Genomic DNA, 57,671 nt, shown 5'->3' on the forward strand with positions numbered 1-57,671 from the left:
TTCAGCAGCTACCTCTGGTTTAGCTTGTTCTGACTGCTCATTTGTCGTTGGTTGCTGAGAATCAGAAGAGCTAGGTTGGTTTGTTTCTTGAGCAGATTGCTCTCCGGCTTGATCATCATCTTGCTTAGCCACCGGTTGCTCATGGCTATTTGCATCAGAACTATTTTTTTCAACACTGTTATTTTGAGATCGATCATTATTCTGATCCTGTTGCTCATTTTTTTCGTTATTAGCTGTCGGTTGAGAATCATCATTCTGAGGTGTGGTCTGCTCAGGTGCAGGTGATTCCGGCGTTTTTTGTTCAGCTGGTGCACTAGTCTGGCTAGCTAAATCGTCCGAAGTTTGCTTGGACGTAGATGAAGTGGACTGCTGTTCAGAAACTACTTGCGCAGTCGCTGGCTGATTGGACGCAACCGCTTCACCTTTCGGCGTCGTGACTTGAGCTGGCTGTATCTTATTAGTTGGGTTGCTATCATCAGCATGACTAGCCAAATTTCCTAGCCCCAGTAGTGTCACAAAGGTAGCTCCTGCAACTACCCATACTTTACCAGCTTTATACATCTTGAACCTTGTCTTCTTTTCCCGATTATCAGAAAACATAAACGCCTCCATTTGGCTAACATTGTAATTTATTAAGTTGACAATTTTGATATTTTCTATACAATTTACATCATAATATACTGTTAACAAGCGATTGTTACAGTTGTATTAAAACTATATTAAAATACCAACAAATAGGAACTTATAATGAAAAAAAGAATCATTTACATCGATGTTATTAACATTATTGCAATTTTTTCTGTTTTAATGCTACATTCATCCCAGTATTCTTACACTAATGGACAGGTCTTGAAAAATGGGATCATCCAATTGATCTTTATTCCAGCGGTTTATCTATTTTTCATGAATTCCGGAGCAATGCTGTTAGACTATCGACAAAAGTATTCTACCAAGACTTTCCTAATCAAACGCTGGAAACGCGTCGGGATTCCTCTAGTTGCATGGAGCATTTTGTGGTATCTATATGACATCAGAGAAACTGCTTTTCCTGGTCCAATTCCACACCACAATCCCAGTATCAGTGACTTTATCGTTAGCTTTTTGAATAACAATATTATAAATATTTTCTGGTTCTTTTATGCCATCATCTTGCTATACTTACTTACCCCCGTCTTAGCCATTCTTGCAGATAACCACAAAAAAATATTATGCTACCTAGCTGGCTTAGGTTTCGTTGGTGGCTATCTGTATCCCTTTATTGCCACCCTTTTTAAAATCAAGTTAATTGGTGGTGAAAACGGCGTCCAGATCAATCCAATCGCATCTTCGTTCGTTAGTTTTTTCATTTTAGGTTACCTAATTAAAGCGAACTACTTCTCTGAAAATTTTCAACGAATTTTAATGGGAGCGGGTATAACTGCGCTGTTAATATCGATTTGTTTGAATCTTTTGAATTTTGGTAAACTCGCCGGAAATGGGTTGTTCATATTCTTTTACGCAACGGGGATCTATTTAATTATCAAAAAAGGCGCAGAAAAGAGTGATTTTCTTAATAAGCATGCTACTTTCGTTGCCAAACTAGCTTCAACTAGTCTTGGAATCTACATTTTACATCCGTTGTTCTATCATCTTTTTGAGAAGATTTTCAAGGTCAGCTATACCAGTTTTAGCTATGTTTGGATCATGCCAGTAATTACTTATATTATCTGTGCCTTGTTAATTTATAACGCCAAAAAATTTAAATGGTTGCGTTTTATTTTACCCTAGTAAATTATTAATATAACTTACATTTACACGGTTTGGTCCCGATCCTTAATCCTGGATACGTTAGGATTAAGGATCGGGACTTTTTTCTAGTTGGATTTAACCTAAGTAAACCTGAGACCCTTTACCAAAAACTACCCCTATGCTAATGTTATAGGTGTTATCTAATTATTAGCATTATTACATACATAGTAAATTAATAATTCGTCCTTAAATTTTACTGTAAAGGAATGATTGCTTTGGTCTTCATTAAAAAGTTTTCCCTAACTCATGTTTTTATTTGTTTGCTAACCACGATAGTGGCAATTAGTACAACCAACGTTATTATTTCTCATGCCCAACCGGCTAATCCGGTGCTTGCGCAGGATGCAAGTATCACTGCCAAAAGTGCCCTCGCTATCGATGCCACTAGTGGTCAAATTATTTACCAAAAAGTCCCAGACCATCTCGTTCCAATTGCTTCGCTTAGCAAGTTAGTTACAACCTACATTGTCTTAAATGAAATTCAGCACCAACATTTACACTGGGACACTCCCGTAAAAATCTCGCCGGCAGAGGCTCAGCTGAGTCAAAATACAAACTTTACCAACGTCCCACTGCAAGCTGGGAAAAGTTATCCCGTCCGAGACCTTTTAAATGCCAGCTTGATTTGTTCAGCAAATGCCGCTGCGATGGCGCTCGGCAATCGGATCGCTGGTAATTCCAATAATTTTGCCAAGCTGATGCAACGAACTACTCAAAAATTGGGAATCAAAGACGCTAAACTTTACAATGCTTGTGGTCTAAACAATCAAGAGCTTGGTTCACTAAGCAATCCTAAGTTAAAACCAACGACTACTAATCAGATGTCGGCAACTGGAATGGCTATTCTAAGCCAACAACTTATAAAAAAATATCCCCAGGTTCTCCAAATTACTAACCAACCCCAACTTCACTGGGAGACTCAAAATTATCAAAATACAAATAAACTAATTGGAAGCAGTCAACCGTTTAAAATCGATGGACTCAAGACTGGTACTAATGCCACTGGTGAAAGTCTTGTTAGTACAGGAGCCCAAAAACAAACTCGAATTATTACGGTAATCTTAGATGCACCGAAAGGAGAACGGTTCTCACAAACCGAGCGTTTACTGCAACAAATTAAACAAAAATTACAACCCCATTCGGCGAGTAGGAATGCTCTACCGACCAAAAGTATCAACATCCCCAACGGGAAAAAAACCACCACAGCAATTAAACCAGCCGAATCCAAAACATATTGGTTGCCCGTCGGAGACAAATTAAAAACAGATTTTGTTACTAATGAACATGGCAAGATTTTTCAAACCCCATTAGCACCCATTCTTAAAAATCAGATTATTGGTAAATTACTGATTAAAAATCAACCTCCTTTCCCCCTACTACCACATAATCAACTAACTACAAATGTTGTTTTTGTAACTAGTAACCCGGTCAATATTTCTAAAATGTTGCTTGGCTTTTTGGAACTACTGTTATTAGTTTGCTTGCTCGGCTGGCTACTTTACCAATTCTGGAAATATCGCCATCGTCATCTAAATCGCTCATAAAAAAAGCAGCCCTACCTATCCGGTGGGCTGCTTTTTTGATTATTATTCCTTGATAGTGTTATCACCATTTTCGTTTGTCAAACTCAATTGATTGCTATTTTTCGATTTCTGGGTCAGCTGATGATCATCGGTAGTCTTTTTAAATAACTTGTTCGTACCATTGTTAGTTTTCAAAGCATACCCGGATTTACGATTTGCCCCAATAACTTCATTATCACCATTTTTATTGGATATTTTAGTAGTCCCTCGCTGACTCACATTATGCATCTGCAAATTACCATTTTTAAGGTTAAAGACTCCTCCTTCTAAGCGACCCTTAGTGATCGTCAAACCCCCATTATCCAAGCTAACGGTCGACCCCTGATTGATAGTACTTCGTTTGATTTTTACCGAACCAGTATTAGACTCAAGATTGGCTTTATCAATCTCTTGTTGATCGACATATAGATCGCCATTAACGTTTTGATACTCCAAATTTTCTAATTGCTGACCCTTTGGCAACGTAATCTCCACAGTAGCCCACTTATTGTGCTGGTTAGCCTGTGCTTGCTTCTTGGAAGCTTTAATTTGCAAAGTTCCATCCTTAACTTCAATCCGTGGTTTCAAGCGTTTGTCATTAGTAGTCTTAACACTAAAATGATCCCCGGTAGTTATTTTTAAATCATTACTAACTAGATTAACCTTTACCTTGTTAAAGGACGCCACCGATTGTTGCGTTGTTTTAGCAGAAGCGCTTGATGATTGTCCGAAGGTCAGCAACATAAATAGCCCTACCCCGATCGCAACCAAACCAGCTTTACTACAAATTCCATGTTTTTTCATTAAAACCTCATCCTTTCATCAACAAAAAATAGACACGTGTCTATTTTACATTACCATCATTTCAATTGCACCTAAAAGCGCACCAAATTACACAACTTATAAAAAGTAAGCAAATCACATGCATTTTCAAAGATAAACCAGTTACAATGGCTTAGAAACAAATTTAACCATCTAAAGGAGTCTTACCAATGAATTTTTATGAATTACAACAACAGCGCCGTTCGATCTATGCCCTTGGAAACAAGTTATCTCAAACCCCCGAAGAAATCTTCAATGTTGTTAAAAAGGCCGTCCGTGAGGCCCCTACCAGTTTTAATTCGCAATCAGTTAGAGCAGTTGTTCTAACCGGTACTGCTCACCAGAAACTATGGGAAATCACTTTAGAGCAACTACATGCAATTGCAAAAAGTGAAGCAGCTTTCCAAAAAACGTCCGACAAAATCAACAACTCGTTTAAATCTGGATTTGGCACCGTAATGCTCTTTACAGATACTGACGTGATCAAGAAACTGGAAGCGGACGTCCCTAACTATGCAGAGAACTTTTATGACTGGTCCGAACAGGGACTAGGCATTGCCGACTATGCGGTTTGGATGGCACTAGCGGAGATGGGAATCGGTGCTTCCAATCAGCACTATAATCCACTGATCGACGAAGCAGTGCAACGTGAATTTGAAATTCCGAAAAATTGGCGGCTTCGGGCAGAAATGCCATTTGGCTCGATTGAAGCCCCTGCTGCTACGAAGGATTATGTTGCTGATAATCAACGCTTTCGGCTCATCAAATAGTCCAAATTTGCTTTTTAAATAAATATTCCACGTGCTAAAGCTAAATGACAATTGCTTCGTTTATTTGTGGTAAACTAAATTTGTTCCCAATAAAATAACGGGAATAATTTAACTATTAGGAAGCAAAATTATGACAATTTTTTGGACATCGATTCAAAGTGTACTCTCAATCATGATTATGATTGTCATTGGTTATATCTGCCAGGGCAAGGGTTGGTTTGATGATAAGTTTTCAGGAGCTCTTTCCAAACTAATTATGAACATTGCTCTACCAGCTTCCATTTTCATGGCCATGCTGGAAAAGTTCAAACCAGCTCAGTTAGCGACTCTTTCAACTGGTTTAATCTACGTCATTTTAGCCATTATTATTGGCTATCTCTTAGCTTGGCTCGAAACTAAATTATTCAAGGTAAAACCTGGACGTCGAGGTCTAATGATGACTGCCATTAACGGGGCTAACACCGTTTTCATTGGGCTACCCTTGAACGTCGCACTGTTTGGAGAACCATCTGTCCCATATTTATTGGTCTATTACATCGTCAATACAATCGTGATCTGGACCGTTGGCGTCTGGATCATTGCTGCTGATGATCCCACCAATCAAAAAGTCAAATTCGACTGGCACCACTTGCTACCAGTGCCACTCTGGGGATTCATTGTTGCATTGCCGTTTATTTTCTTTTGGCCACAAGCGGCTACTCAATTACCCCACTTTGTTACCAGTACCTTAACTAGTATTGGAGGGCTAGTAACTCCACTAGCATTAATCTATATTGGAATTATGCTCCGTAGCTTTGGACTTAAAAATATGCGGCTGGATCGAGATGTGGTACTGACCTTACTAGGGAGATTCGTTATTTCTCCCATCATCATGGGAATTATCATTTTAATTGGACTAAAAGTCTTTGGTATCCAAATGCTTAGTACCTTCCAGAAAACTCTCATTATCCAGTCAGCTACTCCAGCACTTTCCGTGCTTCCCATTCTCGCTGACACTTATCATGGTGATGTCAAATTTGCCACAAACATTGTGGTTACGTCTTCCGTACTCTTCATTGTCGTTGTTCCCATCATCATGGTTATCATTAATTTTATTTAAATCTAGCAAAAAAGGACCACTGCTTAGTTGCAGTGGTCCTTTTTTTAATTGTTGCCATTTAACTGGATGAAAATCCCCATATCATCAATCAGAAAGAACGGTTATTTATTTTTCCCTTAGATTTAACTCCACTCCCCCGTACAGACCAATAAATATCGTATAATTAGATGTGATTAAAGCAACTTGCAATCAAATTTTTACGATTACATAATTCTAACTATTGAGGATTTTCAATCATGGAACCTAAGCTTTCAAAAAATCGATTCATTACCGGATTTACTGGAATGCGGGCGTTAGCAGTTATTGGCGTCATTCTTTACCACTTAAATCCAACCATCTTTAGTGGCGGTTACCTAGGAGTTCCCGTCTTTATGACCCTATCTGGTTATTTGGTTACCGATCACTTGCTTCATGAATATGAAACCACGGGAAAATTTCGTTATGGCCATTTTTGGTACAAGCGGCTTAAGAAGCTTTATCCAACTCTGATAGTAATGTTACTGCTGACAACCACTTTCATCACTATTTTTCAGTCAAACTTGCTAGCAAATCTGTGGCAAAGCGTCGTTACCAACCTCAGCTATGTTTACAATTGGTACGAAATCGCCAACGGACAGTCATATTTTCAGCAATTCGCTGGCACTCAGTCTCCCTTTACTCATCTGTGGACGCTTTCCATCGAGGGTCAATTTTACCTTGTCTGGCCCCTAATTGTAATTTTAGGATTATCGTTATCAGGATCTTCTCGACCGCATCACAGCCCTTATCGCGGACTTCTCTTGATTACCATCGGAATATCAATTATCTCCGTTATTTTGATGGCCTTGCTTTTCAAACCAGGAACTGATCCTAGTCGAATTTATTATGGAACTGATACTCGGATGTTCTCTCTTCTCTTAGGTGCCGCATTAGCAATGGTTTGGCCCAGCAAGCGGAAACTTCAGCACTTTGAACAACACCAAGTGCTTTTCTTTGATATTGTCGGTCTCATTGGGCTAAGCGGTATGCTAATTCTAGGTTTGACGGTTCATGCCCAGTCCGCCTTTCTATACCATGGTGGGATGTTGCTATTTTCAATTTTTACCGTGCTGTTAATGTGGGCTGTTATAGCTAACACTAGTCACTGGAATCGGTTCTTAACTAATCCCGTTTTCAATTGGCTTGGTTCGCGTAGCTATGAAATTTACGTTTATCAACTACCCGTGTTTGTCTTCTTTACAGCTCGGTTTAAGAACGTTGCCAACCATCCCATTAGCTATGCTCTAATCGAATTGCTGTTAATTATCAGCATCTCAGAATTGTCGTATCGCTTTGTTCAAGTTCCCTTCAGTCATTATGACTATCAGCGCTGGTTTTCTCAACTTCTCAAGTTGCTCCCCCGGCTAACTTGGCAAAGTTTAATTCTGAGTATCATCGCCATCATCGGTCTCTTTGGAATTGTCCAGTCTACCACCATTAATCCTAAGCAGGCTAACCATTCCCAACTAGCCCAAAGAATTCAAAAAAATGCTAATGTCGAAAAACAACATAATCAAGCACTCGCCCAAAAGATAAAAAAGGGGAAGGCCGTTCAACGATCAAAACGAGACCAACAAGCCGTTAAGAAAAATGGATTGACAGCAAAACAACTAACTGTAGCGCAAAATCTTTCCGGCAGTGCAATTGGAGATTCGGTGATGCTAGCTGGTCGTGATGATTTGCAGGCCATCTTCCCAAAACTCTACATTGATGCCCAGGTCGCTCGTCAAGCAGAAGCTGGTATTCCAACAATTAAAAGCTTGTCAGATCGTGGTCTCCTTGGTAAAAATGTAATCATTGGATTAGGTACCAACGGTAACGTGACCGCTGATACGATCAATGAGATCATGCAAATTATCGGAGATAAGCGTCAGGTATTTTGGATTAACGTCCACGTTCCCACCCAGCCATGGCAAAATTCTGTCAATATGCAGCTAGCTGCTGCAGAAAAACAATATCGCAATCTCCGAATTATTAATTGGAATGAATACATTAGTCATCATTCCGGCTTACTCGCTTCCGATCAAACCCACCCCACGCAATCTGGATCTAGCAAATATGCGAGTTTTATTGCTAAAAATGTTTTAAAACCAGCTCAAAAATAAAAACCAGCTGATTTAGAAATAAATCTAAATCAACTGGTTTTTATTTTGGCCATTTCAATCAGCACTAGGACAACAGCACCCGTAAAAGTGCCAAAGAAATCATGCCAACAATCACAATTACCAAGAGGTTTTTGCTAATCACTGCAGAAATAACCGTTGGAACCGAAGCAGCAACATTAAGCCAGTTGATGGTTGGCAAATGACCTAAATGTTGAATAAACAGCCCCTCAAACCAAAGCGTTGCCATAATTACAATTGGAACAAAGCTCAAAAATTGAACAACTCCAAGTGGCAAGTTAATCTTTTTTAAGATGATAAATGGGATCACTCGAGTTAATAGAGTTACCGCTCCACACCCCAGTATCACTAACAATAAAAAATTAAAAGAAGGCATGCTTTAAAGCCACCCCCATTCCGCAACCGATTAAGGTCACGATGATTAATAATAAGTTACTGGGAATCAAAATCAAACCAACATAAACTAGCCCCAAAACAATTAAAATCATAATCAATTGTAGCGTTAAACTAATCGTTCGATCAGCCGCCACTTGCAAATATAAGAGCCCAATAAACATCGCCAAGAAAGCAAAATCCATTCCGAACTGGCTGGGGTTTGGAATCAAGCTTCCCAATGCTCCGCCAAACCCCGAAGCAACAATCCAAGTACTATATGCTAACAGATTAGCCGCATTAAGCCATGGAAATGACAAGGTTCGGTTCGTATAGTTTAATTTATTCATACTCAATGCAAAGGTTTCATCGGTCAATAGAGATCCTAAGATAATATTTCTCGTCATTGATTCCTGGTTTAAAAAGGGAGCGACTGTCATGCCCATCAAAAACATCCGTGTTGATAATAAAAAAACGGACGTTAAAATTGCAAAAAAGGTGCTCCCGGCCAGCAGCATACTAACAATCACAAACTGCGCAGCTCCTGAGTAAGTAACCACTGACATTAAAATAATCACAAATACACTCAAACCAGCTGCCTTCGCTACTACTCCAAAAGCTAAACCAACTCCAATGTACCCAGCAAGGGTGGGAATCGTATCCTTCATTCCTGTTTTGGCAGTTAAACTGCTATTCACATTATTTCAACTCCTTTGGCTCTGTTTCCGTCGCATTGCTAGAATGTTTTTTACCGTATAACAGATAAATTACAACCCCGATCACAAACCAAACGGCAGTTAACGTTTTGGCATCTGAACTTAACTCCAGAAAAATTGCTAGTGAGACCAGTACTGAAATTCCTGGTAAGACGGGGTAAAATGGCATTCTGAACTTGGGAAGTGGTAAATCTTTTCCCTCACGGGGACGCAACGCATAGATTCCAAGTGCAACAAAGATAAACGAAATTAACGTCCCAGCAGAAACCAAATTAGCTAAAAAGGTGAAGGGTAACATTGAACCGACAACCACAGCCGCAATGGTAACAACCAACAAAGCATTGATTGGTAAATGATTGTGATTAATGCGACCCAGACGCTTTGGTAACATGCCGTCCCTGCCAAAGGCATAGACTAGGCGCGAACTTGCTAACTGGGTGCCAATCAGGGAAGCAAACATGCCGACAATCGCCACTACCGCTAGTAAATTGGCAGTAAGTAGATGCCCGGATTGGCGTAAGGCCCAAGCAGAAGCCTCTGGGTTATTGGCATATTTTTGATAACTAAACATCCCGACTAATACCAATGAAACCGCCACAAACAAGCTACTTCCGATCAAAAGCGTTCCTAAAATTCCACGTGGCATGTTTTTTCCAGGATCCTTAGTTTCTGCTGTATTCGAGGCAATCACATCAAAGCCTCCATAGGCCACGAAAATCTGAGCAGCCCCGGCCATCACGCCGGTCACTCCTCCAAAGGAAGTGCCTGGTTTGTGGGCTGGAAGAAATGGATGATAATTTTCGGGATGAATTGCAGTTATTCCAACGATTACAAAGAGCAGCACTACTGCAATTTTTAAAACTACCAACAAATTCTCAACCCGATTAACTCCTCGCAAGCGCTTAGTTAGTAAGATCGCCACTAAAATAATCGCCAACGCAGCAAAAATATCAAAAACCCCACCAGTTTTAGGATTATATCCTGAAGATAAAAAAGCCGGCAGGTGAAACCCAAATTCCCCTAAAAAGCCCTGAACGTAGGCCGACCAGCCGGAAGCCACAAAGGTAATTGCCAAAAAATACTCCGATAGCATTAACCAACCAGCAATCCAGCCAAACCCCTCACCAAACAACACTCCAATCCACGAAAATGCCGAACCAGCTACCGGTAAAGTAGCTGCCATTTCAGCATAGGCTAGGGCCGCTAGCCCGGCTCCCAAAGCCCCCACGATAAAGGAAAGGGCTACAGCCGGGCCGGTATGTTCTGCTGCTACAATCCCCGGTAGCGTAAAAATTGCCGTTCCAACCACCATTCCTAAACCTAAACCCAACAAATCTTTCGTCGTCATGTGTGCTTCTAACTGTGCATCATGATTTTGTAATCTTTGCGGATCTTCTTTACGTGTAATTTGTTGCCATAAATGATGCATTTCAATTCTCCTGCTTGCTTGCTAAAATATTTCTTATAATTATAAATGTAAACTTTTAATAAAGATACAGTTAATTTTAAATACGGTATAATTGGTTTAGAAAGGTGGTAATTCTTATGTCCGAAACTATTTTTTTCAATCCTGGCAATTCACTGGGTAATTTTCAAGACTATCAAGAAGCCGTGCGTAGCGCTCAAATCTATCGTAACCAGCATCAAAATCTTGGCGATGCAAATGTAATCGTCGTACATGGTACACAAAACCAATCATTTGATATCTTTTTAACTAGTGCCGCCGAAACTGATGCCAACACCACCAAACCCTACGAGATTAAGAAAAAACTCTAGTCGTTTCGACTTGGTTTTTCGTAACTAATAGCGTAGAATGAGTTTATTGAGATCCCAAACATATGTTCACATTTTGTAAAAGAGAGGTGTTTTTATGGCCGCAACCCCAAAGAAAAATGCTCAGGATGCTAGGCAGGCTGAGTTAGATAAGGCTTTAAAACAGATCAAAAAAGAATTCGGAACAGGTGCCATCATGCGGATGGGCGAATCCCCTAATACTGCCGTTGATGCCATTTCCACTGGAATCCTATCATTAGATATCGCCCTAGGGATTGGTGGGTTTCCTCGTGGTCGAGTTGTTGAAATCTTTGGTGCCGAATCATCTGGTAAAACAACCATTGCGTTACAAACCGTCGCCTCCGTTCAAGGGAACGGTGGCACTGCTGCCTATATCGATGCTGAGAATGCATTGGATCCAGAATATGCCAAGGCCCTCGGCGTTAATATCGATGATTTACTGCTTTCCCAGCCAGGAACTGGTGAGGAGGGTTTGCAAATTGCTGACGCACTAATTGGCTCTGGTGCTATTGATTTAGTGGTGGTCGATTCTGTAGCAGCCCTAGTCCCTAAATCAGAAATTGAAGGCGATATTGGGGATTCTCATGTTGGCTTACAGGCCCGCCTCATGTCGCAAGCATTACGAAAATTAACCGCTAATATTAACAAAACCAATACCGTGGTCATCTTTATTAACCAACTACGCGAAAAAGTCGGTGTTATGTTCGGTAACCCCGAAACCACTCCCGGCGGTCGCGCACTTAAGTTTTATTCTAGTGTTCGTCTCCGTGTTAGTGGGAGTAAACAGTCCAAAGAGGGACAAGAAGTGGTTGGTAAGGAAACCAAGATTAAAGTCGCTAAAAACAAGGTTGCTCCTCCGTTTAAGACCGTACAAACTCTGATGAGTTTTGGTCATGGTATTGAGCCAATTGCAGATATGGTCAACCTAGCTGTTGAGCAGGATATTATTAACAAATCTGGATCTTGGTATTCATACGGTGAAGAGCGCTTAGGACAGGGATTAAATAAAACCGTCGCTAATCTAAAAGACCGTCCAGAACTCGTGGACGAAATTACTCACAAGGTTCGCGTGGCCTATGGAATTGAAGCGGAACCAGAGCAACCTGCGACGGAACCGGCTTCCCAAACAAAGGCAGACAAACCAACCGATGAAACCGAGCAATCGTTAGATCTTTAATTTCATTTTATAGTTAATGCATAACAAGCATTCAGCATTAGAACATCTGATAAAAAGCAACATCTAATTTTCTGGTTTTATTCCGATAGTCATATTGGAATAAAACCTTTTTTCTTACCTAAATTTCGCCCCAAATAAAAAAATTTGACCACCACAGCTAACACCCTCACATCTCAAAGTTTAATCCGACCTACCAATTGTTGCGTAACCATTGCAACCACAACCGCCTTGAGCGCATCACCAGGATAAAAAATCAAACTACCCCAAAATGCGTGCGCCAATGGTAGATTTTGCAATAACACTAATCCTAACAAACCGATTAGGTTCATTACGACCATCCCACCAAGTAAATTGGCTCCCAAAAAGCGCCAAAAAACCGCTGGAATTGGTAATTTTTCGCCCAACCAGCCAATTAAAAAGGCACAAATTGGCCAACTAAACAAATAACCAGCCGTCGGTCCAAGAAAAACCGCAAAACCTCCGCGAAAGCCCGTCAATAGCGGCAACCCTAGGGAAACCATTAGTAAAAAAATCAGCACACTGATGGTTCCTAGCTTTTTCCCTAACAAGCTCCCAGCTAACATAATTCCGGTTGTCTGCAAAGAAATGGGCACGGGTAAGCCTGGCAGTGGAAACGGTGGAATAATTCCTAACAAAGCAATTACTGCCACCATTGCCCCACAATAGGTAACTTCTTTTAATCTCATATGATAACCTCTTTTTTGGATTCGTGGCTATTAATGTAACAAACATCGGTTGCTAATAACGAACTCTGTTCCCAATTAGCGCCCTCATCAGCTTTGCTCCCTGACAATTCCCACAACCTGTCACATTTGGACTAAACCTGATATAATTATGGTAATTAAATAACTGGGGTGCCAAGTGGCTGAGATTATACCCGTTGAACCTGATCTAGGTAATGCTAGCGGAGGTAATGATTGACATGCCGTTGTCTAATTAAATTAAACTCAGCCGTTTCCTGCTTATGGAAACGGTTTTTTTATTGGAGGAACTGCGATGCCAAATGTTAAAATTGACAACTTTACTTTTAAATATAAAAACCAAAAACCCTTATTTAAAAATATGACCTGCACGTTTCCTGACCACAACCTCTCTCTTTTAACTGGTCCATCTGGATGTGGAAAGTCGACAATTCTCAAAATGATTGCCGGTTTAGCTCCGAGTAACTGGAAAACTACTACCGGCAAAATTTATCTCGGTCAACGCGCCATCACTGCGGTCAAACCATCTGAGCGAACCCCGCTAGTTAGCATGATGTTTCAAGACCCCAACCAGCAATTTGTCATGCAAACCGTCCAAGAAGAACTCACCTTTGCACTGGAAAACATCCAAGTTCCAGCTAGTGCTATCAGAGATAAAATTACGAATGCACTAGCTTTTTGTGAGATTCCTGAACTTTGTGAGCGACAAATTATTAGCCTTTCCGGTGGTGAAAAACAAAAGGTGGTTTTGGCAATTATGGTCGCTTTAGACTCCCAGATTATGCTACTCGATGAACCCTTTGCTAGCATTGATCCGATGGCTAAACAAGCCATTTTAGCGAAACTAGTGGAATTAAAAACCAACTATCACAAAACCATTATCATTGCTGATCATGACTTAAATGGCTATCAGGGCCTTGCAGACAAACTCTTTACAGTTGATTCGCAACGACAGACTGTGGTTGCCAGCGCTCCGCAACAAATTTCCGTAATTTTAAAACAGCACCAACCGGTTCCCCTTAAGTTTTCCCTTCCAGCTTTGCGGCAACTCCCAACTTTTGAACTCTTGCAGTTTGAACTACTTCGATCCCAGCGCTTACTAATTCAGGCGCGCTCTTTTCGCTTTTATCCGGGAGTTACCTTATTAACCGGGGCCAGTGGCAGTGGGAAATCAACCCTGTTAAAATCGCTTAGCCGTTTAACTGACTATCATGGCACAATTTTGTTTCAACAGCGACCACTGCAAAAATTCAAGTCCCAACAACTCTACCACCAGTTAGCCTTAGTCTTTCAACAAGCTGAAAGCCAATTCCTCGCTGTTACCGTCCAAGAAGAACTAGAATTAGCCTACCGGCACCGGTTGTCAACCTACTGGACGACTGCCAAAATCCAAACGGTGCTTACGGAGCTGAAGCTTACTGACACCCAAGACCAAGTTGTCTACCAACTTAGTGGTGGACAACAAAAAAAACTACAAGTCTTGCTGTTACTGATTCGTGATCCTGAGGTCCTCTTATTAGATGAACCCTTTGCTGGACTTGATGTCGCCTCCATTTTTTCCCTCGAAGAAATCTTACAAAAACATTTCAGTACCAGAGGTAGAAGTTTAATCATTGTTAGCCATCAGCTTACTGAACAGCATCATTTTTTTCAGTATCATGTCCATCTTCAGCAACAACACTTGTCTTATCAGGAGGGCCTCCTATGAATTCAGCAATTAGATTAATGCTCGTTTTTATCATCGCCCTAGAAATCTCTTTGGTAGCAAATCTAAGCTTGAACATTGCGGTAATCATTGGGGCGCTGGCGATTTTATTTTGGCAACACCTGCATTTGAAAACTTTTTTATTTATCAGCTTGCTGGCATTGCTACCGGCTCTCGGCATTTTTTTATCACAGTTATATTACGGTGGCAGTCATGGCTTCTATCGCGGCATCATCTTATTTTCCCGTTTGTATGCCTATGTATTTCTTGGTCTTAGTTTCTCCTTAACCACCTCACCCATTAATCTCGCCCATGCGCTTGAACAAAATTTACATGTACCGGCTAAGTTTATTTACGGAATTCTAGCGGCACTTAATTTATTACCCCGACTCCGCTATGAAATCAAAGTAATTCGTGCCAACGGTAATATGCGTGGAAAAACCCTGCACCCTTGGCAACCAACCCTCTATTTCAAAGCCCTTATCCTAGCAATTAATTGGTCAAATAACCTATCCCTAGCAATGCAGTCACAGGGATTCGTAGAAAATGAACCTCGAACTCATTTTTCTAAACCCATCGTTACTAAATTAGATTGGAGTCTGAGCCTCATCATTTTGGGCGCAGTCCAATGTATCATCATCTTTTGTCATTAAGGAGCCGGTTCATGAATAAATCATCTTATCCCTACACGACTGCCTATCAAAACATCATTTCACAACTGGCAAAACAACACATCACCATTGCCGACATTGCCAGCCTTGCCCAAGCATTACAACAACAATATAGTCCGGTTCCTGCCTTTGCTACCATTAAAACCATGGTTATCGAACTATTACACCAACCAGAGGTCCTTAATCGAATGCTAGTCGGCTTCGCCCTTGATAAAGCAGCTACTCAGCATGAGCTTCAAGAACCACTTCAGGCAATTAGCGCTCATGATCTAGGGGTCTTCGGTACTGACGAAACCCTGGCCCTTGGCATCGCCACGTGGTATGGCACCATTGGCATGACTAATTTTAATGAGCTTGATCTTTATAAACGTGGCATTCTGCATAATCTTGATCACAACCAGCACTGTGTCAACACCTTTACTGATGACTTAGTGGCAGGAGTGGCCGCAGCCGTCGCCGCCAAAATTGCTCATCAGCAGTCCTAACTCGCTGATTCCCCAGTGGAGTTTCCAGTGAAAATACTCCTTTATATAAGTACCAGTCTGTTTGAACTGTCGGCACCCCAAAAAATCAAGCCGGCCATTCAGCATAAATAATAATAATTACTAAAAATTTGTTAAATCTGCCCCTCGTTTTTCACATCAGCTGGATCATTTATTTTTCATTAAACTTTGTCAGGTCTGGTTCCTTTTACTTGACCGTCTTCCCCGCCGATGCAGTAAAATCAACTCAGAGCTAGTGATTAAAATCATGAACTCCAAAACTGTGCTTTGGAAAGGATTTCATTGTTATGAAAAAAGTTCTAATCTTAGGGGCTTACGGTGCCACGGCTCAAATCGTCATCGAACGTCTACTAAACGAAACTGATGACCAATTAGTCTTATATTTACGAAACTCTTCGCGTTTATCCCGTTATGCAAATAACGATCGGATTACCATTATTGATGGTGACGTTCAAGATGTTGCTGTACTTAAAGCAGCCATGCAAAAGGACATTGATATCGTCTACTCCAATGTAGGTGGAATCAATCTGGATCGCTCTGCCAAACCAATTCTTGACGCTATGCAACAAACCGGGCAAAAGCGCTTGATTTTTTACAGTGCGTTGGGAGCACTGCATGAAGTTCCAGGTGCCTTTGGTCGTTGGAATGAGGAAACCATCCAAGCTGCTTTACCGGGTTTGCGGAAATCTGATCGTCTCATTAAAGCAGCAACTGCCATCAATACTACGCAATTACGTCCTGCTTGGTTAACTAACTACGACGAAGTTGATTACGAAATCACTGCTGCTGACGAACCATTTAAGGGAACCGAAGTATCACGCAAAAGTGTTGCTGATGTCATCATTAAAATCATCAACGATCCGACCCTCTATCAAAATGACAGTATTGGAATTAACAAGCCCAACACTGATGGTGACAAGCCCGCTTGGCTTTAATAAAGGAGAATTTCATGATTACTACTAAAGACGTTACTTTTTCCGCTCGGGAATTACAAATGAAGGGACGACTATTTTTCCCCGAAAATTTTGATGATAGCTACCAACATGAAGTAATTGTAGTTAATCACCCTACCAGTAGTGATTTCAATCAAACATCTGGTAAGATTTACGCTACTAAATTAGCTGAACATGGCTTCTTAGCTCTTGCCTATGATTCTCCCTATCAGGGACAAAGTGAAGGAGAACCACACAATTCTGAACTCCCAGCTGCACGGACAGAGGGGGTAATGTTTGCCATTGATTTCTTGGTAACTCTGCCCTACGTTGATGCCGAACGAGTTGGCGTAATGGGAATTTGTGGTGGTGGTGGTTTTACCATCAACGCGGCCAAGATTGATCATCGGATTAAAGCAGTTGCTGGTGTAGCCGCCGCTAATGTTGGTGACGTCTACAAATTAACCTTTGGTCCTGATAACGCTTCTCTGATTAAAACCCTAGAAGATATGGGTCGTCAACGAACCATCGAAGCTCGTGGTGGCGAGGTTAAACACATTCCCGTTCTTCCGGCCAGCCAAAAAGCGCGCGAAGCCGCTGGAATTAACGATGTTGATATTGAACAAGCCATTGACTACTATCTGACTCCCCGTGGTCAAGATCCGTATGCCCCTAACCAATTTGTCTACACCAGTCTTGCCCAAGACATTGCTTTTGATGCTGCTGCCCTAGCAGATCGCCTATTAACGCAACCACTAGAATTAATTGCTGGTGGCATTCCCGGTGGCTTTGGTTCTTATCGTTTTAGCTATGAGATCTATCAAAAAGCCGCTTCTGAACACAAAGAACTAACAATTATTGATGGAGTTACTCACTATGAACTTTACGACCAACCAAAAGCAGTTGACCCTGCGATTGCAAAATTAGTAGAGTTTTTTGGTAAATATCTATAGCCATTTTTTAAAGGGGCGCGATTAGTAATATACTAATCACGCCCCTTTAATTAGTCGTATTCACGAATTTTAGGTTGTTGATAATTTTCCATGAAATTAAAAATGTCTGAAAATGAATCCGAAAAATAAAGCTTCGCTCGATTATCGTCTGTGAGATAGCCATCTGCTGTCATTCGATCAAACATGTTAGCTAGTTGCGTATAATAACCATCAACATTATAAAAGGCACACGGATTACTACTTTGACCCAGCACTGCCCAAGAGAAAGCTTCAATAATTTCTTCGAGGGTTCCTGGACCGCCTGGCAGTGCCAGACAGGCATCTGACAAATCCAACATGCGTTGTTTTCGCACCGCCATATTAGGAACAAACTCCAACTCAGCTCCATTTTCGACGGTACCCTCTCGATCTCTTAAAAAATGTGGCATAATTCCGTGTACTTTACCACCACCATCAAGCACGGACTGGGCGATGATTCCCATCAAGCCGACGGTACCACCGCCATATACTAACTCGAGATCACGTTCATTCATCATTTTCCCTAACTGGGTGGCTGCTAATCGATAAGCCGGATTTTTGCCCGTATAGGCTCCACAATACACTGCTAATCGCTTCATCAAGATTTCCTTTCAATTGCTGTAATAATAAAAGTATAGCATATTAACAATCGTCATTAAAAAGCACGCTAGTTTTTAACTAGCGTGCTTTTTAACTAACCATGATGGTTAGTAACCGACTGTAGTTCCAAAAATTGTTGGACGTAATTAGTTGTTCCCGTCTTCCCATCAGTTCCTGAGAGATTGAAACCACCAAAGGGATGCTGGTAAACAACGGCCCCCGTCGTTTTCCGATTAATGTACAAGTTTCCCACATACCAATCGTCAACAACGGTTTTGATATGAGCTTGATTTTTAGAGTACAGTGACCCCGTCAAACCGTAAGCTGTATCATTTGCTAACTGCAGAGCCTCTTCGAACGAAGATACCTTGATGACCCCCAGCACTGGTCCAAAGATTTCTTCATTGAAAATCCGTGAAGTAGCTGTAACCTCAAAAAGTGTGGGTTCAATAAACCATCCCTGTGTATCATCATAATTTCCCCCGACTAGCAGGGTATTTTGCTCTGGATTGTCCTTACCGTAATCAATATAACTAGTAATTTTATCAAAAGCACGCTTAGCAATTACAGGACCGACATCACCATTTGCGCGGGCAGGATCATGATTTAAAGCTTTCATCCTGGTCTCAACCTTGGCTAAGAGCTGATCGTAAACGGAGTCTAACACAATCAGGCGCGAGTTAGCCGAACACTTCTGCCCCTGCATGGTAAAGGCTGATGAAATAATTCCCGCTGCCGCTTGGTCAAGATCAGCATCGTCATCAACAATAATGGCGTTTTTACCACCCATTTCCGCAACAACTCGTTTAATCCAAATCTGTCCTGGCTGTGGAGTTGCTGCTAATTGGTTAATGTGCAATCCTACTTGCTTTGAACCCGTGAAATTAATAAACCGTAATTTAGGGTGTTTAACTAGGTAATCTCCCATTTCTGCATTCTTGCCCGTTATGAAATTAATCAGCCCCGTTGGAAAACCAGCCTGCTCCATTAATTCAAATAGTCGATAACCGACCACGGCCGTATCCGATGAGGGTTTCATAATCATAGCATTCCCAGCTAAAACGGCTCCCATCACCATGCCACCTAAAATAGCAAGCGGAAAGTTCCAAGGAGCAATCGCTGCTCCGACTCCAAGCGGTAAATAGCGAGCTTCGCGCGATTCCACCGGCGAGGGGACCAAGTAATCTAATCCATCTTTTAACTGTTCCATTCCAATCATATAAGCATGAATAAAATCAATCAATTCACAGATTTCGCCGTCAGCTTCGCCAACATTCTTACCGCTTTCCTCCACGATAATGGCAATTAATTCATAGCGATGCTCGCGAACCAAATTAACTAGTTTGGTCGCCAGCTGATTGCGATCGGCTACAGATATAAATTTCCACTCCTGAAATGCTCGTCGGCCAGCAGCTAGGGCATCATCAATTTGGGCTGGCTGCGCTAACGATAGGTTCCCAACAACCTCACTTTTCTGAGCTGGATTAACGCTGGCCAAAGTCTCATCAGTATAGATTCGTTTGCCGCCAATGACCAGCGGAATGTCTGGTGTATCAGTTGCATCCAATTGAGCAAATGCTTGCTGTAAATGCTTTTGAACTGCTTCTTGCGTAAGATCTAATTCTGGTTCGTTTACAAAATTCATAGTTGAGTCCCCCAAAATAGTAGTTAAGCTCATTATCAATAGGTTTTTAAAAATAATGGGAAGCTTCCAGCATTAAATCTAAGAATCTAAACAACGGGTTTAGTGTAAAATATTTTACCAAATTAGTAAAGGATCCGAGCCAATCACTCGCGAGTCTTCCTGACTTCTTGATAAATTATGCTATACTACAATACAACTGATCTTCTTTTGAGAAAGGACACGATCTAATTAATAATGAAAAAACAAACTAGATTAATTTTATTGGGAATCTTCTTATTAGCTGCTATTTTACGGATTCCACTTACCTCAGTCGGTCCATTACTACCGCGCCTTAACCAGACTACCGGATTGTCAATGACCACCTTGAGCCAGCTAACTTCCATTAGCCTGTTGGTCTTTGCTTTCACGTCGATTATCGTTGCAAGAATTGCTACAAAAATTGGATTAAATCTTAGCATCGTTGTCTCGATTATCTTAATGCTAATCGGCATCTTCATTCGTTCGTTTACCAACAATTTTGGTCTCTTTCTGGGAACCATCATCCTAGCTGTCGGGATTTGTTTTGGCAATGTTTTACTTCCTGCCCTCACAAAGCGCTACTTTCCCCAGCATGTTGGTAAAATTACGAGTGGTTATACCATTACTATGAATTTCATGGGCGCTGTGGGTTCTAGTCTTGCTATTCCGGTCCTCGAAAAGGTTAACAACCTGCCACTAATTGCGTTAGCAACCGTTGGCATTATTATTATTCCCATTCTATTTCTGTGGTTACTCATCTACTTCTCTTCGCCTTCGCAACAATCGGCATCCACTAATTCCAAAATAACCGCGCCGGCACCAACTAACTTATACCGTTCCAAAACCGCTTGGTCTCTAGCTACTTTCATGGGCATTCAATCCCTAATTTTCTACACCTGCGTGGCTTGGTTACCAAACATCATTGACCAAAAGGGTTATTCACCGGCTACGGGAGGCTTCATGTTAGGGCTGTTGCAATTAATGATTCTACCAGCCTCCTTCCTTGTTCCTATGCTTGCTGAAAAAATGCACAGCCAGTCCATTTTTATCATAATCGCTGGGAGCACTTTTATCGTTGGGATTACACTACTACTCAGTTCAAATTATATTATCCTACTGCTGGCATCAATCTTACTTGGGTTAGCAACCGGAGCATCATTTAGTTTGTGCTTGATGCTCTTTACCCTACGGACTAAACAAAACGAAACTGCTGCCAGTCTTTCCGGTATGAGTCAAACCATTGGATATACCCTTGCTGCTCTAGGTCCAACTATTTTTGGACTCATCGCAACGCATACTAACTCAATTGGATGGGCTCTTTTATTCTTGATCATTCTTGGCTTTCTCATGATCATCTTGGGCTTTCAGGCGGGACGTCCCGGGACAATTGACTAATGGCAATCTTAGTTTTCAAAATAAAAGCACGCTGACTTATAAATCAGCGTGCTTTTATTTTGAATATCAATCCAAGAGATGCGAACGTTGCAGTAAATTAGCAATTGATTTTGGCAATAGACCACTAAATAAAAATACCGAAAGCAGGCTAACTAGAAACATTGCTACTAGCATCCAAAAACCAAACCCTGCATAATCCTGCTTAATTAGTTCCCAACCAAAGGTCACAATGGTCGTCGTTATTACTGAACATGATATTCCTAGCCAATCATAACGACGATAACCAGTTAAGGCAAAGCCTAGCTCAGACCCACTTCCCTGTATCAGTCCCGAGACCAAGGTCGCAGCCCCCCAAATTCCACCTAGTAGCATTTCAACAGCTGCTCCAAAGAACTCTGCCAACAAACCTGCTCCTGGTCGCCTAAGGACTAGCAACGCCAGCGGCCCTGCCATCGTCCAAAAACCCAATAAAGTCGCTCCTGCAAATGGAGCTAATCCCACAGGAGTTAGTAGCGCGGTTACCAGCGAATATAATGGATCCATCAACCAAAAAATCAGACCGCAAACAATCCCAATTAGTGTAACTAAAATAATATTTTTTAAATGCCACGTTTTAAACCATCGCTTCATCGTTATTCCTCCCATATTTTTCCAAAATAAAAAGCACTCCGCCACCAGCTGAGTGCTTTAGAAATCTAAACAAATCGTCTCGAGTGCGATTCTAATTTTCTAAATTAAGGAAGTTCCCTGCGGTAGTACGGACTACATCAGGTTCAATGGGTTTAATCTCAGCTCGTGGCACCCCAACTCTTTATTATAGTTGAATTATAACATAATTTTAATTAACTTGTTTCCGGTTAATGCCTTTTGTCAACAAATAGTACCCCACTGCTACTAGACCCATGGTGATAAAAGTTGCCCCAACTGATGTTCTAATCACTGGAATACTTTTTAATCCTAGGTAGAGTAGCACTCCCAAGCATAAAGTTCCTAATGCAATCCAATTAAAACCATGCTGATACCAAAGTTTTCCCTGCGGGTCAGCTAATGCTTGCGCCGTATAGTGATCTTGATTCAAGATAAAATAGTCCACAACCATGATGGCAATGATCGGACCAAGAAGCATCCCGGTGTAATCTAAAAACGCAATAAATGAATTTAAAAAACTCCCGCTAAGTAATGGAATAAAGGTTAAGATCATTGACAACAAGGTAATTACAACCAATGCCTTATTAAGGCTAAGTTTGTGCACCAAATTATTTAAAGCAGAAGCTCCCGCTTGAATATTAACCGCATTAGCTGTCATGCTCGTCAAAACAATTACCACCATTGCAATCAAACCTAACCCTAATTTGTTAGCAATGATGCTTGGATCAGAGTTGTTGGGGTCATAAGTTCCCGAGGTCAACGCCACACTAATCGTGGTACAAATCCCGATAATTGTGAAACTCATTAACCCTAAAAGGGCACCCCAAAAGGGAGCTCTAATGGCCGTCTTCTTGCTGCGAGTAAATCTTGTGAAATCAGCGCCCCCGACTACCCAACCAAGACTAGCCGCTGCAATCGTATCAATTGCCACTCCCAGTGGCATCTGTTGTAGTTTCGGAATTCGATAGTGGGCTAACTGACTGATGGAGACATTTTTAAAGACAACGATTACCTCTAATAACACAAAGACGATCACTAAAATGACCCCAATGCGCTCTACTAGCTGAACTGATCGTTGTCCAGAAATGATACTAAGAATATGCAAAAAACTCATAATCAAGATCCCAACAACCATGCCCAAGTTCCCTCCGGGTTGTCCAAAGAGTGGCCACCGAAACAGACTGTGAAAAATAAAGGCTAAGGAAGTGGCTGCAATAAAGGTATTAACAGCTGTCCAGCCTAAAAACAACGTAATATTAATCAATGAAGGGACGATGCTCCCACGAATTCCAAACGCACCTCTTGATAATACGGTCGTCGTTGCTCCCGTTCGGTAACCAACGTAACCCATTAAACTTAAGAAGATATACGCTAAAATCCCACCAATCAACATTGAAACGATCCCACCAAAAAAGCCAGCGGCTGCGATCACACCACCAATGAACCACGTTCCATTATTGGCATTAGCACCAAACCACGTCGCAAACATATCCCAGTACGTCATATTTCGTTCGTTTAAAGGGATTTCATCGACGGCATACTTCCTATTATTCAATATAGTTTCCTCCAAAACATTAACATTTTGTGTCTGTTTTATATTAATAATCGTCTTTCAGTATATCAAATTCACCAAATATTGCCTAGGAGATCCGCTAAAAATTAATCATTACCAATCGTTCATGCTATAATTCAGATGGTTAGCGGGGGTATTTAGTTATTTGACAATTGTATAAGAAAGGATGAACGTTATGACACTTAAAGAACCGATCTATCGAAGTCAGAGTGTTGGAATGGTTAAAGTCGGAATCAAAGATGGCGATCAGATTATTGCTAATGTGATTGGTAATAATGTAATCACGATCAGTTCCCAACTTCACCGTGCCACTGTTACCGGTCCTGATCGCGCCGGACGCTATGGAATTGGTGAGTATGTCTACTTCATTATCGACAAACATCACCATCCACTTTCTGTCCCAAAAGATAAGATCCAGCAATACTTTGGTGCATGAGATTTCAGTAGAATGCATTAGCATTCGTGCCCACCCCTTGCTGGAACACGGATAGAAACTCTCTCACATCGATTCAGATACGATCTGAAAATTTCCACAAACTAATCCGTCCCCAATCAACCCCGCTACCAGTGACGGAAGTCTGTATCGAAAAAATCGCGTGACTTTGGCAACCGTATCAATATTATTAAAGTTTCACAACAACCGGACTGGAATTTAATTCTTGTTCGGTTGTTTGTTGTTCAGCTTATTTTCTATCTGTAAAAACCAACCATTAAGAAAGGTCGTCTTTATCGTTTGTTAGCAAAATCAAACTATCAATCCCCAATTGGGGAAATCACCATCTTAAGTAGCTCTAATGGCTTAGCCGGATTATGGTTCGTTGGACAAGCCCATTACGGTGCCAATTTCAAACTTAACCAGGTTCCTATGAGAAAAACGGCTGTTATTTCACTGACAGCCCACTGGTTGGATCTTTATTTTACCAATCAACATCCGGAGGCACAGATCGTCCCATTGGATTTAACTGGAACTGAATTTCAACAACGAGTTTACCGAGCCCTCTTGCAAATCCCATCGGGAAAAACCTGTACGTATCAACAACTGGCCCGTCCAATTAATCCCGCCGCCGTCCGTGCAGTTGCCAATGCGGTTGCAAATAATCCAATTTCTATTATCATCCCTTGTCACCGAATTCTTGGAAAAAACGGTAAGTTGACCGGGTACGCTGGTGGACTTACCAGAAAAAAGTTGCTCTTAGCGCATGAACAAACCGATTATAAGTGGACCACCTAACGCCTAAGTGCTAATCCATGAAATATATTACAAAAAGTAATAGCATTGATGACATAAACTTATTAGAAAAGGTGTGAAGATGATGAAGTTACAGCTTGCAATTGACCTTGAGGACATCGATGGGGCCATTAATTTGATTGAAAAGACTCAGGAAAGCGTTGATATCGTAGAATATGGAACTCCGCTTGTGATTAATTTTGGTCTTGAAGGCCTGGCTAAAATTAGGAACCGTTTCCCTAATTTAACCTTACTGGCTGATGTTAAAATTATGGACGTTGCTTCGTATGAAGTTAGTCAAGCATTTAAATATGGAGCTGACATCACTACCATTCTGGGAGTCGCTGAGGATCAATCCATCCGAGATGCCATTAAAGTTGCTCACCAGGCTAAAAAAGAACTATTGGTCGATATGATTGGTGTCCACGACGTTGCTCGCCGAGCGCGAGAAATTGATCAAATGGGAGCAGACTACATTGCTACTCACACCGGTTACGATCTTCAAGCCCAGGGTGAAACTCCTTTTGCAACGTTCAACACAATCAAGGAAAACGTCACCAAAACTAAGACGGCGCTGGAAGGTGGCATTAAGCTAACTAACTTGGATGAGATTAAGCAAGCTAATCCCGACTTGCTAATTGTTGGAGCTGGAATTGCAACCAATGACGATCCTACAAGCGCCGCTAAATCCTTCAAAGCGGCAATTAAATAACCAGATGGTAAATTCAAAATCGTGGCAAACCATTATTGCCGAGCTAGCCAAACAACCGATTAACTTAACGAACCGGGACTGCGAAATAATCGAGCAAGCGCCCCGCATTTTTGTTTCCGGGGGCGGACGATCTGGGCTGGCAATCAAGGCGCTTGCAATGCGCTTGATGCAGTTAGGCAAGACCGTCTTTGTTGTCGGTGAAACGACGACGCCAGCAATTCAAGAAGGCGACTTATTAGTACTCGCATCTGCTTCTGGAACCACTCCGGCGATCGTTGAGCTTGCCCAAACTGCTCAGCAGGCTGGCGCTGTGATTTGGCTCTTTTCCACTAACAAATCAAATCCAATTGCTACCATTGCTAAGCAGGTTACGCTCCTTCCCGGCAAAAGCAAACAGACTGGTCGAACTGCCACCTCATCTCAACAGCCATTGGGTAGTCTGTTTGAACAGTCTGTTTGGATTTTTGGAGACGCTCTTGTACTTGCCTTAATGAACGACCAGGGAATTACTGAACAGGAATTACGTTCTCAACATGCTAACTTAGAATAATGCCAACTAGACCAGTCGGACAGTTTTACTTCTGTCTCCTGGTCTTTTTAGTACTTTATTTGACTACCAACTGTTGTAAAAATCCTTTGAAATAACCAGCTGTCTTCATTTCTTCATCAATAAAAAGATTGTGTCCTGCGTTTTGCAATAGAACCACCGTACTATTTTTCACCCGCTCACCCAACTCCAGCTGTTGTTGAAAACCAACTATCTGATCGTGACGACCAGCCAATATCATCAACTGAGTCTGCGGACTGATAAACCGGGGCAGATCACTTTCAAACTCCAGCTGATAGTTTCGTTGAAGTGTTTCAATAAAACCAGCATCGCGGCGTTGGAGTCCTGGAATAATTAGTTGTTGATATAAATCCCACTGATGAGGGCCAATCTTAACGTTCATTGCTAAAAAATCGGTTTTAAATTCCTTATGGCTAATGTAATTAACAGTACCAAACGGTTTCGTCACATGTTGGGCAAGTACTCGCTCTTCCTTATGCGCCTTTACCACCGGGCAGGTTAGAAAAATTCCTCTGATTTGACTACCAAACGTTTTTGTTAAAAAGCTCGCAAGATATCCACCAAAAGAACGACCGCACACCACGAATTTTTCATTATCCAGCTGCGCTTTGATAAAGGTAACTAAGGCAGCCAAAACGGTTTGCACATCAGCCTGCGGGGTGCCTGGTGAATTCCCCATCCCGGGTAAATCTACGTAGTAACGTTTCCAACCAGACCCCTTTAACAAAGGTTCAAAAAAATCCCGCATGGAGGTCCGATCAAGGGCTAATCCATGGATAAAAACAATTGGGACTCCTTGCCCCACTATTTGATATGAAATCATCTCAAATCCTCCTGATTACAGACTAAAATTGTCAAACTGACCACGGTGATAGTTGGTTCTGATAAATAAATAATGCTATATTTAAGTTAGCTAAATGTGTTAATTTGAGAAAATGAGGTTTGCCAATGGATCAACGGAGTATTAGAACTAGAAAGGCCATTAAAACGGCCCTTATCAATTTAATGAAAACGACCAGCCTGCCAAAAATTAGTGTTACAGAGGTGGTACGAACGGCTGGCATCACTAGGGCCACCTTTTATTTGCATTATCAAGACATTGATAACCTTTATGATTCTATCTGTGATGAAATTCTTCGCGATCTTAGCCAAATTCTCCAAACAAGTTATCAAGACCAATCCAAAGTCAATTATGCTTTATTAAATCAACAACTGTATGATTACTTGTCACAAGATGAAGTTATCCATACTTTTTTAAAAAATGAACGAAATCAACTTTTACTTAGCAAAATCAAAAAATTATTAATCAAAACAGTTATGAGCCACGAAAAAATTCAAGTTACGAATTCGTATTCACAGGTTGAAATCCCCTTTATCATCTCAGGAGCTGTTGATGTTTATGCCCAAATGATCACCGACTTAATTCCTGTTGATGCCCAAACTGCTGTCAACGAGATGACTACAATTTTAGCTAAATTTTAGGTTGTCAAGCTTATTTCTCTGTACTCGTCAATTGATCTCAATTAACTTATTAATCGACAGCAGATAAAGATATTTACTGGTGACTGGTTGTTTTAGCATGTCAGCTAACGCCAAAGCATAAATATTAACCTGGCCAGCATACTGATTTTTAATTTTTTGAATATCAGTTTCAGGATGGTTAGGATTTACAAAGCTAGTTTTATAATCGAATAGGCAAACGCCTCGCTTTGGGTCTGCTAAATAACCATCAATAATACCATGCACCAACAATTGTTGTTTCGCATCGTGATGAAATTCTGTAAATAGGCGATCCGCATTGATTACTAGTGAAAAAGGAACTTCTCGCTGTAGTTGCTCGGGATGCTGCAAAATGCGTTGTCCAATTGTCGTCTGGTAAAAAGCTACAATCGCATCAACCTTAATATTGGCAGCAAGTTCTTGGGCTAACAGCTTTTCTGAAACTAGTTGTTGAATTAAAAGCTGCACTTGAACAACTGTAACCGGTTTTGTTACATCTACCTTCTGTAAAACTAAATGCGTAGCCGTTCCAACTTCTTGTGGACTAGGAATCCCCACTTGCTGCATAAACCGTGGTTCGGCAAAGTTCTGATTGTTGTAGCGTGTGTTTTTTAAAAGCTGGTGTTCTCGTTCATTAATACTCCCGAGTTGAATGTTATCAGGATCATCGAACTGGCGCTTAATCTCTGACACTGATTGATAAGCCGTCGTCTTCGTGGCATCCTTATAGGGGTATTGAAAATTCAAATATTGTTGCACTACGGACTGACTTAGTTGGGGGGTAGCACTTGTACTTTTAACCTGACTAACTTGCCGACCATTTGAACGTTGCAAATCAGACGCAGCCAGAAATTTGATTTGAAAAGCAGCGGAACTATCAACCAGCGACTGCTGCGCAATTTCCCCTGCCTGCGCTTGCTGCTGATACGTCTTCGTGCGCACCAGCGCTGGTCCAATCCAGTCTAAAAAGCTCTTCGCTTTTGCTCGTAATGCTACATCAAGCACTCGTTCTTCACTTTGAAGGGCCTGCTCCCATTTACTTAGCACTGTAGTCTCGGCATCCGCCTGGGGACTCCCCTTCACAATTCCCGTAATAATTAGTTTTTGCTTGGCGCGCGTGACTGCGACATATAACTTCCGCATTTCCTCTGACAGCATGCGTTGCCGACCTCTTTGCACAATGGCCAAATATTGCAATGAAGGAAATCGGGCTTTTTGATTCGGTAAATAACACCTAATACCAATTCCATAGTCAGCATCTAATACGCTCGCTGCCCGCAAATCAGTTTCATTAAAACCATGGTTGGCATCCATTAGAATCACCACAGGATACTCTAATCCCTTACTTCCATGAATTGTTTTAACTGTGACGGCATTTGCCTCTGCTTCAACTGGAGCTTCCCCCAAGTCTTGATTCTGTTTTTGGAGGCGCTTTACAAACTGCACAAAAGCAAACAGTCCACGAAAGCCATTTTTTTCATACTCCTCCGCTCGCTGATAGAGTGCGTGCAGATTGGCTTGTCGTTTTTTCCCAGCTGTCATGCCCCCTACATAATCCAAAAAACCTGTTTGTTCATAAATTTTCCAAATCAGTTCAGCTAAACGATGCTGAGTCGCAAAATCTCGCAGGTGCTGCAATACTTGTAAAAAGTGTTGAACCTTTGCAAGAACCGCATCTCCGAAGGGAGTTGGTTGGTCGTGCTGATACAAATTGGGGAAATCAAGCACGGCTTGGAAATAATTCCCCATTTTTTTAGTGATTCGTAAAAAGGCCAGTTCATTTTCATTCATACCGACCATTGGCGAACGGAGCACGGCAGCTAATGGAATATCCTGATATGGATTATCGATCAGTTGCAGCAATGACATTACGATTTGAATTTCCGTCGTCTTAAAATAACTCTCCGAGCCATCGATCATAACTGGAATCTGGTGTTCAGCAAAAATGCTTGCGATTGAAAAATTGTTGTGCTTAGTTGCTGCTAACAATGCAATATCTCCATATTCAATCGGGCGCATTTGCTGCTGTTTACGATCATAAACCTGATACTGATCATGAATCAGTTGCTCAATGCGTTCCGCAATCATTTCAACCTGCTGTTGTTCATTAGGAACTTGCATTGTCACTTCATCAGGAACTGGTTCATCCGCTTTATAAAGAAGCACTTCTGTCTTCGTATCGAGCTGATCTGGATAATCATGCGCCCCAAATTTCAAGTAATTATCACCAGTATAATCAATTTCTCCCAGTTGCTGATTCATGATTTGGGAAAACAGTAAGTTCGTAAAATCATCGATATTTTGCACCGAACGAAAATTATCAGGCAACGTAATAAGCGTATTGTTTGGTTGATCGGGGTAGGTCTGGTATTTTTCCCCAAATAAACTAGGATCAGCTAACCGGAACCGATAGATTGACTGTTTGACATCCCCCACCATAAACAAATTTTCAGGGTCAGACCGTTTTAAAGCAGCTAAAATGGCATCCTGCAGTCGGTTATTATCCTGATACTCATCGACCATGATTTCATTCAGATATTTACGGAAATAGTCCTGAAGTTGTTGCCCGGCTGGCTCATCACTAGTTAAAATTTGTAGCGCAAAATGTTCAATGTCAATAAATTCATAAGTTCGTCGCTTCCGTTTGGTCTCCGCATAGGCAGTTGCAAATTGTTGTACTACCTTTACTAATTTACGCACGAGTTGTTCAGAGCGTTCCATGACCTGTTGGTTCTCGCTTTCACTGGCAAAAAAATAATCATCTTGGAGCTTTTGGAGCACTTTTTTAGCCATTGTTCGTCGTTCAGTCAGCTGCTGCTTAGCTACCAGTTGCTCATCATCAAGCTCTTTTTTTGAAATCCTGGGAACGTTATCAAATTTAAAATTGGAAAATTGCTCGCGAAGCTCATCCCAACTTTTTGTGGTCAGCTGGTTCGCCAAATTAGCTAATTTTTTTCGTTCAGCTTCAAAAAGATCCAAGTGTTTATCTAACCCTGCCTGCTCTGCTTGCTGAATCAATTGTTGCCAGTCCTGATCCATCTGTCGAAACTGATTTTGCATGGCTGGCAGTAACAGTTTTTGATACAAGGCACTATTCGTCAAAGCGCCAGACGTCGCATAAAATTCTGGCAGACAGGCAAGCCAATGCTGGAAATCAGGAGTGACATTAGCAAAATCATACAACTGAAATAGGACCGTGGTTAAACCATCATCACTGCGATCACTGGAAAAGTTTCTAGTTAATGCGGCAAAGCTCCCATCATCATTACCATAGAGCTGTTCGCGAACCGTTTCCCAAACCCGGTCCCGTAATAATCCTAATTCACTTTGATCCGTTAAAATCCGAAAATCAGGATCCAAGTTGATGATATAATAGTATTTTTTAACCAACCACTGACAAAAAGCATCCAGGGTTTCAATGTGGGCTGTTGGTAGCAAGCGCAACTGACTAACCAGTCGCTGCTTGAGTTGTGGATCCTGCGCCACATTTAGTTCATCAATGATCAGCGTCTTAATACGATCGCGCATTTCTTTAGCGGCAGCATTAGTAAAGGTCACAATCAGCAACTGATCAACATTCACCCCTGCCTTAATCTTTCTTAAAACTCGCTGGGTAAGGACACTCGTTTTTCCTGATCCAGCCGAAGCCGAAACGAGCGTATTCCCAGGAAAGTCTTCCTGAATCGCACGCCGTTGTCCAGGCGTCCACTCGGGTTTACTCATGTTGCTGTGCCTCCCTCATGATTTGCTGTAAAATCGTGTTTTTATCTTGGTTGATGATCTCTCGATACTGATTTTCTGGCAGCATTGGGTCAAATTGCATAATTGGTTTATAAGGTGAATATTGTAACGTTGAGGTTTGGTTATACTGCACGGGTGCCAAGGTAGTTTCTCCCGCAAAAATACGTGTTGCAGCTTGTTGCATTAATTTTTCGGTATGGTTTAACAATGCTTGTAGCTGTTCGGGAGTCACGGCTTGACTATTCTGGCGCAGCTGTCCGTCGTTTTTTAACGAAATGGGATAGATCGTGCTTAGATGAACCGGATCAGCCAGCGACTTAATAAATTCGGGATCATTAATTAAAATTCCACTTTCAAACCGATGTTTTTTTAACACCGCCGCTGTAATTTGTTGCTGATCATCCCAATTTTTAACCTCATTCGGTTTTAAAACTGGTGCAAAGATGTGCATATACAACGCGCCTGATATTTTCGCATCCGGTGCTCCTAACTGTGCTCGATTTTGCCAAAGTGCTTTTAAATATGTTAGTAATTGTAATTCTATTCCATCATAAACCGCATTGAGTTCTAATTTTTTATTTCCCGATTTATAATCAACCACTCCTAGATAATCATGATCAGCAACCTTTATCCGATCAATCCGATCAATGCGCCCTTGCACATTTAACTGATGTTGCTTATCTAAATCATAATGCAAACCTGCATAGGGCTGACCCGGACCAAAGGCAACTTCACTAACTGCCGGACGGGCTGGAGTATAACTTGCCTGAGTTCGCATGGTTTGTACCATCTCTTGGACAGTCTGGATTAACTGTGATTGCAAGTATTTCATTCGTTGAGAACTTTTCAAAATTTCATATTGATAATTAACGTCTTGTTCAATCATCTTAGTAGTAATTTCTAACACCAGTTCGCTAAGATCTGCATCGCTCAAAGCCGCCAGATCCAACCGTTGTTCTCTAACTGCTTTACTAAACTGATCCAGTGCTTCGTGGAAAAACTGTCCCGTATCGGTCGGACTAATTTCAAACTCCGATCGTTCACGGAGCTGCAATCCGTACTTTAAGAAATATTCGTATGGATTTTGATAAAAATCTTCTAATTTAGAAATTGAAGTCGTCAGATTCGTGCCATACAAGGCCGTTACAATCTCTGGACGTAAATTTTCCGGTTCATTCTTATACTGCAAGCTGGCAAGTAACCGCTTCGTTAACTGTTGTAGTCCTTGATCAGGTGCATTAAGTAATACTGTCTGCACCTGTTGCCAGTCACTACTTAGTGGCAAACCAGCCTTTTTACTAGCCAGAGAAGCTGGCAACAAATAATGTAGCGCCGATCGCGCCGTTCCTAGGTACGGAGTCAGATTAGTTTCTTGCCCAGTGGGAGTATCGTTAACCGTTCTGAGAGGTAAATCAAAATAATTTTGAATGCGAGCGACATATGGAGACAGTTGCTTTTGTTGCTCAGCCACATCACCCCCGAGATTATAGGAAAAATATAATCGATCACTCGGTGTCATCATTAACAGGTAATCATCATACGGCTCATTTAACATTTGTTGCGTGCTAGTTGCTTGCAGATACTGATCAGGATACAACCCTGCTTCTAATTGGTCACGATCTCCATCAGTTAGTAACTGCTGATTATCAATTTTCGCTGGAAAATTAGTGTCATCGGCACCTAAGATGAAAGTGATTTTTTTATCTGGAAGATGCACTCGACCCGCCTCAGAAATCGTAACTTGATCTAAAGTCGAAGGAATCTGAGAGTAGCTAGCTCCTACAAACCCGGCTTGCAACAATGACCAAAAATCGTCAACAACAAACTCATGCTGGCCTAGCACGGCTACATAGTCATCTAAAATCTGACAAAATTGATCCCAGACCTGTTCCGACTGGCGAGCGGCCTGTAACTGTCCTGCTTCAGTCGCGTTCGTCTGCCATTCTTGTAAACGAGCTGGCACGCCATGGTTAACCAAAAAGCGATACAAGACCGTCGCAGCCGTTTTCCCGTCGGGAGCTTGCTTTAACTGGCGATAAAACGGGGGCAAATTGTTTTTAATAAAGTGGCGAATCAGATTGATTTCTTTTGATAATTGTTGGTTTTTATCAACCACGACCCCAGTTTCAGCATTATAGGCTTGTGCATACATCCAATCTTGCGCTTGCGTCCACCGTTTTCCTTGGTATCCGTTTTTCAACACTAGATTTTCACACAATGCCACTGCCCGCCGATATCGGTTTAGTTCTAAAGGGTGTCCCTCGTCATCTTGAGGAAGTAATAATTCGGATTTTAAGAGCGCCATCACATCGTCATAGCGATAATTTTGGGCTCGATTAGGGCGGTCAATTGCTAATAAACTAGCTAACATCCCCACTAACGGGTGCTGATCCATCTGTTGTTGATTATCGGTGAAATATGGGATTTGTAACATTGAAAAAACCGGCTGTAAAATTGACTGATACTGGTCCAGCTGTCGCGCCGTTACCAAAATATCGCGATACCGATAGTTTCCAGTTGCTACCAATCGCCGAATCTCGGTTGCCAATTGCATTAATTCTGCAAAAGCCGTTTTAGTAACGCTGACCTGCAGCGCATCGTTTTGGTGGGGACTAGGCGGGAGCGGCGTCTCCATTTCATTACTAGCAATCCAATATTCTTCTAACTGTTGTAAGCCGAGTGCTTGCGACCGCGACGTTGCCCAACGATCAGCAAGCTTTTTTGCATGTTGCTCTGCATAATCAGTTAAATAATGATATAGCTGTGTCGGTTGCGCAAACAAGCTTTCCTCATTTGCTGCTATGGCTGCTTGAGTGAGATTTAAATCGATGGTGACTTGTGCCCTTGTAATCAGTGTCTGAATAATTTGTAACTCGCGGGCGGAAAAATTTTTAAACTGACTAAAATAAAAATGCATCGTACTAATTTGGGCATCATCCAGACCTAATAAATACTCGTTAAGTAGTTCCAGTAGTTCTGCTTGGTACAAGTATTGCCCATCGGTTCGTTGCACGAACTCTTGATAAATAATTTGTAGATCATGGAGTTTATCATGCAATTCGGGATTGACTTGGTCAGCTCCCAAATCACTTAGTTGCGCTAAGTTATCGGCACTAATGCCCCCTTGTTGTAGTTCCATTAGCTGATCGGCAACCTGTTGAATGAAGCCGGCTTGTTTCCCCTCACCACGGTAGACCGTCAAATCAGCCCGCCGATCTTCAATAATTTGATAAATTATCATATTAATTGCCATTGGTGATAATTTCGGCAACTGATAAGCAGCTTTAGTATTCAGAAAATACCACACTAGTCGCGAAAATGAGAAAATTTGCAATTGATTTTGCGCATAAACTGGCTGCTGTTTTTGATTTAAACTCCGCAGCGTTTGCAATTCTGATTCAAATTTAACGTTATTAGGTACCACATAAAAAAAGGTGTCTGTCCTTTTTTTTGCCATTTGGTGCTGTAGATCGTCGATAACGGCACCGGCATGGTCAGCACTCCCTGGTCCCAAAATAAATTTTAAAGTCATTAATTCTCCTTACTGCTTGCAACAACGCCCACCGACTGATTAAGAAAGCGATCCGTTACAACTGCTTGCATCACTAAACTAGCCATTGTTTCATATGAAACTTCTCCAGCTGGCATCTGGGTTCCTTCGGCAAACAAATTAATTGGACGAGTTCCACCCGCAACTAAATCTCCAGGACGAAAAATCGTATAGGGAACTTCAGTTTCATCAATCACCTTTACCGCATATCGCTGTTCACGCAGGTACTCGGGAACATCATTGATCTCGTTATATTTCAAACTCCCTTGTACTTCTTGATCAATTCCCGCCGTAGCAATCATAATAATCCGATTGATTGATCCCTTCCGTACCAATGGATGGTCTAACACTTCGGGGATCACAAAGTCAGTCCCATGCCCAGATAATGCAAAAATAATTATTAGTGGTACTTGTGTTTGCAGTTGATTTATCTGCGCCAGTTGCTCGCTCGTTCCAGCTATCTGAGTTAGGGACCAGTGGGAATCATCCTGAAAACGCATCTTAATCCCAGTTGCTAGCGGACCAGTGCCAACCAGTAAAATTTGTTTCATTTGTGTCATGAGCGCCCTCTCTCTTTCAACTAGCAAACCACTTTTTAAACTAGCTCTATTTTAAATCATTTTAAGGTTAGCTGAACAATCTCTGAATTTTTAAAAATAAATAAAGTTCGTGTTTGAAAAAATATCGCGCTCGTTGTATGATTAATTAGAACTTATTTCGTTAATTAACGAACTTTATTTAAAGGAGTTAGGTATGGGAACCAGAATAGCAACTTTTTTTCATTTTAAAGAACTCAGGACTAATTTCAAGACCGAAACCCTTGCCGGGATTACTACATTTATTTCTATGGTTTACATTCTGTTTGTAAATCCGAACGTTCTCGGAGCAACGGGAATGGACAAAGGAGCCGTCTTCACGGCGACCGCCATGGCAACTGCTTTTGGTTGTATCTTGATGGGCGTCTTAGCGAACTATCCGTTTGCCCTTTCCGCCGGATTGGGAATCAATGCTTTCTTTGCTTACTCTGTCTGTATTGGAATGAAAATTCCTTGGCAAACAGCCATGAGCGGAGTTTTAATTGCTGCCGTTCTTTTTGTCTTACTAACAGCCGTCAAATTAAGAGAGTTGATTATTAATGCCATCCCAACCGATCTTAAAGCAGCCATCGGTGGCGGAATCGGACTATTTATCGCCTTTCTTGGATTTAACAACGGGGGACTCGTTGTTGCTAATAAAGATACCCTTGTCAGTCTGGGATCACTCACCACTCCCACAACCCTTCTGACAATTGCCGGGCTATTAATTACCCTCTTTTTGATGAGCGCCCGCATTCCTGGCGCAATTTTTATCGGAATGGTACTGTCTTCCATCATTGGCATGGGAACCGGCTTGATCAAACTTCCTAGTGCACTGGTTGCAGGAGTTCCCAGCATTAAGTCAACTTTTCTCGTCAGCCTTTCTAATCTCGATAAGATTAATACCCCGCAATTATTTGTAGTTGTTCTAACCTTTCTCTTAGTGACCTTCTTCGATACAGCAGGGACGTTAATCGGTCTAGCAGAACAGGCCGGCTACATGAAAAATAACCAGATGCCACGAGTCGGACGGGCGCTCGCTGCCGATTCTACTACCATGCTAGTAGGTTCTCTCCTCGGAACCTCTCCCATGAGTGTTTACGTAGAATCATCGGCAGGAATTGCTGTCGGTGGACGCTCCGGATTCACCGCAGTTGTCACCGGAATAATGTTTGTTCTAGCAACTTTCTTTTCGCCACTTCTTTCGGTTATCACTAGTCAAATTACAGCCCCAGCCCTTATCATTGTCGGCGTTTTAATGGCGAAATCCCTAGCACAAGTCAATTGGAACAAATTCGAGGTAGCCGCTCCCGCTTTTCTAATTGCCATTGGGATGCCCCTTACTTACAGTATTTCAGATGGAATTGCTTTGGGATTCATTGCTTATCCAATTACCATGATTGCTGCCAAACGTGGTAAAGAAGTTGGTCTCATGATGTATGGTCTTGCCATCATTTTCGTGATATTTCTATGGATTCTCAATCAATAATCTTTAAAAGTGATAAACTTGATTTGAAGTTATTTTTCCTATCAAGTGAGGCTTACCTATATGTATACAATTTCAGACTATTTGCTCGATATCCTAAAATATTTGCGTGTCACCGACGTGGTCGGGGTTCCTGGTGACTACAATTTAAATTTCTTAGATCACCTTGAGCAGCGAACCGATTTAACCTGGCGGGGTAATCTGAATGAATTAAATGCTGCCTATTTAGCAGACGGTTATGCTCGTAAAAATGGTTTTAGTGCCCTAGTAACAACCTTTGGTGTTGGTGAACTGAGTGCCCTTAACGGTTTAACCGGTAGTCAGGCTGAGCGTGTTCCTGTTTTAGAGATTGTGGGAACTCCCGCTACTACAACCCAACAAACCCGACAACTCGTTCACCACTCGCTACCTCATCAGGATTTTAGTTTTTCTAAGCAAATCCATCAAAACCTCGGTATAATTACCGGTCAAATAACGGTCAATAACGCCATTACGGAAATCAATCGTGTCATCCAAGCCATGTTACAAACCAAGCAACCCGGCTATCTTCAATTACCAGTAAACCTAGCTAATTTACAGGTCAACCCAGTTTTCAAGACCCGCATTCCAACACTAATTGCTGGGTCAACAAAACCAGAGACACCACCACTAACGCTATTAAACGACATTTGCCAACAATTAAACACGGCACAACATCCCGTGCTTATCATTGGATCTGCGGTCGAACGTTTTCACCTTAAAAACGTTGTCCAAAAATTTATTACTAAGCACCAGTTACCTTTTGTCGATCTAAATGAAAGTAAGGGGGTTATTGACGAAAATATCCCTCAATTCATAGGTACCTATACCGGCAATATCTCTAATCCGGTGGTTCAGCAATTCATGCAACAAGCCGATCTTTATTTAGCACTCGGACCAATCTTATCAGATGTTAGCACGGGTGGTTTTACGCAAACCTTTGCTAACTACAACACCATTTTACTGACTCCGCAAGAAATTAACTTTTTAGGTGAACAGCGTTTCCCAGCAAATCCAGAGAATTTTACTGCGACAATTAAGGCGCTTTGCCAGAGCCCTAACGTCTGTCATCAAGCCGGTCCCACAAATCCATTTCAGTTGACTCCCCTGCCAAGTGGACAGCAACAGCCTCTGACAGAAGATTTTTATCGTCAGGCCCTGGAAACCTTCGTACAAACCGGTGATACTCTAGTGGTAGAACACGGAACCTCCCTTTTCGCATTAGAAAATAATCGGTTGCCTGGAGATAATTGCTATATTTGTCAATCTTTATGGGCTGCGATTGGCTATACCTTTCCAGCCGCGCTCGGTGCTAGCTTAGCAAATCGCCAGCACCGAGTCATCCTATCAATTGGTGAGGGATCAATCTTATTGTCACTGCAAGAACTCGCTTTTGCTATTAAAAACCAATTAAAACCGTTAATTTTTATTTTAGATAACCAAGGTTATACCATCGAACGAGTTATTCAGGGGTTAACTGCTTCATATAATGATGTTCCCCAGCTTAATTACCAAACGCTCCTGCCCGCTTTTGGTGCCACTGCAAAGACGGCTCAATTCTTTGACGTCAAAACTAACGCTGAGCTAATTAGTGTCTTGAAAAAACTACAACCGGCAAACCAACCGCTAACTATTGTGCAACTTCGGCTTGAAAAAACGGATGCTCCAGCAAATTTAAAAAAATTCAGTAAACTAGTTAAAAAAAATAATCAAAAATAAAGCTGCCCGTAATAAGGACAGCTTTATTTTTTAAACATACCCTTAGCAAGCAACTGTGTTAACCCCAGTCCTTTCTTGACTACCGTCTTAAATTAAAAACTGGATAAATTAGAAATTTCAGTCTATCCAACTACGTTAAGCGAGCTTAACTAACAATCATAATAGCAACTAGCAGTAATCCAAAGTAAAACAATACCGGTAGGGCGTTTTCACGCAGTACCTGTCCCTCTTTGCCAGTTAGACCGACTACCCCACTTACCGCTACAATATTATGAATGCAAATCATGTTTCCGATCGAAGCCCCAATCACTTGTAGCGCCAACACAAGGTCAACATCCAGACCAGCATCCTTAGCCACACTTGCCTGTACCGGTGCAAATGTCAAGGTTGAAACAGTCGTACTGCCAGTTACAAATGATCCCAATCCACCTAACAGTGGTGCAATTCCGAGCCAAATTCCACTAAAGGCGTGCGCTAATTTTTCTGCCAAAAATTCTGGCATGCTAGCTAAAGAACTGGTATTAATCCCTGAATTAGTGAACACTTGAACCATTACCAGCGTTACTACCAACGCCAAAACAGTATACTTCATCGAAACAACTACTTGTTTGGTCTCCGTGCCAAAGTCCGCCCAAGATACCCGATGAATTAATAACGTTACAATCGCCACTAACACCAGCACCGTCCCTGGCGAAGCCAATAATAACCACTCGGAGTTAATCGTCTTAAAGCCCAAGATTTTCATCCAGGACAGGTTGACCTGGTTAGTTAAGAAATGATGGATTGCTGGTACAAATTTAGGTAAAACCAACAAAATCACCGTTAATACGTAGGGAAACCACGCTAGCCATAGCGGCATAGTCACTGACTCAGCCGAATTCAACTCACGAGACTGAGGCGTCTGCTGCCAAGGGTGTTTTTCAAGCTTGGCGGGTAGAAGGAAATGCAACCGAATCGTCAGAACTGCTAAGCCTAACGCCCCAATCGAACTAATAATGGCCACCATTTCGTGTCCCAAAAAATGTTGGGTTATCCAACCAATCCCGTTATAGCAAAAACCAATTAGCAAAGCCCACGGTGCTAATTCTAAGACGCTGCCAAGCTTATTTTTTTGCTGCTGATTTGGGAGTAATACGACTAGTAAAAAGATTAAAATTAATGGCAAAAACGTTCCACTAATTAATTCAACGGTCGTAATTTTGGTGCTAACGTTCTCCAGACCCCCAGCGGAGAGCGTATTACTAAGACCAACTGTCAACGGAGTCCCTACTGCGCCAAAAGAAGAAGCAGTCGAATCAGCAGCTAAGGCCAACACTACCGCAGACAACGGTTTAAAACCCAGTGCAATTAGCAGTGGCGCGGTTACCATTGCCGGGGTTCCAAACCCGGAAACCCCTTCAATTAAGGATCCAAAGAGAAAGGTCACAATCACTGCTTGCAGTCGCATATCCGTAGTTAATCGTGTAAACCCAAGGTTAATTCGTTGAATGGAATTAGTGAATTCCAAGGCTCGTAGCAACAGGAGTGCTCCAAATAAAATCCAAACAATCGGCAAACTCTTGTGAATTCCTTGCAATAAGGAAGCAGTTACGGCCAAAATCGGCATTTTCCAAAAGAAAAATCCGACTATCATAATCATGACAGCACTAATCCCCATCCCCTTGGGAGCAGGCCAATTTAAAACCCCCAAAAAGAATACTGGTAACAGAATTGGTAGCACCGACAGCAATAAATACATAAAAACCCCAATCTATCTTATTTTCTAAAAAGTCGGACAACATCACTAAATTTATTTTACGGGAGTTGGCTATACTTTTCAGCAACTAGCTCTCTATCCCGGCGGTAAGCATTCGATTATTTTTGCTGTTGTTGCCAATTGGTTAACTTATCAATGCAAAATTGGAGATAGGCGGGATTATGCTCGGGGTACAACGGCTCCGTTGGAGGAATCGGACTGATGGTTTCATAGGGCGGGCAACTTTTACCGCGATAACAGGCATCATACCAGTGCTCATCTGGATGGTATCCGCGCCGTTTCATTTCATCTAGCACTTTAACGTGAAATTGGTAGAGCTTATAAGGCGAATAATTAAAAACGTAATTAACCGTTGCATGTTTACGTCCCCACCCATTGCCGCGCAGAGCAGCGCATTCTCGATGTTGCCCTAACAGTTGCTGTCGTGGCAGGGTTGGGATTAAAGCCTCATGCCAGAGTCTCATAAATTACTCCTTTTTCAAATAAAAAAACAGTCCTGCCCATTCGCAAAACTGCTTACTAACTACATGGCTAAACTAACCGCTTGTCAAACCATTTAGCCAACAGCGATAAACTATAATTAACTACAAAATAGAGTGCTGCAATCGTAATAAACATCGGAACCATATATTTAGGGTTCTGCCCATAAATTACCTGAGAACGAAACATTAATTCAGGTAAAACGATTGCTGTCGCCAACGATGTATCCTTTACTAGCGAAATGAATTGGGAAATCAACGGTGGAATCGAGCGCTTCAACGCTTGGGGAAGAATAATGTACCAAAGCGTCTGCACCTTGTTCATCCCGGTTGAAAGGGCTCCCTCAGTCTGTCCAATTCCCACCGAAAGTAAGCCTCCGCGGATGATTTCTGCAACCATTGTCGCTTCAAAAACAGACATCGCAAAGACCGTTGCCGAAAAAGCATTCAGTTCAACTCCCAATTTTGGTAGCGCAAAGTAGGTGAAAAAGATAATTAACAGGAGGGGAAGATTTCGAATTGTGTTTACGATTAGGCGAACTGTTTTGGTAAAGTACGGAACTTTTTCATATAAAATAATTCCCAAAACAGAGCCGGCAATAAAGCTAATAATAATTGAGATTATGGAAACTCCCACGGTCACGCCTAGACCCTTAAGTAGATACTGGACGTTACTGGTACTAAATGCTCCACTCATCGAATAACCTCCTTTCCAATCCGATTTTCAAGTCGTTTGACCACCCAGGAAACGGAGGCCGTAATCAATAGATACAAAATTCCTACAATAATGTACGTATTAAATGGATCCAAGTTGGCCCCCGAAATAACATTTGCTTGGTACATCAAATCAAATCCCGCCACAAATGATAAAATCGAAGAATTTTTAACTAAGTTAATAAACTGATTCCCAAGTGAGGGAATTGCCAGCCGGAAACCTTGGGGTAAAACAATGTGGGTCATTGCTTGGGTATAGGTCAAACCATTTGACCGGGCACCCTCCATTTGACCAGCATCAACCGAAGCAATTCCTCCGCGCAAACACTCAGCAATAAAAGCTGATGTATAGAGAATTAACCCAATGGTTCCAGACCAAAAACCACCGATTTTAAAACTCGATGAAACTACGACGTAGAAAAACATAGTGATCACTAGCAACGGAATATTCCGAAAGAATTCGACAAAAGCGGTCCCAATGATTCGCAGACTACGGCTCGGTGCCAGTTCTAAAAGTGCAAAAATTGTCCCTAATAAGAGCGAGCCGACCAAGCCAATCACAGAGGAAAGGATCGTCACCCAGAAACCATTTAAAATGGTTTGCCAATTTTGTGTAAAAATATCGATCATTTTGTGAGCTCCCTCCAATCCAATCCCGGAATGTTTGAGAACCATTTCTGGATCAACCGGTTATAAGTGCCGTTGTCAATCGTTTCTTGTAACGCTCGATCTACCGCCTTGCGTAATGACGCCTGTCCTTTATTGACTGCTAACCCATATGGCTGGTTAGTAAAAGGTTTGCCCACAACTTGGGTATCATGACTCTGTTGGGCGAGCCCATACAAAATGGCATTATCGGTCGTAATGGCATCCCCTTGTCCAGATTCTAGGGCGCTTAAAGCCTGCGAGTTATCCGGCATGGCAATCACCTTAGCATTTGGCGCGAATTTCTTCATTGTATCCAGCGCCGTTGTTCCCATGATTCCAATTACCGTATATTTAGGATTATTTAAATCACGAATGCTCGTAACTGGTGACCCTTTTTTCACTAAAATAGATTGTCCCGCGGGAAAATATGACTTAGTAAAATCAACCACCTTGGCCCGTTCCGGCGTAATTGTCATCGATGCAGCTACTGCATCAACTTGGTTATTTTTTAGTAATTGAATTTTAGAATTCGTGGTTACTGGTGTGAACTCTGGTTTAATTGTGGTTCCTTGATCTTTTGCAATTTGCGCAGTTACTGCTCGGGCAATATCCACATCAAAGCCCTGACTTTCACCAGTTTTAGGATCAATCAAGCCAAATAGTCGGGTATCACACTTAACCCCCCACCGCATTGTGTGTGTTTCTTTGACGGTTTGCAGCTTATCAGTTCCCTTGAGTTGCTGCTTTTGCGCATTAATTCCAAAAAAGATGCCACCAATGATGACCAAGACTAGGATCACAGATGCCACTAGCCCGATGCGTTTTAGTTTAAATTTACTCATGCTAGGTCACCTCGATTTCTAATGATGCTCAACTTGTGATAAGAACTTACGAGCTCGTTCGCTCTTAGGATGTGCAAAGAAAGTATCCGTATGTTCGTCTTCCATGATCCGACCATCGGCCATAAAAATTACTCGGTCAGCAACGGCCTGCGCAAACTCCATTTCATGGGTCACCACCAGCATCGTCATGTCAGAATTTTTAGCAATGTCCCGCATAACGCTTAACACACTACCAACCATTTCTGGATCAAGAGCTGACGTCGGTTCATCGAACAATAGAACCTTGGGATCCATTGCTAATGAACGCGCAATTGCAATTCGTTGTTGCTGGCCTCCAGATAACTGGGCCGGATATTTGGGTGCCTGATCAGATAAGTCGACCCGTTTCAGGAGCTGCTGTGCAATTTTTTCGTTTTCTTCTGGCTTTCGTTTAAGCACTAAGCGTGGTGCTAACATAATATTTTCTAGAATTGTTTTGTTATTATATAAATTAAAATGTTGAAACACCATACCAACATCGGTTCGTAGTTGGTTTAAATTTGTCTGACTGCTAGACACATCGGCTCCATCAACTACTAATGAACCTTTCTGAATCGTTTCTAAACCATTAATCGTTCTCAAGAGGGTTGATTTCCCTGAACCAGAAGGTCCGATTAACACAACCGTCTCTCCAGCATCAATTTCTAAATTAATATCATGCAGGGCATGAAAATCCCCATAATATTTATCGACATCTTTAAATTTAATAATCGCTGACATTCGCATGTCCCTCCTTTTATTAGGAATTTATTAAGCAGTTATTTTCAATTTTACGTAACTTAGTAGCAAAAAACCAGCTTTTATGTTGCTTTTTGTAACATCTGAAGCTTGTCACGGTACTAACGACATCGTTTACTAGGCAACAACGTCGCTATAACGACCCCTAGAAGCAATAAAGTTCGTTTTGTCACTGCTTTCGTCGTCATATCGTTTCAACTCCTTACAATAAGGGTGACAATAACCGACTAAAATGTTGTTTAAAGTTCAACCAATGCGATTGACTAGCAAATACTGCTGTCGTTTGGGGCGTACTGGCAGCAACACTCTCAGCAAAGATCGCTTCAAACTGATCAGCCAACTCTTTATCATAGATAAAGGCATTACATTCAAAGTTAAGTTCAAAACTTCGATAATCTAAGTTAGCAGATCCGACTGATACAATTTCACCATCAACTACTACCGTTTTAGCGTGAATAAACCCTTGGTTATATGCGTAAACTTTAATCCCCAACTCTACTAGTCTTCGTGAATAGTACTGAGTCGCCCGATAAACAAAGGGATGATCTGGCATATTTGGTGTTACAATTTGGACGTCAACCCCTGACTGAACAGCAATTTTAAGGGCATCCAGAACTGAAGAATCTGGAATTAAATACGGCGTAGTAATCTTGATCGAATGTTCTGCCAAAGAAATCATCTTGATGTAACCAGTTTTAATCTGTTCTAACTGTGGATCCGGACCGCTAGACACAATTTGCATCATTGCAGCTCCCTGAGTCTCTATTTCTGGGAAATACTTGACACTTTGCACTGGCAAATTAGGATCAATGGCCGTCGTGGGATCTGTTCCGTTCCAATCTAGTAAAAAGCGAGATTGTAACCCATAAACTCCCTTACCATAGATTCTAATCATGCCGTCCCGCCAATTTCCAAATTTTGGTTTGCGACCTAGATACTGATCACCAATATTAAAACCACCAATATAGCCGTACTTTCCATCAATGACCACTACCTTGTGGTGATCGCGAAAGTTTACTCGCATATCGAGCAGATTAAACCGGTTGTGAAGAAACGGAAAAGCATGCCCACCAGCTTGCAGCAGCGGTTTAAAAAACTTTTGCGTGGTCCCTAAAGAACCCCAGTCATCATAAATAACCCGCACATCAACTCCCGCTTGGGCCTTCTTTACCAGCAAATCCAGCGTTTGATGACCGATTTTATCAGCATAAAACGTATAAAATTCAATGTTAATAGAACTTTCAGCGGCCTCGAGATCAGCAAAAAATTGTTTAAAGAATGGTTCCCCATCTGTATACGTCTCTACCTCGTTATTCGACAACAACGGGGCTGTATCTGAATTCATGAACATTTCAATCAAGCCAGAAGCTTTCTTAATAATCTGCTGATTCGTGGTCAATCCTGGTCCTTTGAGACCAGCCAACTCTTGCTTTTGTTCTTTGATTACTTGATCAACCTGACGACGGTTACTATCAGATAACCGTACTAATTGATTTTTGGGTAAGCGCCGCCCAAAAAAGGAATAAATGATAAATCCAACAACGGGAATCAAAATCAAAACTAGTAGCCAAGCCCACGTGGCTGCAATGTTTCTTGGCTGCCGAAAAACTGTTATTACTGCTGCAATCGTATTGATCACAATGATTGCTAAGAAAATTAGTAGAAAAATGTTCATATACTGGCTCCTCTCTCTACTATTTATCATACTAGAACCCTAGCAAAAATGTCGGGTTTTTTCGTTAGGCCAGTGGATCCCATGGCAACAGGGTTTGTGCTGGTTGTTCTAATACCAACTGGTCAGTTGCATCCAAGTAGTCACGCTTAACAACTACTTCATAGGTAAATTCATCCATCCAATTATCTGCCATTACAAAATAGCCTTTAACTCCAACTTGATCGCCCCAACTATTTTCAACTTTCCATTTAACCGGTTGTCCCTTTTGCAAATCAACCCCCGTGAGAGTCATCGCATGGCTAACTTCTGCATCATGCATGGAAAATCTTTCCGCTTTTGTGAGCTGTGGTTCAAGTCCAAACAACTGTGCTTCTTGGTATAGATCACGGTCCAATAAACCAGCCTGACGATCTGACTGCTGTAAGACATCATTACCAAACCAGACACTAATTCCTGCCTGCAATTGTTTAATAGCTGCCTGCTTAAGCTTACTCATTGGTAAATTAATAAATTCAATTTCACGCCCACCGACCACGTTGTTCTGACTAGGTAGGGCAAATTTTTGTTGCATCGGTTTGCTAGGATCATTACTTAAAACCACATATTGATCCAAATCATTCGAGAAATATTTTTGATAAAACTGGATCGGCGTAAGTCCCTGATCGAGCTGATATTGGTGCTGATCATCCCGGTACTCGAAGTCAAATTGCGCCGGTGGTTCCCCCAAACTTTCTGAAACCATTCGGTAAACGGTTGCAAGGGCCGCCGTTTTAGCTTGGTTAAGTTGTTCATCACTTGCTTGCTGTTGAATTAAATTTCTTAACTTTAGTGCATCACTGCGGAGGGTTCGGTTCAGTAATTGTTCAAGCGCTGCCGTATTTTCGGTGTTAGCAGTCTCTGGAAATGTTTCACGTGGAACAACTCCATATTTTTCAATTAGGGCCGCCGCCATCGCCCATTGTCCCCCATCGGACCCTGGATTATCCAGATAATAAGAAACTTCTCGATCATGAACTGGTTGGTTGGCAAGTGCAATCATGCGATCATAAAAAATATTAGCACGCTCCAATTTGTCCCAAAAAAACAAGTAACTTTCTGATAGCTCAAAATCTTTAAAGTGATATTGTGCTGCAAATTGGTGGCGCAGCGTATTTAAAATCGAAAAAAGCCAACACCGTCCGCTTTTCTTTTGATTAGCAACCTTGCCCGTCGGTAACTCAATTGAAAATGTTCGATTCAACTTTGCCGGCACCTGAGCATTGTAGGCTGCCTGTTTAATCCCGTTTTTAGCCACTGCATTAGTAATCATCCGATAATCCGGACGAGCATGAAGCTGAGCTTGCAAGCTCTGAATAACATCTGGCGTAAGGGGGTGATTGAACTCTGTCATGAGGTTTGCTCCTTTAAATTTTAGTTGTCATTCTAGCCGTTTCTCAATAAAATAGCAATTTCAGAAAATAAAAAAGCTGATTAATTATAATCAGCTTTTTTATTAACTTCGATCATTTACATTTTCACGTTGTTGCTTAGTGGTTGACCATGGGAAGGTTTTCACGACCCCAATGACCTTGTCCTGAGGAACAAAGCCCCAGTACCGGCTATCATTTGACACCGAACGATGATCTCCTAGAACAAAATACTTTCCTTGTGGAACCTTCATCGCACCATTGTCCTTTGACCAGTTGGTTGAAAGTGATTTCAAATCCCAATTTCCTGGCTGGGCTTCATATTCGGTTCCCTTGCGCTGTTCCGTTTTACTGATGTAACCCTGGTCGACCACTTTACCATTAATCAAAATCTTACCATTTTGAAAAGCGACGGTATCCCCGGGCATCCCCACAACACGCTTGACATAATCTGTCCCGGCAGTTCCCAGGATTCGTTTAGTAAAACTAGTGTTTGCTGCTGCATCCGGATCAACTCCTGATGCATTAAAGACAATTACACTGTTTCGCTTGATTTTTGCCTGTCGCCAAGCAATGATGCGCTCATTATTGACGAGGTTTGGTTCCATTGACGGACCATCAACCCGCGCCATTGTGAACACAAATTGTCGAATTAGCAATGCAATTGCTAGTCCAATTACAATTGGAATTATCCAGCTAAAAATACTTTTAAAGGTTTTCATTCTGAGCTCCTTGCTTCTTTTTCACTATTACCCACTATTTTAACACTAATGGCTATGTTTCCGTAAAAAGGAAGTTTTTTCATCCCAAACCGCTTGATTCATAAACCCAGCTGGTCCGTGAGCAACATCTGGTAATATCCGTAATTCAACCTTTTCCTTTCCAATAACCGCCGTCAACTCTGCAGCTAAGTTAATGGTTTGTAAGTAAGGGACAACCCGATCACCCGTCCCCGCATACAGCAAGGTCGGAACCATGTTGTTCGTAAAATAGGTGGCCGGGTTGGCTTGCGCATTTCGCTCCAAAACTTTGTCGGGACGTTGAAAACCTAGCATTACTCCTTCAAAGGAATCAGCGGCTCCCGTTTCAGCAAACTTGGGCGTTTGTCCTAGCACCGCAAATTGCGGTTTCATCAGGGCCAAATCATAGGGACCGTAAGAAGCAATAACTCCCTGCACTTGGTCAGAATATTTAAAATTACCTCCAAATGAACTAATCAATTTCCCAGCAGTAGTACTAGCAGCGGTCACCATCGCCAACTGTGCTCCAGAAGATTCTCCCGTTAAGAAGATCTGCCGCGGATTGAGGTGATAGCTAGCGGCGTGGGCCTTTACCCATCTGATAACCGCTTTTAACTCGTAAATTGGGGTTGGAAACGGAGCCATGTAGCTTAAAGAATAGTCGGGGCTGACCACGGCAAAGCCTCGTCGGAGCAATTGCAAGGCCCCGTTTAGTTTTTGCGAACTACGCTGTCCAAAATACATCCCGCCCCCATAAATATCAATAATCACTGGATATTGTTCTAAAGCCTGGTTTGGTAAATATAAATCTAGTTGATGACGTTCCCCTTCAGCATAGTTCAGTGACAAGAACTGCCGGTTGATTCCAACAGTCTCAGCCGGCACAAATGTCGGGGTTCGATCAATAAAGCGTTCCATCTTAAATCACTTCCTTCATGGGTACATGATTAAAATTTTTGTATTAACTTCGCTAAGAAGATTGTCACAATTAAGAGATCGGCTGAGCCACCCAAACTCAGCTTTTGGAGTGCAAAATCATGACAGATTTGTTGCCACTGCTGCTGTGGAAACTGCTTAGTTTGGGAGTAAGTTACCAGTAGCTTTTGCCATTGACCATGAACGGTGGCCACAATCTGTCGATTACCCGCCCGCTTAATTAAATTACTATCGTTGCTATTAGTAACAATTGCTATTAATGCTAACAATAAACGCTCGTTGGTACTCCCTTGACTATCAACGAGCCAAGGCAGCCCAAAGTTCATTACCGTTGCAAATCCGGTTTCTGCCTCTCCTCGAATTCCCGTTGTCCCGTACTGTAAATACTGCCGTTCCCCCGCCGTCTGGGGCGGTCGTTGCTGCAAAACAGCAAAATCTTTGCGAACTAGGTCTTTCGTAAGGAGACGTTCCCTAGTTATTACGGCAGATAAAGTCGGCTGCGCTAGCTGTTGCACCGTTAGTGCAACGGTTGCCACTAAAATCCCTAGCGCAAAGATGGCCCCTTTATGCGTATTAACCTGCTTGGTTACTTGATACATTCGCTTTTCTGCAGTTTTCCCTAAAGGTCGTAGTTCCTGAAACAACTGCGTTAAATCTTTTTTTTGAAATTGAGCCCCACAGCGATAACAAGCTTGTAAATATGGCTGCATCGCCAGCGCACTATCAATAAAGTTAAACACATTCATATCAGGATGACTAGCATTTCCCGTCGGATCTACTAGCCCGGGCTTGGGATTCGCCGTCACTTCGTAGAGAAGCGCCTTAATTGCCACCTGCACCACGTCGGCCTGACTCGTTTGGGTGAGTGGCTGTTCGCTTAGTCTACTTGTCATCTTGAAACACCTCGTAATACAGCTGGTTCACATATGCTTGGAGCGCTTCTACAGAATGCGTCCGGTTCCGACCACATTCCTTAGCCAGACGACCACACAAAAAGCAAGTCCGCTTGGAAGCTGATAACTCCGCTCGATGGTAGGTTCCATGCGTCCGATTAAGCACATCCACATCAAATAACCGCCCCAGGTGATCGTGATCTTCAAACCTAACCGCCACGTGTTTGACGTCACTAGCAGCCCTCGTCACCACCAACCATGCTTCTGGTCCCGTTGGCGCTACCTCGGTCTTAGTCTTAATAATCGGCGTCAAGGTAGTTAGCTGGTCCATAAACCGCTGATAACCCACCTGAAATAGCTGTTCAATCTCTGAATTCGTCTTAATTGGTCCTGGAATGTTGAGTTTAATCGCCACCACGGTGGCATCTGGAAATTCTCGCAATAACTGTTGTTGGTAGCGGACTCGTTTGTCTTTATTGTGCAATACCTCGGCAATGGTTTGCGGAGTGCCTTTTTTAAAAATATTAATTGTCATCTAATTCCTCACAAAAAAGCTGCTATCAAATAGACAGCAGCCACTTTATAATTTTAATCTTTACGCTGTTTAATGGCATCGATAATTGAGCCATCACGATATTCCACAAGCGCAACCGTCCGATCAGTAAACTCTAATGGGGCTTCTGTACCAACAATTTGTTGGGCTAGCTCGGCTAACTCATCAATCGAATAGATTTGGAGTCCCGGTACGTTTTGCAACTGTGCTAATAAATCTGGTCGTTGCGGATTTACAGCAATTCCACGTTCTGTTACTAAAACATCAACGGAGCTTCCGGGAGTGACCACGGTATTCGCACTCTTAACAACTGAGGGAATACGACCTCGTACTAATGGAGTACAAATGATGGTTAGCTTGGCAGTGGCTGCATCTTGATGACCACCGACCGCTCCGCGAATAATTCCATCAGCACCAGTCAAGACATTGACATTAAAGTCCGTATCAATTTCTAGCGCACTCAAAATGGAAACATCCAACTGATCCACCATGGCGGCTTTATTATCGGGATCAGCATACCAAGAAGCATCGATTTCTTGTTGATTTAAATTGTTTTTCATGGACTGCGCTGCCACTTTATCAAAGTCTTGGACGTCCATCAATTTATCAATCAAGCCCGCTTCTAGTAGCTCCACCATTGGATTAGTAATCCCACCTAATCCAAACGAAGCATGGATATTACTTGCTTCCATGGCAGCTCGCAAGTAACGAGTAACTGCCAAAGCAGCTCCACCAGAACCAGTTTGAAACGAGAATCCATCTTTAAAGTAGCTTGAATTAGTAATTACATCACTTACTAAGTTAGCAATCTTTAAATTTTTAGGATCTTTCGTAAAGCGGGTAGCTCCTGAACCAATTTTATCCGGATCACCAACCTGATCAACCTCTACCACGTAATCAACTTGAGTTTGTTTGATAGAAGCAGGGGTGTTGGGATAATCAACTAGATTATCGGTTAGCAAAACCACTTTGTTAGCATAGTTGGCATCCATCAAAGCATAGCCTAAAGAACCAAAGGCTTCATCGCCATAACTACCATTGGCATTTCCACAACGATCCGCATTAGGAACTCCCAAGAAAGCGACGTCAATCTTAATTTCGCCGTTTTCGATGGCTCGTGCCCGACCACCATGTGACCGGAAAATCACCGGCTTAGCTAGCAAACCATGTGAGACTGCATCTCCTAGCGAGCCCCGCATTCCAGAAGTTGTGATGGCAGTTACCGTTCCCTGTTTGATTGCTTCAATTGCAACGTCATTCATAACTCCTGTTAGTGAAGAAGGGGCCAAGGTGAGGTTCTTGATTCCTAGTTCCATGATAATTTTCATTACTTGGTTAAAAACAAAGTCTCCATTACGGAAATGATGATGAAAAGAGATCGTCATACCATCATGAACATTTTCTTGAATAATTTTTTTCAAATCATTCGTAACTTTATCATTTCCGGTTGACAACCGGACCTGAGGAGCAGTCCGTTGAACTTCAGGGTTCCCAATTTCGGTGGTTTGAAATGGGGTCAGTTGTAACTGTTCCATGACGTCTGCTGGTAACGTTCGACCTAACTTATTTTCCAATGTAATGACCCTCCTTGTCGACAATTCCAGATGCTTGGGCTAGTTTCATAACTCGTTCAGCCCGCAAAACCACAGGTCGATCAACCATCTGACCGTTCATAGAAATAACTCCAGAACCAGCTTGATGTGCTCGTTCAATGGCAGCAATAACATTTTGAGCGTTTTTAACTTGAGCCTCAGTTGGTTCAAAAACCGAATTAATTACTGGAATTTGTCGCGGATTAATAACCGACTTTCCATCGTAACCTAATTGATGAATATACTCGGTTTCATCAATCAATCCCTGCGTATTATCAACATCCGTATATACCGTGTCAAACGCAGAAATATGCGCTGCCCGCGCCGCATGAATAATCATGTTTCTGGCGAATTCTAATTCCTTGCCATCTGGATAACGGTGCGTCTGCAAATCAGTAGTATAGTCTTCTGCTGATAACGCTACCCCAATCATCCGCTCAGAGGCCTTAGCAATTGCGGGTACATTTAAAACGCCTTCAGCACTTTCAATGGCTGCCATAATGTGCGTGCTCCCCACTGGTCGACCGAAGCGTTGTTCTGCCTCAGCAACTAGTGACTCCATCTCTTTAATCATTGCAGCATTTTCAGTTTTAGGAATCCGGATGACATCAATTCCGGCTTTAACCATTGCCAAAACATCAGCTTTGACAAATTCAGTATCCAAACCATTAACTCGAACCACCAGTTCGGTATCACCGTAGTCAACCGTTTTCAATGCCTCATAGACTAATGTCCGAGCAGAATCCTTTTCTGCCAGTGAAACCGCATCCTCTAAATCAAACATAATCGAGTCAGCTCCGTAAATACCAGCGTCTTTCAGCATTCCCGCATTGTTTCCAGGAACAAACATCATGGTTCGCCGTAACCGATCTTGTTTAAAAACCATTAGAGTACCTCCCATGCTGGTTCAGCACTAGTTTGCAGTGCTCGTTGAATGGCAGTAATTGTTCGAGCCTTGATGACACAGTCCAATGCGCCTTGATCAACGGCTTTAATTTTGACATTTTCAAGCTGAAAGTCATTGGCAATCTGCGCAATTGTTGCTTTAATCTGTGTCCCAAAACGCTCGGCGACATCGGAGGTCAATTCGATTTGTACACCAGCAGTTCCTTGGCTAACCGTAATTTGAATATCTGATGACTCTAACGTACCGTCGATGGCGGTCTGTTTAATTTCCATCAATCTTCATTCCTTTCTTAATCCGCTGCTGTAATTCTTCTAAATGATTATTTAAAAATGTATACGTTGAAACCGGAACAATGGCTTGAACGCTTTTAATCATATCATTTTTTATCGCATACCGAACCACCCGTGCGGAGATTACCTGACCGTCAGGAGCTGTTTTGCGCGGTAAGACGGTCACACGAACTGCTGGTGGTAGAACTCGTTGTAACACTTGGTTATATGTGTCAGTCGTTTTAGACTGCGGTTCTGTTCCTAAAAAGCGGGTGGCAATCCCAATTTCTGGAGCAATGCGTTCCTTGAAAATGAGTGCATCAATCGTCGTTTGATAAACGATTTTATCCGTGGTCGCTGAAAGAAAATAGGCTGGAAACGTCGCATAGCTCACCAGATAATCAGCCCCTGGTACCACGATAACGTTTTTTAAATCAGCCGTCCCCGCCCGCACCAAGTCCAGCCGTTCCTTCGCACTAAACAACGACCGATTAGTACTGACAACAAAGACATAGACTCGATCACACTGGGTAGCAGCTTGTTCCACTAAAAAACGATGACCCAAAGTAAACGGGTTAGCATTCATAACAATTGCACCAGCTTGTCCACTGGAATCGTGAGGAAGCTTGGCTAGATAATCTGAAATGCTGGTATCACCTGTTTCCAAAAAGGCGGCAGTTTCACTGTGAACAATCTCTTGAAAGCCGACTCTTTGAAAACTAAGCGAGTATTGTGGCTTGGTATAAACCAGCACATGGAAAATTCCCCGTTGACTCAGATTCGTCAGTAATGCTGAAACCACTCGATTAAAATAACCAGCACTCTCTAAATCCGTATGGTTAACTGCAACATACTTTAAAATATTGCCTGCCGCAGACCCAGTCGCCACTAACTGTCCATCACTAAACAATCCCAGGGTTTGATCTAACTGGCTAACTTCCGTATCAGAAAAATCCTGAATGCCTAATCCAATTAAGAAGTCTTCCCACTGCCTTTTACTATCTTCTGCTTGGAGATTGAGCGCTCTAATTTCTGGATTCACGTCACCACCTACTTCTCTGTATTATTTTCTAACTCCATGACTGCTTGCGAAACCGTTTGAACCACCCCGGCGTCAAAAACTCCGGGCACAATTGTTTGAGCAGTTGGCGTTGCAATCATCCCGGCCAGCGCCTTTGCAACCGTGGCTTCCATGGCAGGCGTCACACTTTTAATGCCACTCTGTAATAATCCTCGATACAAGCCGGGAAAAGCTAAGATATTATTAACTTGGTTAGGATACTTGCTAGAGCCAGTGGCCACGACCGTCGCACCAGCTGCTCTAGCTTCTTCTGGATCAATCTCTGGGACTGGATTAGCCAACGCAAAAATGATCGGTTGTGCTGCCATCCGCTGAACTTGTTGGGGACTTAAAACGTTGGCTACTGATAAACCAATAAAAACGTCCTGGTCAGCAATCACATCATCTAAGGTTTCCCCAGCCACTCCTTGAAAGTTCTGCGCCAAATCAGTTTGATAATGATTGTAATTTTGGCTATCAGGATGAACGACTCCATCGACATCGACCAACGTTAACCGCTTCAGTCCAACTGCATCTAACAAACGAGCTGTTGCTACTCCGGAGGCGCCGACCCCGTTTAAGACAACTTTTAGCTCTGACAGTGGCTTTTGAACCACTCGTGCAGCATTGATTAGCCCAGCTAGAATCACAATCGCCGTTCCTTCTTGATCATCATGATAAACTGGTATATCAACCAGTTTTCGCAATTCTTCTTCTAATTCAAAACACTTTGGTGCCGCAATATCTTCTAGATGAAATCCTGCAAAGGAAGGGGCGATCGCCTGTAAATGGTGCGCCATAGTTGTAGCATCCTCTGGTTCCAATGCTAACGGAACGGCATCTACTTGAGCTAAATCTTTATACAGCAACGCCTTGCCTTCTACAATCGGTAACCCTGCTCCTGGTCCGATGTTTCCTAGACCCAAAACAGCAGTTCCATCAGTCACAACTGCCACTAGCTTCCCGCTCATCGTGTAAACATCCTTTAGTTTAGGATCTTTTTGGATGGCCTTTGCGACCTGAGCCACGCCCGGTGTATAAGCCAAGCCCAATTCCTCCTTGTTTTCAACGGGGAAATCTCCTTCAATTCCTAAAATTCCGGTATGTTTCTTGTGTATTTCAAAAACATCATCTGTCATCGTGGTTCCTCCATTAGAAGTTTCTTATAATAATTATCTGGATTTTCAAGCCGCACCAACTGTTGCTAAAAATGATAACAAAGTTTGATTAAATTGGCAGGGCTGTTCTGCCATAACTAAATGCCCAGCATTCATAATAGTCGTCGCCTGTACCAACGGGTTCATTTGCTCCATGACATTTCCAACCGCTACTGGGAAAAAGGGCGAGTGGTCGCCTGTAACCACCAGCAACGGCTTTTGCAGGCTCGTGACAACATCGCGCCAATCCTGCGTTGCATGATCAAGTAATAGGGGATAATTTAACTCTGCATCGTAAGGGTATTGTTGTTTCAGAGTTTGCAATTTTGCAAACAATTGATCATCAAAATTATGATAGGTCGGCTTCCCTAAGGGCTGGCGAAGCCGCATATGAAAGTCATCCCAATGTAAATCAGTAAAACCATACTGCCATTGATCATCATTAATCATCTTAGGACTTTGATCAACATCTACTAGGGCTGCCACCTCTTGCTCCCCAAACAAAGAAACGTAAGCAAACATGGTCGCTGCCCCCATCGAATTACCCATTAAAATGGGATGTTTCACGTGTAACTTTATTAATAATTCCCGCAGATCCATTGCATGCCGAGTAATTCGCAATCCCTTTCTAGTATGTTCCGACTGACCCTGATTCCGCGCGTCAATATTAATAACCCGGTAGTTTTTCGCTACTAGGGCCTGAATGGTTGCTTGCCAATATTCCTTGTACGCTCCGATTCCAGAAAGAATCACAACTGGTGTTTGCGTTGAATTGCCAAAATCATCATAGGCAATTTCAATCCGATCATTCGTATAGAATTTCATCGTGCGTCCTCCCTTTATCGCAAGGCTATATTTGTATTATAAACAAAAAAACCAGCCTGTTGCTGAACAAATTTCTGCATCCGCAGAAAAATGAACATCAGACTGATCAATCAATTTACTTCGTCTTTGCCACTCGCCCCTGTTGGATATACACACTCAGAATCGACAAGTCTGAGGGGTTAACACCACTGATGCGGGCAGCTTGTGCTAAGGTTGCTGGTTGAATTTGTTTTAATTTTTCCCGTCCCTCCGTAGCAATCCCCGCAATCTTATCGTAATCAATGCTTGCAGGAATTTTCTTTTGTTCCATCCGGCGCAATTTAGCTACCTTTTCTTCTTCTTTTTGAATATAGCCAGCGTATTTTGTTTGAACCGTTACCTGTTCAACTTCCTCTGGAGCTAAGGGCGTTTCTCGGGCCGGAATAAACTTTAATAACTGATCATAATCAACGTAAGGACGTCGCAAAAATTGGGCTGCCACGATACCATCTTGCAATGGCTTGTCGCCATGCTGGGTCACAAAATCATTGACAGCTGCTCCTGGTTTAACTCGGATAGTTTGTAATCGTTGCAATTCTGAAGCTATCGCTGCTTGCTTCTTTTTGAACCTTAAATAGCGTGCTTCTGAAATCAAACCCAGCTCATAACCCAAGGGGGTTAGGCGTAAATCGGCATTATCATTTCGCAATAACAACCGGTACTCAGCTCGACTAGTCAATAGCCGATAAGGTTCATTCGTCCCCTTGGTCACTAAGTCATCAATTAACACCCCAATATATCCATCAGACCGCTTTAAAACAACGGGTTCCAATTGTTGGTTTTTTCGAGCCGCATTAATCCCAGCCAGTAGACCCTGACCCGCTGCTTCTTCGTAACCAGATGTCCCATTCGTCTGACCGGCGGTGAACAGTCCAGCAATTCGTTTGCTTTCCATATTAGGCTTCATTTGGTCAGGGGGAATGATGTCATATTCAATAGCATAGCCTGGTCGCATGAGTTCAGCATGTTCGAGCCCCTTAACGGAGTGCAACATTTCTTGTTGAATTTCTTCTGGCATTGAAGTTGACATCCCGTCAACGTACCATTCTTCATTCTCACGTCCTTCTGGTTCCAAGAAAACCTGGTGTCGGTCCTTATCAGCAAAGCGAACAACCTTGTCTTCTAATGACGGACAGTACCGCGGACCAATCCCATCAAGTACTCCATTAAACAGTGGAGACCGGTCTAGATGATCTCGAATGAGCTGATGTGTCTGTGGATTAGTGTAAGTGAGCCAGCAGGAAACCTGATCTGCCACTGACAAATAATCATCATACGCTGTTGTGAAACTAAAATGATGCGGTTGCGCATCACCCGGTTGTTCCTCTAGCTCTGTATAGTCGATTGTTTTCCCATTTACCCGCGGCGGGGTGCCAGTTTTGAACCGCTCCAATGGGAACCCCTTCGCAGCTAGATTCTCCGAAAGTCTAATCGAAGGTACCGAATTATTCGGTCCAGAGGAATAGCGCAATTCGCCAATATAAATTTGACCACGAGCAGAGGTGCCGGTAGCTAGAACCACTGCCGGGGCATAATAAGCTGCTCCCGTGTTGGTAACCACGCCATCGATCTGGTCGCTAGTTACCAACAAATCATCAACAATTGCTTGCCGCAATACCAGGCCTTCCTGTTGTTCAATCACGTGCTTCATTGCGGCATGATAAGCATGCTTATCGGCCTGG

53 protein-coding genes and 2 riboswitches (1 of these 55 running past the window's edge) are annotated in these 57,671 nt (G+C 42.2%); of the genes, 20 read left to right on the plus strand and 33 right to left on the minus strand.

What is annotated here, in order from left to right; genetic code table 11:
- On the minus strand, positions 1-600 hold a 600-nt coding region (locus tag B808_RS02635), incomplete at its 3' end, for a KxYKxGKxW signal peptide domain-containing protein (protein WP_035421763.1).
- Positions 601-747: 147 nt separating this feature from the next.
- Here B808_RS02635 and B808_RS02640 point away from each other — a divergent pair.
- Together B808_RS02640 and B808_RS02645 are read left to right on the plus strand one after the other, a co-directional pair.
- Complete coding sequence (locus tag B808_RS02640; protein WP_035421764.1) at positions 748-1,767, plus strand: acyltransferase; 1,020 nt, start codon at positions 748-750, stop codon at positions 1,765-1,767.
- A 227-nt stretch (positions 1,768-1,994) separates the two neighbouring features.
- Positions 1,995-3,332, plus strand: coding sequence for a serine hydrolase (locus tag B808_RS02645; RefSeq protein WP_035421765.1), 1,338 nt, complete (start codon positions 1,995-1,997; stop codon positions 3,330-3,332).
- A 42-nt stretch (positions 3,333-3,374) separates the two neighbouring features.
- Here the strand turns inward: B808_RS02645 and B808_RS06360 are convergent, their stop codons facing one another.
- Complete coding sequence (locus tag B808_RS06360; RefSeq protein WP_051393794.1) at positions 3,375-4,154, minus strand: DUF4097 family beta strand repeat-containing protein; 780 nt, start codon at positions 4,152-4,154, stop codon at positions 3,375-3,377.
- Between the two features lie 188 nt (positions 4,155-4,342).
- Between B808_RS06360 and B808_RS02655 the strand changes: the two genes are divergently transcribed.
- The 3 genes from B808_RS02655 to B808_RS02665 all read left to right on the plus strand — a co-directional run bounded on the left by B808_RS02655 (position 4,343) and on the right by B808_RS02665 (position 8,164).
- Positions 4,343-4,942, plus strand: a complete 600-nt coding sequence (locus B808_RS02655; RefSeq protein WP_035421767.1) for a nitroreductase family protein — start codon at positions 4,343-4,345, stop codon at positions 4,940-4,942.
- 130 nt (positions 4,943-5,072) lie between these two features.
- Positions 5,073-6,041 (plus strand): AEC family transporter, encoded by a 969-nt coding sequence (locus B808_RS02660; protein ID WP_009166457.1) that lies wholly within the window; start codon positions 5,073-5,075, stop codon positions 6,039-6,041.
- A gap of 236 nt (positions 6,042-6,277) precedes the next feature.
- Positions 6,278-8,164: an acyltransferase family protein gene (locus B808_RS02665; protein ID WP_035421770.1), complete on the plus strand. Its 1,887-nt coding sequence runs from the start codon at positions 6,278-6,280 to the stop codon at positions 8,162-8,164.
- Positions 8,165-8,228: 64 nt separating this feature from the next.
- Here the strand turns inward: B808_RS02665 and B808_RS02670 are convergent, their stop codons facing one another.
- From B808_RS02670 to B808_RS02680, 3 genes are read right to left on the minus strand one after another with little or no spacing between them, the layout of a single operon-like run.
- Positions 8,229-8,558, minus strand: a complete 330-nt coding sequence (locus B808_RS02670; protein ID WP_009166455.1) for an AzlD domain-containing protein — start codon at positions 8,556-8,558, stop codon at positions 8,229-8,231.
- Positions 8,545-9,252, minus strand: a complete 708-nt coding sequence (locus B808_RS02675) for an AzlC family ABC transporter permease (protein WP_035421772.1) — start codon at positions 9,250-9,252, stop codon at positions 8,545-8,547. Before B808_RS02675 ends, B808_RS02670 begins: the two co-directional genes overlap by 14 nt.
- 1 nt (position 9,253) lies before the next feature.
- Positions 9,254-10,699 carry an APC family permease gene (locus B808_RS02680; protein ID WP_035421774.1) on the minus strand — a complete coding sequence of 482 codons (1,446 nt, stop codon included), beginning with the start codon at positions 10,697-10,699 and terminating at the stop codon, positions 9,254-9,256.
- A 116-nt stretch (positions 10,700-10,815) separates the two neighbouring features.
- Between B808_RS02680 and B808_RS02685 the strand changes: the two genes are divergently transcribed.
- Positions 10,816-11,046, plus strand: coding sequence for a hypothetical protein (locus tag B808_RS02685; protein ID WP_009166452.1), 231 nt, complete (start codon positions 10,816-10,818; stop codon positions 11,044-11,046).
- Between the two features lie 94 nt (positions 11,047-11,140).
- On the plus strand, positions 11,141-12,241 hold the full coding sequence (gene recA, locus B808_RS02690; protein ID WP_009166451.1) for a recombinase RecA: 1,101 nt from the start codon (positions 11,141-11,143) through the stop codon (positions 12,239-12,241).
- A gap of 173 nt (positions 12,242-12,414) precedes the next feature.
- On the opposite strand, the gene B808_RS02695 is transcribed toward recA, so the two are convergent.
- The gene (locus B808_RS02695) at positions 12,415-12,948 is read right to left on the minus strand and encodes a biotin transporter BioY (protein WP_035421777.1); all 534 of its coding nucleotides are present in this window, start codon (positions 12,946-12,948) and stop codon (positions 12,415-12,417) included.
- Positions 12,949-13,102: 154 nt separating this feature from the next.
- A riboswitch (TPP riboswitch) is annotated at positions 13,103-13,192 on the plus strand.
- A 66-nt stretch (positions 13,193-13,258) separates the two neighbouring features.
- Between B808_RS02695 and B808_RS02700 the strand changes: the two genes are divergently transcribed.
- The 5 genes from B808_RS02700 (at position 13,259) to B808_RS02720 (ending at position 17,727) form a co-directional block, all read left to right on the plus strand.
- Positions 13,259-14,671 carry an ATP-binding cassette domain-containing protein gene (locus B808_RS02700; protein WP_035421778.1) on the plus strand — a complete coding sequence of 471 codons (1,413 nt, stop codon included), beginning with the start codon at positions 13,259-13,261 and terminating at the stop codon, positions 14,669-14,671.
- Positions 14,668-15,321 carry an energy-coupling factor transporter transmembrane component T family protein gene (locus B808_RS02705; RefSeq protein WP_035421781.1) on the plus strand — a complete coding sequence of 218 codons (654 nt, stop codon included), beginning with the start codon at positions 14,668-14,670 and terminating at the stop codon, positions 15,319-15,321. The genes B808_RS02700 and B808_RS02705 overlap by 4 nt, the downstream gene beginning before the upstream one ends.
- 11 nt (positions 15,322-15,332) lie before the next feature.
- Positions 15,333-15,824 carry a phosphatidylglycerophosphatase A family protein gene (locus B808_RS02710; RefSeq protein ID WP_035421785.1) on the plus strand — a complete coding sequence of 164 codons (492 nt, stop codon included), beginning with the start codon at positions 15,333-15,335 and terminating at the stop codon, positions 15,822-15,824.
- A gap of 305 nt (positions 15,825-16,129) precedes the next feature.
- Positions 16,130-16,777: an NAD(P)H-binding protein gene (locus B808_RS02715; protein WP_035421788.1), complete on the plus strand. Its 648-nt coding sequence runs from the start codon at positions 16,130-16,132 to the stop codon at positions 16,775-16,777.
- 14 nt (positions 16,778-16,791) lie between these two features.
- Complete coding sequence (locus B808_RS02720; protein ID WP_009166445.1) at positions 16,792-17,727, plus strand: alpha/beta hydrolase; 936 nt, start codon at positions 16,792-16,794, stop codon at positions 17,725-17,727.
- A 50-nt stretch (positions 17,728-17,777) separates the two neighbouring features.
- Here the strand turns inward: B808_RS02720 and B808_RS02725 are convergent, their stop codons facing one another.
- Positions 17,778-18,344 carry an LOG family protein gene (locus tag B808_RS02725; protein WP_009166444.1) on the minus strand — a complete coding sequence of 189 codons (567 nt, stop codon included), beginning with the start codon at positions 18,342-18,344 and terminating at the stop codon, positions 17,778-17,780.
- 95 nt (positions 18,345-18,439) lie between these two features.
- On the minus strand, positions 18,440-19,990 hold the full coding sequence (locus B808_RS02730) for an aldehyde dehydrogenase family protein (protein ID WP_035421790.1): 1,551 nt from the start codon (positions 19,988-19,990) through the stop codon (positions 18,440-18,442).
- A gap of 234 nt (positions 19,991-20,224) precedes the next feature.
- Between B808_RS02730 and B808_RS02735 the strand changes: the two genes are divergently transcribed.
- Positions 20,225-21,403, plus strand: a complete 1,179-nt coding sequence (locus tag B808_RS02735) for an MFS transporter (protein WP_051393795.1) — start codon at positions 20,225-20,227, stop codon at positions 21,401-21,403.
- A 66-nt stretch (positions 21,404-21,469) separates the two neighbouring features.
- Here B808_RS02735 and B808_RS02740 read toward each other — a convergent pair whose 3' ends face one another.
- The gene (locus tag B808_RS02740; RefSeq protein WP_035421793.1) at positions 21,470-22,033 is read right to left on the minus strand and encodes an ECF transporter S component; all 564 of its coding nucleotides are present in this window, start codon (positions 22,031-22,033) and stop codon (positions 21,470-21,472) included.
- A 97-nt stretch (positions 22,034-22,130) separates the two neighbouring features.
- Positions 22,131-22,219, minus strand: a riboswitch (TPP riboswitch).
- Between the two features lie 22 nt (positions 22,220-22,241).
- The gene (locus tag B808_RS02745; protein WP_035421795.1) at positions 22,242-23,606 is read right to left on the minus strand and encodes a purine-cytosine permease family protein; all 1,365 of its coding nucleotides are present in this window, start codon (positions 23,604-23,606) and stop codon (positions 22,242-22,244) included.
- A gap of 193 nt (positions 23,607-23,799) precedes the next feature.
- Between B808_RS02745 and B808_RS02750 the strand changes: the two genes are divergently transcribed.
- The 4 genes from B808_RS02750 to hxlB all read left to right on the plus strand — a co-directional run bounded on the left by B808_RS02750 (position 23,800) and on the right by hxlB (position 26,114).
- Positions 23,800-24,060 (plus strand): hypothetical protein, encoded by a 261-nt coding sequence (locus B808_RS02750; RefSeq protein ID WP_035421799.1) that lies wholly within the window; start codon positions 23,800-23,802, stop codon positions 24,058-24,060.
- Between the two features lie 297 nt (positions 24,061-24,357).
- Positions 24,358-24,855, plus strand: coding sequence for a methylated-DNA--[protein]-cysteine S-methyltransferase (locus B808_RS02755; protein ID WP_035421801.1), 498 nt, complete (start codon positions 24,358-24,360; stop codon positions 24,853-24,855).
- A gap of 79 nt (positions 24,856-24,934) precedes the next feature.
- Positions 24,935-25,564: a 3-hexulose-6-phosphate synthase gene (gene hxlA, locus B808_RS02760; RefSeq protein ID WP_449751080.1), complete on the plus strand. Its 630-nt coding sequence runs from the start codon at positions 24,935-24,937 to the stop codon at positions 25,562-25,564.
- Positions 25,515-26,114, plus strand: a complete 600-nt coding sequence (hxlB, locus tag B808_RS02765; RefSeq protein ID WP_225349218.1) for a 6-phospho-3-hexuloisomerase — start codon at positions 25,515-25,517, stop codon at positions 26,112-26,114. Before hxlA ends, hxlB begins: the two co-directional genes overlap by 50 nt.
- Positions 26,115-26,169: 55 nt before the next feature.
- On the opposite strand, the gene B808_RS02770 is transcribed toward hxlB, so the two are convergent.
- The gene (locus B808_RS02770; protein WP_035421805.1) at positions 26,170-26,955 is read right to left on the minus strand and encodes an alpha/beta fold hydrolase; all 786 of its coding nucleotides are present in this window, start codon (positions 26,953-26,955) and stop codon (positions 26,170-26,172) included.
- Positions 26,956-27,080: 125 nt separating this feature from the next.
- Here B808_RS02770 and B808_RS02775 point away from each other — a divergent pair, with 125 nt between their 5' ends.
- Positions 27,081-27,614 carry a TetR/AcrR family transcriptional regulator gene (locus B808_RS02775; protein WP_035421807.1) on the plus strand — a complete coding sequence of 178 codons (534 nt, stop codon included), beginning with the start codon at positions 27,081-27,083 and terminating at the stop codon, positions 27,612-27,614.
- 27 nt (positions 27,615-27,641) lie between these two features.
- Here B808_RS02775 and addA read toward each other — a convergent pair whose 3' ends face one another.
- From addA to B808_RS06365, 3 genes are read right to left on the minus strand one after another with little or no spacing between them, the layout of a single operon-like run.
- Entirely contained in the window at positions 27,642-31,355 is a 3,714-nt protein-coding gene (addA, locus tag B808_RS02780) for a helicase-exonuclease AddAB subunit AddA (RefSeq protein WP_035421809.1), read from the minus strand.
- A complete protein-coding gene (locus B808_RS02785; RefSeq protein ID WP_035421811.1) occupies positions 31,348-34,905 on the minus strand; it encodes a PD-(D/E)XK nuclease family protein in 3,558 nt (1,185 codons plus the stop codon). Before B808_RS02785 ends, addA begins: the two co-directional genes overlap by 8 nt.
- On the minus strand, positions 34,905-35,483 hold the full coding sequence (locus tag B808_RS06365) for an NAD(P)H-binding protein (protein ID WP_051393797.1): 579 nt from the start codon (positions 35,481-35,483) through the stop codon (positions 34,905-34,907). The genes B808_RS02785 and B808_RS06365 overlap by 1 nt, the downstream gene beginning before the upstream one ends.
- 193 nt (positions 35,484-35,676) lie before the next feature.
- Here B808_RS06365 and B808_RS02795 point away from each other — a divergent pair, with 193 nt between their 5' ends.
- Together B808_RS02795 and B808_RS02800 are read left to right on the plus strand one after the other, a co-directional pair.
- A complete protein-coding gene (locus B808_RS02795; protein ID WP_035421813.1) occupies positions 35,677-36,987 on the plus strand; it encodes an NCS2 family permease in 1,311 nt (436 codons plus the stop codon).
- 60 nt (positions 36,988-37,047) lie between these two features.
- Positions 37,048-38,721, plus strand: coding sequence for an alpha-keto acid decarboxylase family protein (locus B808_RS02800; protein ID WP_035421815.1), 1,674 nt, complete (start codon positions 37,048-37,050; stop codon positions 38,719-38,721).
- Positions 38,722-38,866: 145 nt separating this feature from the next.
- Here B808_RS02800 and B808_RS02805 read toward each other — a convergent pair whose 3' ends face one another.
- The 19 genes from B808_RS02805 to mnmG form a co-directional block, all read right to left on the minus strand.
- Positions 38,867-40,459, minus strand: a complete 1,593-nt coding sequence (locus B808_RS02805; RefSeq protein WP_009166424.1) for an L-lactate permease — start codon at positions 40,457-40,459, stop codon at positions 38,867-38,869.
- Between the two features lie 116 nt (positions 40,460-40,575).
- Positions 40,576-40,941, minus strand: a complete 366-nt coding sequence (locus tag B808_RS02810; protein WP_009166423.1) for a TIGR02328 family protein — start codon at positions 40,939-40,941, stop codon at positions 40,576-40,578.
- A 67-nt stretch (positions 40,942-41,008) separates the two neighbouring features.
- On the minus strand, positions 41,009-41,653 hold the full coding sequence (locus B808_RS02815) for an amino acid ABC transporter permease (protein ID WP_035421817.1): 645 nt from the start codon (positions 41,651-41,653) through the stop codon (positions 41,009-41,011).
- On the minus strand, positions 41,650-42,300 hold the full coding sequence (locus tag B808_RS02820; protein WP_035421819.1) for an amino acid ABC transporter permease: 651 nt from the start codon (positions 42,298-42,300) through the stop codon (positions 41,650-41,652). Before B808_RS02820 ends, B808_RS02815 begins: the two co-directional genes overlap by 4 nt.
- On the minus strand, positions 42,297-43,160 hold the full coding sequence (locus B808_RS02825; protein ID WP_009166422.1) for a transporter substrate-binding domain-containing protein: 864 nt from the start codon (positions 43,158-43,160) through the stop codon (positions 42,297-42,299). The genes B808_RS02820 and B808_RS02825 overlap by 4 nt, the downstream gene beginning before the upstream one ends.
- An 18-nt stretch (positions 43,161-43,178) precedes the next feature.
- On the minus strand, positions 43,179-43,919 hold the full coding sequence (locus tag B808_RS02830) for an amino acid ABC transporter ATP-binding protein (RefSeq protein ID WP_009166421.1): 741 nt from the start codon (positions 43,917-43,919) through the stop codon (positions 43,179-43,181).
- A 220-nt stretch (positions 43,920-44,139) separates the two neighbouring features.
- Positions 44,140-45,612 carry a cardiolipin synthase gene (gene cls / locus B808_RS02835; protein ID WP_035421820.1) on the minus strand — a complete coding sequence of 491 codons (1,473 nt, stop codon included), beginning with the start codon at positions 45,610-45,612 and terminating at the stop codon, positions 44,140-44,142.
- Positions 45,613-45,676: 64 nt separating this feature from the next.
- Positions 45,677-47,002, minus strand: a complete 1,326-nt coding sequence (locus tag B808_RS02840; protein WP_035421823.1) for a C1 family peptidase — start codon at positions 47,000-47,002, stop codon at positions 45,677-45,679.
- 102 nt (positions 47,003-47,104) lie between these two features.
- Positions 47,105-47,740 (minus strand): signal peptidase I, encoded by a 636-nt coding sequence (gene lepB, locus B808_RS02845; protein ID WP_035421827.1) that lies wholly within the window; start codon positions 47,738-47,740, stop codon positions 47,105-47,107.
- Between the two features lie 45 nt (positions 47,741-47,785).
- On the minus strand, positions 47,786-48,676 hold the full coding sequence (locus B808_RS02850) for an alpha/beta hydrolase (RefSeq protein ID WP_035421828.1): 891 nt from the start codon (positions 48,674-48,676) through the stop codon (positions 47,786-47,788).
- Between the two features lie 29 nt (positions 48,677-48,705).
- Positions 48,706-49,587, minus strand: coding sequence for a triphosphoribosyl-dephospho-CoA synthase CitG (gene citG, locus B808_RS02855; RefSeq protein WP_051393798.1), 882 nt, complete (start codon positions 49,585-49,587; stop codon positions 48,706-48,708).
- A complete protein-coding gene (citX, locus tag B808_RS02860) occupies positions 49,577-50,122 on the minus strand; it encodes a citrate lyase holo-[acyl-carrier protein] synthase (RefSeq protein ID WP_009166415.1) in 546 nt (181 codons plus the stop codon). The genes citG and citX overlap by 11 nt, the downstream gene beginning before the upstream one ends.
- Before the next feature lie 53 nt (positions 50,123-50,175).
- Positions 50,176-51,714: a citrate lyase subunit alpha gene (citF, locus tag B808_RS02865; RefSeq protein WP_035421829.1), complete on the minus strand. Its 1,539-nt coding sequence runs from the start codon at positions 51,712-51,714 to the stop codon at positions 50,176-50,178.
- The gene (gene citE / locus B808_RS02870; RefSeq protein ID WP_009166413.1) at positions 51,704-52,618 is read right to left on the minus strand and encodes a citrate (pro-3S)-lyase subunit beta; all 915 of its coding nucleotides are present in this window, start codon (positions 52,616-52,618) and stop codon (positions 51,704-51,706) included. The genes citF and citE overlap by 11 nt, the downstream gene beginning before the upstream one ends.
- Complete coding sequence (gene citD, locus B808_RS02875; protein WP_009166412.1) at positions 52,618-52,911, minus strand: citrate lyase acyl carrier protein; 294 nt, start codon at positions 52,909-52,911, stop codon at positions 52,618-52,620. The genes citE and citD overlap by 1 nt, the downstream gene beginning before the upstream one ends.
- Positions 52,901-53,950: a [citrate (pro-3S)-lyase] ligase gene (gene citC, locus B808_RS02880; protein ID WP_035421830.1), complete on the minus strand. Its 1,050-nt coding sequence runs from the start codon at positions 53,948-53,950 to the stop codon at positions 52,901-52,903. Before citC ends, citD begins: the two co-directional genes overlap by 11 nt.
- Positions 53,951-53,958: 8 nt before the next feature.
- Positions 53,959-55,107 (minus strand): NAD(P)-dependent malic enzyme, encoded by a 1,149-nt coding sequence (locus tag B808_RS02885; protein WP_035421832.1) that lies wholly within the window; start codon positions 55,105-55,107, stop codon positions 53,959-53,961.
- Positions 55,108-55,152: 45 nt separating this feature from the next.
- The gene (locus tag B808_RS02890; RefSeq protein ID WP_035421834.1) at positions 55,153-55,950 is read right to left on the minus strand and encodes an alpha/beta fold hydrolase; all 798 of its coding nucleotides are present in this window, start codon (positions 55,948-55,950) and stop codon (positions 55,153-55,155) included.
- Positions 55,951-56,065: 115 nt separating this feature from the next.
- Positions 56,066-57,671: the 3' portion of a tRNA uridine-5-carboxymethylaminomethyl(34) synthesis enzyme MnmG gene (gene mnmG / locus B808_RS02895; RefSeq protein WP_035421836.1), read on the minus strand. The gene runs 323 nt beyond the window's last position; 1,606 of the gene's 1,929 nt are visible here — the last part of the coding sequence; the start codon falls outside the window, past its right edge; its stop codon occupies positions 56,066-56,068.

It is taken from the genome of Fructilactobacillus florum 8D (assembly GCF_000512295.1).
Lineage (GTDB): Bacteria > Bacillota > Bacilli > Lactobacillales > Lactobacillaceae > Fructilactobacillus > Fructilactobacillus florum.

What these genes read in the sequence shown, in the direction of transcription:
- B808_RS02640 (WP_035421764.1), top strand. Translation starts at nt 748, where the DNA reads ATGAAAAAAAGAATCATTTACATCGATGTTATTAACATTATTGCAATT.
- B808_RS02645 (WP_035421765.1), top strand. Translation starts at nt 1,995, where the DNA reads ATGATTGCTTTGGTCTTCATTAAAAAGTTTTCCCTAACTCATGTTTTT.
- B808_RS06360 (WP_051393794.1), bottom strand. Translation starts at nt 4,154, where the DNA reads ATGAAAAAACATGGAATTTGTAGTAAAGCTGGTTTGGTTGCGATCGGG.
- B808_RS02655 (WP_035421767.1), top strand. Translation starts at nt 4,343, where the DNA reads ATGAATTTTTATGAATTACAACAACAGCGCCGTTCGATCTATGCCCTT.
- B808_RS02660 (WP_009166457.1), top strand. Translation starts at nt 5,073, where the DNA reads ATGACAATTTTTTGGACATCGATTCAAAGTGTACTCTCAATCATGATT.
- B808_RS02665 (WP_035421770.1), top strand. Translation starts at nt 6,278, where the DNA reads ATGGAACCTAAGCTTTCAAAAAATCGATTCATTACCGGATTTACTGGA.
- B808_RS02670 (WP_009166455.1), bottom strand. Translation starts at nt 8,558, where the DNA reads ATGCCTTCTTTTAATTTTTTATTGTTAGTGATACTGGGGTGTGGAGCG.
- B808_RS02680 (WP_035421774.1), bottom strand. Translation starts at nt 10,699, where the DNA reads ATGCATCATTTATGGCAACAAATTACACGTAAAGAAGATCCGCAAAGA.
- B808_RS02685 (WP_009166452.1), top strand. Translation starts at nt 10,816, where the DNA reads ATGTCCGAAACTATTTTTTTCAATCCTGGCAATTCACTGGGTAATTTT.
- recA (WP_009166451.1), top strand. Translation starts at nt 11,141, where the DNA reads ATGGCCGCAACCCCAAAGAAAAATGCTCAGGATGCTAGGCAGGCTGAG.
- B808_RS02695 (WP_035421777.1), bottom strand. Translation starts at nt 12,948, where the DNA reads ATGAGATTAAAAGAAGTTACCTATTGTGGGGCAATGGTGGCAGTAATT.
- B808_RS02700 (WP_035421778.1), top strand. Translation starts at nt 13,259, where the DNA reads ATGCCAAATGTTAAAATTGACAACTTTACTTTTAAATATAAAAACCAA.
- B808_RS02705 (WP_035421781.1), top strand. Translation starts at nt 14,668, where the DNA reads ATGAATTCAGCAATTAGATTAATGCTCGTTTTTATCATCGCCCTAGAA.
- B808_RS02710 (WP_035421785.1), top strand. Translation starts at nt 15,333, where the DNA reads ATGAATAAATCATCTTATCCCTACACGACTGCCTATCAAAACATCATT.
- B808_RS02715 (WP_035421788.1), top strand. Translation starts at nt 16,130, where the DNA reads ATGAAAAAAGTTCTAATCTTAGGGGCTTACGGTGCCACGGCTCAAATC.
- B808_RS02720 (WP_009166445.1), top strand. Translation starts at nt 16,792, where the DNA reads ATGATTACTACTAAAGACGTTACTTTTTCCGCTCGGGAATTACAAATG.
- B808_RS02725 (WP_009166444.1), bottom strand. Translation starts at nt 18,344, where the DNA reads ATGAAGCGATTAGCAGTGTATTGTGGAGCCTATACGGGCAAAAATCCG.
- B808_RS02730 (WP_035421790.1), bottom strand. Translation starts at nt 19,990, where the DNA reads ATGAATTTTGTAAACGAACCAGAATTAGATCTTACGCAAGAAGCAGTT.
- B808_RS02735 (WP_051393795.1), top strand. Translation starts at nt 20,225, where the DNA reads ATGAAAAAACAAACTAGATTAATTTTATTGGGAATCTTCTTATTAGCT.
- B808_RS02740 (WP_035421793.1), bottom strand. Translation starts at nt 22,033, where the DNA reads ATGAAGCGATGGTTTAAAACGTGGCATTTAAAAAATATTATTTTAGTT.
- B808_RS02750 (WP_035421799.1), top strand. Translation starts at nt 23,800, where the DNA reads ATGACACTTAAAGAACCGATCTATCGAAGTCAGAGTGTTGGAATGGTT.
- hxlA (WP_449751080.1), top strand. Translation starts at nt 24,935, where the DNA reads ATGATGAAGTTACAGCTTGCAATTGACCTTGAGGACATCGATGGGGCC.
- hxlB (WP_225349218.1), top strand. Translation starts at nt 25,515, where the DNA reads ATGACGATCCTACAAGCGCCGCTAAATCCTTCAAAGCGGCAATTAAAT.
- B808_RS02770 (WP_035421805.1), bottom strand. Translation starts at nt 26,955, where the DNA reads ATGATTTCATATCAAATAGTGGGGCAAGGAGTCCCAATTGTTTTTATC.
- B808_RS02775 (WP_035421807.1), top strand. Translation starts at nt 27,081, where the DNA reads ATGGATCAACGGAGTATTAGAACTAGAAAGGCCATTAAAACGGCCCTT.
- addA (WP_035421809.1), bottom strand. Translation starts at nt 31,355, where the DNA reads ATGAGTAAACCCGAGTGGACGCCTGGACAACGGCGTGCGATTCAGGAA.
- B808_RS02785 (WP_035421811.1), bottom strand. Translation starts at nt 34,905, where the DNA reads ATGACTTTAAAATTTATTTTGGGACCAGGGAGTGCTGACCATGCCGGT.
- B808_RS06365 (WP_051393797.1), bottom strand. Translation starts at nt 35,483, where the DNA reads ATGACACAAATGAAACAAATTTTACTGGTTGGCACTGGTCCGCTAGCA.
- B808_RS02795 (WP_035421813.1), top strand. Translation starts at nt 35,677, where the DNA reads ATGGGAACCAGAATAGCAACTTTTTTTCATTTTAAAGAACTCAGGACT.
- B808_RS02800 (WP_035421815.1), top strand. Translation starts at nt 37,048, where the DNA reads ATGTATACAATTTCAGACTATTTGCTCGATATCCTAAAATATTTGCGT.
- B808_RS02805 (WP_009166424.1), bottom strand. Translation starts at nt 40,459, where the DNA reads ATGTATTTATTGCTGTCGGTGCTACCAATTCTGTTACCAGTATTCTTT.
- B808_RS02810 (WP_009166423.1), bottom strand. Translation starts at nt 40,941, where the DNA reads ATGAGACTCTGGCATGAGGCTTTAATCCCAACCCTGCCACGACAGCAA.
- B808_RS02815 (WP_035421817.1), bottom strand. Translation starts at nt 41,653, where the DNA reads ATGAGTGGAGCATTTAGTACCAGTAACGTCCAGTATCTACTTAAGGGT.
- B808_RS02820 (WP_035421819.1), bottom strand. Translation starts at nt 42,300, where the DNA reads ATGATCGATATTTTTACACAAAATTGGCAAACCATTTTAAATGGTTTC.
- B808_RS02825 (WP_009166422.1), bottom strand. Translation starts at nt 43,160, where the DNA reads ATGAGTAAATTTAAACTAAAACGCATCGGGCTAGTGGCATCTGTGATC.
- B808_RS02830 (WP_009166421.1), bottom strand. Translation starts at nt 43,919, where the DNA reads ATGTCAGCGATTATTAAATTTAAAGATGTCGATAAATATTATGGGGAT.
- cls (WP_035421820.1), bottom strand. Translation starts at nt 45,612, where the DNA reads ATGAACATTTTTCTACTAATTTTCTTAGCAATCATTGTGATCAATACG.
- B808_RS02840 (WP_035421823.1), bottom strand. Translation starts at nt 47,002, where the DNA reads ATGACAGAGTTCAATCACCCCCTTACGCCAGATGTTATTCAGAGCTTG.
- lepB (WP_035421827.1), bottom strand. Translation starts at nt 47,740, where the DNA reads ATGAAAACCTTTAAAAGTATTTTTAGCTGGATAATTCCAATTGTAATT.
- B808_RS02850 (WP_035421828.1), bottom strand. Translation starts at nt 48,676, where the DNA reads ATGGAACGCTTTATTGATCGAACCCCGACATTTGTGCCGGCTGAGACT.
- citG (WP_051393798.1), bottom strand. Translation starts at nt 49,587, where the DNA reads ATGACAAGTAGACTAAGCGAACAGCCACTCACCCAAACGAGTCAGGCC.
- citX (WP_009166415.1), bottom strand. Translation starts at nt 50,122, where the DNA reads ATGACAATTAATATTTTTAAAAAAGGCACTCCGCAAACCATTGCCGAG.
- citE (WP_009166413.1), bottom strand. Translation starts at nt 52,618, where the DNA reads ATGGTTTTTAAACAAGATCGGTTACGGCGAACCATGATGTTTGTTCCT.
- citD (WP_009166412.1), bottom strand. Translation starts at nt 52,911, where the DNA reads ATGGAAATTAAACAGACCGCCATCGACGGTACGTTAGAGTCATCAGAT.
- B808_RS02885 (WP_035421832.1), bottom strand. Translation starts at nt 55,107, where the DNA reads ATGACAGATGATGTTTTTGAAATACACAAGAAACATACCGGAATTTTA.
- B808_RS02890 (WP_035421834.1), bottom strand. Translation starts at nt 55,950, where the DNA reads ATGAAATTCTATACGAATGATCGGATTGAAATTGCCTATGATGATTTT.